Below are 56,139 nucleotides of genomic sequence, written 5' to 3' on the forward strand. Positions count from 1 at the left end.
CGCCCCGCACCAGCGCCGCGATGGACTCGGCATAGCTCAGCGCCAGATGCGTGTTGCGCTCCGAAGGCAGGCCAACGGCCGCCTCGAGGTCGCGAAAGGCCGCCGCCGTTCCCGAACCGTCCTGACCGCTGTTGATTCGCAACCCCGACCACAGCGCCGGGTTGCGCGGGATCTCCGCCCCGGTCCGCACCAGAAAGGCCATCGGCTCGTAGAACACCGATCCGATCGCCTCCACCCCGGGGTCCGAAACCTCGATCCCGCCCTGCAGCAGTGCCACATCGACCTCCCCGGCACTGATCAGCCCGGCATTCTCGACCGACCCTGCGGTCTCGACGATCTCCAGCGTGATCCCGTCGCGCGCCAGCACTTCGCGATACTGCTCCGCAATGGCCGAATAGGCCCCATTCTCGGGACCGGCGGCGATGATCAGCCGGTCCGGTGGATGCAACCGGACCAGGACCAGGACGAACACGCCAACCAGCAGCAGAAACGCGACAAGAATAGAGATTCGCAAACGGGTCCCTCGCCTCGGGAAGTCACCAACTTCGCGAAAGGCTAGTGGCGAAAATCCGCCAAGGCAACTTTCCCGCGCGCTACCTGTTCGACTTGGGCAGCGGCGCGTTCTCGGTCCAGTCCCAGGTGCCGTCGTCACGTTCGGCCACGGCCCGTTTCCATCCGCTCTCCTCGGCAAACGCCTTGAAGTTCAACCCCTCGGGCGAATGCCGCGTGATCCCGTCGAATATCGTGGCCAGCCGCTGGGTCTGCATCAGTCCCATCTGCTCCATCGCGTTGTTGATCACCAGCTTCTGCATCGCCAGCTGGTTGACCGGCACGCTGGCCATCCGCGCCGCCATCTCCTCGACAGCGTCGTCCAGCTGATCCTCCGGCACCGCCTTCAGCACCAGCCCCAGCTCCGCCGCCTCGCGCCCGGTGATCTTGTCGCCGGTGAACAGCATCCGCTTGGCCCGCTCCGGACCCAGCCGGTAAACCCACATCGCGGTGGTGGGACAGCCCCAGACCCGCACCGGCATATACCCGATCCGCGCGTTCTCGCCCATGATCACCATGTCCGAACACAGCGCGATATCCGACCCGCCAGCCACCGCGAAACCGTGCACCTTGCAGATCACCGGCTTCATCGCCCGCCACAGCGCCATGAAATGCTGCGTGTTGGCCCACATGAACCGGTAATCCTTGATCGGATCCCACGGCATCTCCTGCGTGACCTCGCCCGACCCGTTGCCCTCGGCGTAAAAAGTCAGGTCATAGCCCGCGCAGAACGCCTCGCCCCGCCCCGACAACACCATGACATGCACCCCCGGATCGGCATCCGCCCGCGCCACCGCCTCGGCCAGGTCCACCGGCAGGCTGTCATCGATGGCGTTCATCACCTCGGGCCGGTTCAGCGTGATCCGCGCGATCCGCCCGTCCTTTTCGTAATCGACCGTCGACATGCGTTCCTCCCTGCTGTCTCGACACGAGACAAGCACGCTTCCCCGCCCACGCCCAGAGCCCGCCGAAATGACCCGACGTCGCGCCCGGCCCGGCTTGCAATCGGCCGCGCGCCCCACAAACCTGCCCGCACCGACAGAGGGAGGAACAACATGCTGTCAGGCATCCGCATCGTCGAGATCGAGGGCCTCGGCCCCGGCCCCTTCGCCGCCATGACACTGGCCGATCTGGGCGCCGAGGTCATCGTGATCCACCGCAAGGGCGGCGCCGCGACCCCCGGCATGCCCGAGCGGTCGCTTCTCGACCGCGGCAAACGCTCCATCGCGCTCGACCTCAAGGACCCCGCCGACCTTGCCACCGCCAAGGCCCTCATCGCCACCGCCGACGCGCTGATCGAAGGGTTCCGCCCCGGTGTGATGGAAAAGCTGGGCCTCGGCCCCGATACCTGCCACGCGCTCAACCCCGCGCTGGTCTTCGGCCGCATGACCGGCTGGGGTCAGACCGGCCCGCTTGCTCAGGCGGCAGGGCATGATTTCAACTACATCGCCCTCTCCGGCGCCATGTGGTACGCCTCGCCCCCCGGCGAGGCACCGCAGACGCCCGCCACACTGGTTGGCGATATCGGCGGCGGCGCCATGTATCTCGTCGCCGGCATCCTCGCGGGCATACTCGCCGCGCGCACCTCCGGTCGCGGCACCGTGGTCGACGCCGCGATCTATGACGGCTCGGCCCACATGATGAACCTGCTGATGAGCCTGCGACAGGCCGGCGGTCTGTCCGACACACGCGGGCAAAGCCTGCTCGACGGCCCGCATTGGAGCCGCTCCTACGCCTGCGCCTGCGGCGGATTCATCTCCATCCAGGCGCTGGAACCCAAGTTCTACGCCCTCTTCCTCGAGCGTATGGGCCTCGCGGAGGATCCCGAATTCGCCAAGCAATTCGACCCAAAGGCCTGGCCTGTCCTCACCGCCCGCCTCGCCGGCCTCTTCGCCGAACAGCCCCGCAGCCACTGGGAGGATCTGTTCCTCGGCACCGATGCCTGCGTGGCCCCCGTTCTCACCCCGTCCGAGGCCGCCGCCCACCCGATGAACGCCGCACGCCAGGCATGGTTCGAGGCGGATGGCGCCCTGCAGGCCGCCCCGGCTCCCCGCTTCGATGGCCAGTCGCGTCGCCCGGGTCCGATCCCCGCGCGCGGCGAACACGGCGACGAGATCCGCGCCGAACTGGAAACCGAAACGGAACAGGGGCGCTGACCCGCCCCCTTCCTCTTGCCTGAAATATCCCGGGGGTGTGGGGGCAGCGCCCCCACGTTAAACCCGCGCGTTGGGGGCAAAGCCCCCACGTTAAACCTGCGTGTGGGGGCAAAGCCCCCACAACGCTCACCCCTCGCGCACCGTGTCGATCATCAGCTGCACATTCGCAGGATCGGCATCCGGCGTGATCCCGTGGCCCAGGTTGAAGATATGCGGCCCGCCGGAAAACGCCTTCACGATGGCGCGGGTCTCGTCCACCAGCGCCTGCCCGCCCGTCACCATGTGCGACGAGGCCAAGTTGCCCTGTACACAGCCATCCACTTGCACATGTTGCGCCGCCCAGTCGGGCGCGACCGAGTTGTCCAACGCCACGCAATCCACGCCGGTGGCGCGGGCGAAGCCGACATAGCCCTCACCCGCCTCGCGCGGAAACCCGATCACCGGAATACCCGGGTGACGCTCCTTCAGCGCGGCGGTGATGACCCGCGCGGGCTCCACCGCGTAGCGGGTGAAATCCTCGCCCTTCAGCGATCCCGCCCAGCTGTCGAAGATCTTGACCACCTCGGCCCCCGCCTCGATCTGGCGCGAGAGATACTCGATCGTTGCCTCCGTGATGCGCCCCAGCAGCGCCTCGAACAGCGGCCGGTTCTCGTCCTTCAACGCATGGGCCGGTCCCTGGTCCTTGGTCCCACGCCCCGCGATCATGTAGGTTGCAACCGTCCAGGGCGCGCCGGCAAAGCCGATCAGCGTCACGTCGCCGGGCAATTCCCGCGACAGGATCGACACCGTCTCGTAGACCGGCGACAACACCTCGTGCACGTCCGAAGCGGGCTTCAAGGCGTCGAACCCGGCCTGGTCCGTCAGCGTCGACAGGCGCGGCCCCTCGCCGGTGACGAACCACAGATCCGCACCCAGCGCCTGCGGCACCAGCAGGATGTCGGCGAACAGGATCGCCGCGTCGAAGCCGTAGCGCCGGATCGGCTGCAGGGTCACCTCGGCGGCCAGCTCCGGATTGTAGCAGAGGCTCAGGAAATCGCCCGCCTTCTCGCGCGTTGCGCGATACTCCGGCAGGTAACGTCCCGCCTGCCGCATCATCCAGATCGGCGGCACGTCCTGCACCTCGCCCGCCAGCGATCTCAGCAGCTTCTTTTGCTCGGCCATGTCCGTCCTTTCCCGTTCTTTGCTCCACGGGTCCGACGCAAGCGGCGTTTTGTCAAGCGTGCCGCCCATTGAAAGGGCAATCTGACGCGACTAAAGCTGGTCGTCATGACACTCTCGCTCCCCTCTCCCGCGCAGCCCCTGCGCATCGGCACGCGCGGCTCGCCGCTGGCGCTGGCACAGGCGCATGAAACCCGCGACAGGCTCTCGCGGGCCTTCGACCTGCCCTCCGACGCGTTCGAGATCGCCGTGATCGCCACCACCGGCGACAACAAGCCGATGATCGACGCCGACCGACCGCTCAAGGAGATCGGCAACAAGGGTCTCTTCACCAAGGAAATCGAAGAGGCAATGCTGCGGGGCGAGATCGATATCGCCGTGCATTCCACCAAGGACATGCCCGTCGAACAACCCGCCGGGCTGGTCATCACAACCTTCCTGCCGCGCGAGGACATGCGCGACGCCTTCATCTCGCCGCGTTTCACCGCCATCGCCGACCTGCCGCAGGGCGCGACCGTGGGCACCTCCTCGCTGCGCCGCCGCGCGCAACTGCTGGTGCGGCGGCCCGACCTGAACGTGGTCGAGTTCCGCGGCAATGTGCAGACCCGCCTGCGCAAGCTCGCCGATGGCGTGGCCGATGCCACCTTCCTCGCCCAGGCCGGGCTGAACCGGCTTGCCATGGCCGACGTACCCGCTACACCCATCCCGGTGGGCGACATGCTGCCCGCCATCGCGCAGGGCGCGATCTGCATCGAACACCGGGCCGACGACAGCCGCGCCGCGCAGATGCTCGAGGCGATCCACGACAGCGCGACCGGCACCCAGATGGCCTGCGAACGCGCCTTCCTCGCCGCGCTCGACGGCTCCTGCGAAACGCCCATCGCCGGGCTGGCCGGTCTCGACGGCGCCACGATCCGCCTGCGCGGCGAGATCCTGCGCCCCGACGGGTCCGAGTCGCTGGCCGACGAGCTCACCGGCCCGGCCGAGGACGGGGCCGAGATCGGCCGCACGCTCGCCGCCAGCCTTCTGAAGCGCGCCGGCCCCGGTTTCTTCGACTGGCGCGGCTGACAAACGCGCAGGGCGCAACGTCACTTTTGACAGGCACCACCCCTCGCTGAGACACTGCCGTGCGGGAGGACATCGCCATGACACCTGGAAAGGCCTATCTCACGCCCGAGGAAATCCGCCCCCTGGCCGAACGCTCCGACCTGCGCGGTGCATGGCTGGTGGCGCATTGCTGGGGCACCATTGCACTTGCCTTGGCGCTTTTCGCCCTCTGGCCCAACCCGCTGACCTTCGTCATTGCCGTCATGGTGATCGGCTCGCGCCAGCTTGGCCTTGCCATCCTCATGCACGAGGCCGCGCATAACGCGCTGTTCAAATCGCGCGGGCTGAACGAGACGGTCGGCGAATGGCTCTGCGGGCGTCCCATCATGGCCGAGCTTGCGGCCTATCGCCATTACCACCTGACCCATCACCGCTTCACCCAGACCGACAAGGACCCCGACCTTGTTCTGTCTTCGAAATTCCCGACCTCCCACGCCTCGATGAAGCGCAAGTTCGCCCGCGACCTGACCGGCCGCACCGGGATCAAGCAGTTGATGGGGCAGATCATGATGTCCGTCCGCCTCGCAGGCGACGATGACGCGATCAAGGCCGCAGCCTCCGATTTCGCGCAAAGCTTCAAGGCCCCCCAGCTGTGGAAATCGCTGCCAGTCTTTTTCGGCGTGATCGTCCTGATGGGGATTGTCGGTGAGTGGTGGTGGGGGCTGGCCTTCTGGCTGCTGCCCTATCTCACGTGGTTCCAGTTCGTCCTGCGTGTCCGCAACATCGCCGAACATGGCGCGACCGAGCAATCAGACGACCCGTTCCGCAACGTGCGCACCACCCATGCGGGTCCGCTCGCCCGGCTCTTGGTCGCGCCTTATTGGGTCAATTACCACCTCGAGCATCACATGATCATGCATGTGCCCTGCTACAACCTGCCCAGTTTGCACCGGACCCTGCTCGACAAGGGGCTCGGCCCCCGCATGAACACCGCCCCCGGCTATGGCGCGGCGCTGCGCGAGGCTGGCTGGCGCGCGCCTGCCTGACCGGCAAGCGCACTTGCGCCTCACTCCATCCAGATCGGGTTCGACCACGCCCGCCGCCCGGCAGCGTCGCGCACCGACACGCGACACCACGGGCTGGCCGCCAGCCGGCTCAGGTCCAGTTCCACGCCGGTCAGCGAATGCCCCGTGGCCGAGACCGCAGCACTGCCCGCACCCTGCACAGACACCGTCTCGACCGCCGAACACTCGACCCGCATCCGGTATCCATTACGCTCAACCATTCGCAACTCAGGACCCTGCGAGGCATAGAACCGTCCCGCCTTCAACGCCTCCAGCAGCGCCTCGGGCGTGTTTTCCTCTGCCTTGACCATCACCCAGCCACCGAACGCATCCGGGCTGGCGAAATGCGCGTCATCCGTCGCGATCAGGTCCACCCGGCGGCCACGGGCCAACAGCAGGTCCGCCATGTGCAGCCCGTCGCCCCGGTCCAGTTCCGCTGCGCAACCGTGGTTGTAGATCTCGACCGCGTGGGCCGCCTCGATCGACAGCGCGTCGGCCTCGGTCAAGCCCGACCAATGCGGATGCGCCACCGCGACAAAGGCCCCCGCCTCCCGCGCGCGCGCGGCGATCTCCGGCCCGCTCTCCTGCCCCTCGACCGGGCGGAAATGCGGCGAGTGCGATGGCGCGAAATCCGCCGGCAGCCCCACCGCCAGGATATGCCACAGCTCTCCGTTCTCCATCGCCCCACTATGCAGCTCGGCGCCGAGGATCGTGGTAAACCCGTCATCGCGGAACGCCGTCGTGTCCGCGATCGGATAGCCGTAATGCCCGACGAAATGATCCGTCAGCGCGATGAAGTCATAACCTTCGGCCCGATAACGGCGACAGACTTCTTCGGGCTCCAGCACCCCGTCCGACAGGGTGGAATGGGTATGCAGGTTCCCGCGAAAGAACCGGCCGGGTGCGGAAAAGGCGTCTGGGATCATCATGCGCTCCATCGTTTCGGACGCGCCTAACAACGCATTGCCACAACGCGGTGACAAGCGCGAAAAATCACGCTGCCCTCTTGACCTTCCCGTGACTGGAACCCCTATCTGCATTCCCAGACCAGGGAAATACCGATGACGACGACCGATCTCCAGATTACCGGAATGAATTGCGCCTCTTGCGTGGGGCGCGTGGAAAAGGCGCTGCGCGCGGTTCCGGGGGTGCAGTCGGCGGCGGTGAACTTCGCCACCGCCACGGCGCGAATCGAGCATGACACCGACCCTGCCGCACTCACCGGCGCGCTCGATGCTGCGGGCTACCCTGCCGCGACCGCCTCGACCGCGCTCACCATCGAAGGGCTGAACTGCGCCTCCTGCGTGCGGCGCGTCGAAACCGCGCTCAAGGCCGAACCCGGCGTGATCGACGCTCAGGTCAACCTCGCCAGCGAAAGCGCGCAGGTCACCTATGCCGAAGGCGTGACCGACCCCGCCCACATCGCCGCAGCCAGCACGCGCGCAGGATATGCCGCCCAGGCCCGGACCGAGGCCGCCCCCGCACCGGACAGGGCCGACGAGATCGCGGGACTGCGCCGCCAGACCCTGATCGCCGCCGCGCTCACCCTGCCCGTCTTCGTGATGGAGATGGGCGGGCATCTCTTTCCCGCCTTCCATCACTGGCTTCACGGGCTCTTGGGAATGCGTACCCTGCACCTGATCCAGTTCGCTCTGACCACGGCGATCCTTGCCGGTCCGGGCCGGTATTTCTTTACGCGTGGCATACCGGGCCTGCTGAAAGGCGCGCCCGACATGAACGCGCTTGTCGCGATGGGCACCGGCGCGGCCTACCTCTTTTCACTCGTGGCCACCTTCGCGCCCGGCCTGCTGCCCGCGGGCACGGCGAACGTCTATTACGAATCGGCGGCCGTGATCGTCACCCTCATCCTCGCAGGCCGCTGGATGGAGGCGCGCGCCAAGGGCCGCACCGGCGCCGCGATCCGCACCCTGATGGGTCTGCAACCCCGCACCGCCCGCGTCGAACGTGACGGCGAGATCTCCGAGCGCCCCATCGCCGAGATCATCGTGGGCGACACTCTGCACATCCGTCCGGGCGAGCGTGTGCCGGTCGATGGCGAGGTCACCGGCGGCTCCTCGTGGCTGGACGAAAGCATGATCTCGGGAGAGCCTGTTCCCGTCGCCAAGACGACCGGCGCGCGGCTGACCGGCGGCACGATGAATGGCACCGGCGCGCTCACGATGCGCGCGACCCATGTGGGCGCCGACACCGTGCTGGCGCAGATCATCGAGATGGTTCAGCAGGCGCAGGGCGCGAAACTGCCCATCCAGGGCCTCGTCGACCGGATCACCGCCATCTTCGTGCCGGTGGTGCTTGCCGTGGCCGCGCTGACCCTGCTGCTCTGGCTGGTCTTCGGCCCCGCACCCGCACTCCCGCTGGCGCTGGTCGCGGCGGTTTCGGTGCTCATCATCGCCTGCCCCTGCGCGATGGGTCTCGCCACCCCCACCTCGATCATGGTGGGCACCGGGCGCGCGGCGGAACTGGGCGTGCTCTTCCGCAAGGGCGACGCGCTGCAAGGGTTGCAGGACACCGCCATCGTCGCCTTCGACAAGACCGGCACCCTGACACAGGGCCGCCCCGAACTGACCGACCTCACCCCCGCGCCCGGCATGGACGGCGACACCGTGCTGCGCCTCGCCGCCGCCGCCGAGGCGCGCTCGGAACACCCCATCGCCCGCGCGATCACCCGCGCCGCCAAGGGCGAACTGCCCGAACCGGAACAGTTCGAAACACTCACCGGCATGGGCCTGCGCGCCCGCGTCGAGGGCCATGATCTTTTGCTGGGCGCCGACCGATTGATGGCAGCGGAGGACATCGACATGGGCGATCTGCCCTCGCGCGGCGCGGCTTTTGCCGCCCAGGGCAAGACCCCGCTCTACCTCGCCATCGACGGCCAGGCCGCCGCCGTGCTCGCGGTTGCGGACCCGGTGAAACCCGGCGCGGCCGAGGCCATCGCCGCCCTGCGCGCCCAAGGCGTCGGGGTCGCGCTCGTCACCGGCGACAACGCCACCACCGCGCAGGCGCTGGCCGACACGCTCGGCATCACCCATGTGCGCGCCGAAACGCTGCCCGCCGACAAGGCCCGCATCGTGTCGGACCTGCGCGCGCAGCATGGGCCGGTGGCCTTTGTCGGCGACGGCATCAACGACGCGCCCGCGCTGGCCAAGGCCGATACCGGCATCGCCATCGGCACCGGCACCGACATCGCGATCGAGGCCGCCGATGTCGTGCTGATGTCCGGCGATCCGCAGGGCGTGGCGACCGCGCTGGAGCTCAGCCGCGCAACCATGCGCAACATCCGCCAGAACCTCGGCTGGGCCTTCGGCTACAACACAGCACTGATCCCGGTCGCCGCGGGCTTGCTCTACCCGTTCGGCGGGCCGCTGCTCTCGCCGATGCTGGCCGCGGGCGCGATGGCGCTCTCCTCGGTCTTCGTACTGTCCAACGCGCTGCGCCTGCGCCGCGCCCACGCGCGCCCCGCGCCACGGCCCGCGACCCCACGCACCGCCCCGGCGGAATGAAGGAGCCCGAGATGAATATCGGCGATGTCTCCCGCGAAACCGGCCTGCCCGCCAAAACCATCCGCTATTACGAGGATATCGGCCTGATCACACCCCAGCGCGGCGAAAACGGGTATCGCCGTTTCCGCGATACCGACCTGCACAAGCTCACGTTCCTCGGTCGCGCCCGCGCGCTTGGCTTCACGATCGAGGATTGCCGCACCCTGCTGGCGCTCTACGAGGACGAAACCCGCGCCAGCGCCGACGTCAAGACCGTGGCGCAGGACCACCTCGCCCGGATCGAGGCCAAGATCGCCGATCTCAAATCCATGCGCGACACGCTGCGCCATCTTGTCGATGCCTGCGCCGGCGACAACCGCCCCGACTGCCCGATCCTCAGGGATCTCGGCCACGCCTGAGCAAGTCCTGCTTGCCCTTTCGGCCCGGCTTTGCTTTGTCATGGCCTGACCCGCCACGGGGGCGGCGCTGCGAGGAGGATGAGATCATGGCGAAATGCGCGTTTCTGGGACTTGGTGTGATGGGCTACCCGATGGCCGGCCACCTGCAAAAGGCCGGGCATCAGGTCACGGTCTACAACCGCACCGCCGCCAAAGCCGAAAAATGGGCCGCCGAACATGGCGGCACCAGCGCCCCCACCCCGCGCGAGGCCGCGCAAGGTGCCGATTTCGTGATGTCCTGCGTCGGCAATGACGACGATCTGCGCTCGGTCTGCCTTGGCGATGACGGCGCATTTGCAGGCATGGCCAAGGGCGCGATCTTTGTCGACCACACCACCGTTTCGGCCAAGGTCACGCGCGAATTGCAGGCCACCGCCAAGGAACTTGGTCTGGGCTTCGTCGACGCGCCCATCTCCGGCGGACAGGCCGGGGCCGAAAACGGCGCGCTCTCTGTCATGTGCGGCGGCGATCAGGCCGAATACGACAAGGCCGAACCGGTGATGGACGCCTATTCCCGCATCTGCCGCCGCATCGGTGACAGCGGCGCGGGCCAGATGACCAAGATGTGCAACCAGATTGCCATCGCCGGCCTGGTGCAGGGTCTCTCCGAGGCCCTGCATTTCGCCGAGACCGCCGGCCTCGACGGTCGCGCCGTGGTCGAGGTTATCAGCCAGGGCGCGGCCGGAAGCTGGCAGATGTCGAACCGCTACGAGACGATGCTCGACGATCACTTCGATCACGGCTTTGCCGTCGACTGGATGCGCAAGGACCTCGGCATCTGCCTGGACACCGCCGACGAGACCGGTGCTTCCCTGCCGGTCACCGCGCTGGTGGATCAGTTCTACAAGGATGTCCAGAAACTGGGCGGCGGGCGCTGGGATACCTCCTCGCTCATCAAGCGCCTGCGCGCGATGGGATGAAACCGGCCGTGGTACCCCCTTGTACAAAACGGTCAAAGGGGGGCCGTGCAGGGGTACAAAACGGTCAATTCCGCCCGCGACCGGGGGTACTTTACAAAACATGAAGGAAAGCCGCGCGATGACGGATCTCGCTGAACACTGGTCCTCGACCCTGCGCCGCGTCTGGGGCATCGACGCAGAGCTGACCCGCCTCGACGGTGAATACGACCTGAACTTCAAGGCCGACGCCGCCAATGGAAACTCTTATGTTTTCAAGGTGATGCGCCCCGGATGCCCACAGGGCCTGGTCGAAATGCAGGTGGCCGCGCTGGCGCATTTGCGCGACGCCGCCCCCGGCCTGCCTTTTCCCGATGTCATTCCGACGCTCGACGACAAGACGCTTCCCGCACTTGCCGACGACACGGGTACAGAGCGTCTTTGCTGGCTGCAAGAGGCGTTGCCCGGTCGCTGCTACGCCAAATCTTTCCCGAAAAATCAGAATCTTATCGCCAAGCTCGGCCGCGTCCTTGGCGCGACGGATCGTGCGCTCGAACGATTCGAGCATGCCGACCTCGAACGCGATTTTAAATGGGACCTGACCCGCGCAGGGTGGATCGCAGAGCATGTCGCGACCATCCAAGGTTTCGAGAGACAGGCCCTGATCCAGGAAATCATCAGTGATTTCAAAAAGGTGGAGGCCAAGCTTGCTGCCCTTCCCCGACAGGCGATCCACAACGACGCCAATGACTACAACATCCTCGTCGAAGGTGAGCTTGGCGATCCACGCCGCATCTCGGGCCTGATCGACCTCGGCGACATGTGCGCCGCGCCCCGCATCTGCGAGCTTGCAATCGCGGGTGCCTACGTCGTTCTAGACCATCCCAAACCCGAGCAGGCCCTTGCTGCACTGGTCCGTGGATACCATTCCGCGAACAGGCTAAGCACCGAAGAAATAGACCTAATTTGGCCTCTCCTGCGAATGCGCCTTGCAGTTTCGGTGGTCAACTCGACGCTCATGGCCACCGAAACGCCCGACGATCCATACGTCACGATCAGTCAGGCCCCGGCATGGCGTTTCCTCGAAAACCCGGCCGTGAACGGCGCCCTCATGTCCCCAAGGCTGCGCGCGGCCTGCTCTCTCCCCGTGACCGACGGCGCGCAACGCGTGCTGGACTGGATCGAAGAGCATCGCGGCAGCTTTGCCCCGCTGATGGGCGAGCCGCTGGACGACGCGCCCATGGGGTCCCTCTCGGTCGAGAACTCCACCTGGCCACAAAACCCGTTCGACCTGCAACTCGACGAGGCCGGCCGCATCGGCGAAGAGTATGGCGAGGGCATCTGGTTGGGCTACTGGAACGAGCCGCGCCTGATCTATGCCGAAAAGGGGTTTCGCAAGGGGCCGTGGAAGGCAAGCGATCGTCGCACCGTGCATATCGCGGTTGATGTCTTTGCCCCTGCCGGAACGCCGCTCTACGCCCCCCTCAGCGGACGGGTCGAAGTTGTCGAGAACCGCGACAATCACCTCGACTATGGAGGTGTGGTCATCCTGCACCACGAAACGCCGCAAGGTGATGTTTTCTATACGCTTTACGGCCATCTCGACCCTGAGGCCTGCGACCGCCTCAAACCCGGTGACCCGGTGGCGCAGGGGGCGGCCTTCTGCAAGCTTGGCGACAAGTACCAGAACGGCGGCTGGGTCCCGCATGTGCATTTCCAGCTTGCCCTGACCACGGCCGGAATGCAGGCCAACTGGCCCGGCGTCGCCGACCCGGACGAGCTGGAGCTGTGGCATGCGATCTGTCCCAACCCGGCAGCATTGCTGAACCTGCCCGATAGCAAGACGCGTTACGAACCCGTCGACCGCCGCAAGGTGCTGGAACAGCGCCTGAACCACTTCGCCCCCAATCTCAGCCTCACCTATGACGAGCCGGTGATGCTGCTGCGCGGGTGGAAGCACCACCTGTTCGACGAGTGGGGGCGGCCCTATCTCGACGCCTACAACAACGTGCCACATGTCGGACACGCGCATCCGCGAATTCAGGCCGTCGCAGCCGACCAGCTCAAGCGCATGAACTCGAACACGCGCTACCTTCACCCCGCCCAGGTCGCCTTTGCCGAGAAGATCCTGTCGAAATTGCCGGACCATCTCGAGGTCTGCTATTTCGTCAATTCGGGGACCGAGGCAAATGAACTCGCCCTGCGCCTTGCCCGCGCCCATACCGGTGCCAAGGGAATGGTTACCCCCGATCATGGCTACCATGGCAACACGACCGGTGTGATCGACATCTCGGCCTACAAGTTCAATGCACCTGGCGGCGTCGGCCAGTCGGATTGGGTTGAACTGGTCGAGGTCGCAGACGATTACCGCGGCAGCTTTGGCCGCGACGACCCGGAGAGAGCGCAGAAATTCGCGGATCTCGTGGATCCGGCCATATCTGCGCTCAAGTCCAAGGGCCACGGCGTCGCGGGTTTCATCGCCGAGACCTTCCCCTCGGTTGGTGGCCAGATCATCCCGCCCAAAGGCTATCTGCCGGCTGTTTACGAGAAAATCCGCGCGGCCGGGGGTATCTGCATCGCCGACGAAGTACAGACCGGGCTGGGCCGGTTGGGCGACCATTACTTCGGGTTCGAGCATCAGGGCGCCTCGCCCGACATCGTCGTATTGGGCAAGCCCATTGGAAATGGCCATCCCCTGGGCGTGCTTGTGACCACCCGCGCCATCGCAGAAAGCTTTGCAAAAGGGCCCGAGTTCTTTTCGACCTTCGGTGGTTCGACCCTTTCCTGCCGGATCGGGAAAGAGGTGCTGGATATAGTCGATGAAGAGGAGTTGCAGGACAACGCCCGCCAGATGGGTGCCCGCCTGATGGCTGGACTACGCGACCTCGAACGCGATTTCACCTGTTTAGGCGACGTGCGCGGGATGGGTCTTTTCATAGGCGTGGAACTGGTGGCCCCGGACGGATCGGAAAGCACCGAGATCTGCCGGTACGTCAAGAACCGCATGCGCGATCACCGGATACTGATCGGCAGCGAGGGACCGCACGACAACATCCTCAAGATCCGCCCGCCGCTGACCATCGAAGCCGAGGATGTGGACATGATCCTGCATGTTCTGCGCGCGGTGCTGACCGAAGTGGGTGACGCGCCGCCTGCACCCGCGCATGATCACTGTCAGGCGCACGGGGCTGGCTGCGGCTGCTGCTAGGCAGCCAGCGCCGGCCTAGTGAAGGACGGCGCTGCTCATATCGTGAGTGGCCCTGGGCGCGTTCACGGATGCCGTCATTTTTCGCAACGCGAGCCCGAGTTGCAGGCTCAACCCGGCCAGTGTCGGCGCCATGTCGGGACGTACCAGCAAGGCCGCCAACATCGTCGCGTCCTCATGCGCACCGTCACTGGCCGCTCCGACGAGCTGGGCAAACCAGTTCTCATCCGCGCCCAGGCAGCTGCAGTTCAAGCCGTGCCGCATTACCGGTCGGCGGCCATGGCGCGCGCACAGCATACAGATCTGGTCGAGCGTGCGCATTGCCCGGCGCCCCTGCCCCTCGCCCAACGCAAGTGCAAAGTCGCGGGCGGCGGCTTCGCGTCCATGATCGCTTTCGCCCCAGAGACGCAGGTACATGACCGCCCCGGCCTCGACCGGGGACAGGTCGGCAAGGCGCCCGACGGACGCACCACCCCGAGAAGAAGGACTCATTTCGTCAGGATCAGCTTGCCGGCGCGCGTGATGCGCAAGGTATACAGCTGGTCGCCGAGTTCGATATGGGCAAGGTTTCCGCCATTTGTCAGGTCTTCGGCCTTGTGTGCCGGCAGCATCTGAACAGCGTATCCTTGTGTCGGGTTTGGGCTATGGGCAGTCATCCTGTCGTCTCCTAATCCATCATCGGACATGCCAAGGCGTTTTCGGGTGCTCCGGTTCATGTCGTTGCGTGGCATCTGGCTGTGGCTGTGTTCAGGAACTGGCTGGCCCGGTCGGGGATGGCTGACCTCACACCGATAATCTGATAAAAATAGTAAGATATGTCAAGCGTGCATCTTCAGGCCATTCCCGTAGTTGAAATTCACATTTGCGAATGAAAGAATGCCACAAAGGAGGACCACGCATGACCCTGACTCGCCGCACGTTCCTGACCACATCCTCGCTGGCCCTTGCGGGGCTTGCCGCTCGACCGGCCTGGGCCGCGACCGAGATGGCGCTTGGCGAGGCAAAGCTCATCACCTTGAGCGACGGGCATCTCAGCTTGCCGCGCGAGTTCATTTTCGCCCCGATGCCCGAGGAGGAGCTGGGCCCTGTATTGGCCGATTTCGACCTTGCTGAGGGCGCCTTGACGCCGCCCTGCAATGTCACGCTCCTGCAGCATGGCGACCGGAATGTATTGTTCGATGTGGGGTCGGGTCAGTTCTTCATGCCGTCGGCCGGGGAACTGCTTGATGCGTTGGATGCCGCGGGACTGACGCCCGAAGACATCACTGACGTAGTGTTCACCCACGGGCACCCCGACCACCTGTGGGGCGTTCTGGACGATTTCGACGAACCGCTCTTTGCCAACGCCAGTCACATGATGGGTCGGGTCGAGTGGGACTATTGGTGGAATCCTGAGACGATCGACACCATCGGCGAGGCTCGCGCGTCGATGGCGAGCGGTGCCAAGCGGCGTCTGGAGATCCTGGAAGGCAGCGTGGAGTTCTTTGACGATGGCGAGGAAATCCTGCCGGGCGTCGCTGCAGTCGCGACCTATGGACATACGCAGGGGCACATGTCGTTCGAGATTCGTCAGGGGAACAGCGCGGCGATGATCGTCGGCGACGCAATCGGAAATCACCATGTGGCCTTTGCCCGGCCCCAATGGCCGTCCGGTTCGGACCACGTCGCCGAACAGGCTGCTGAAACCCGCCTTGCCCTGCTCGACCGGCTGGCGAACGAACAGATGCCGCTGATCGGCTACCACCTGCCCGACGGCGGACTGGGCAGGGTGGAGCGAGATGGCGACGCCTATCGTTATGTTGCGGACCTGGCGTAACGCCGATCTCGTCAGGATTTCTTGACGATTCCCTTTGCGCACCACTCATCAAAGAGCGCCAAGACGGCGTCGCAAAATGCGTCGTCGTTGATATGCGCGTCGAGCTTGTGCAGATCGGCAGTCTCGGGGCAACTCGCCTCCATTTCCTCGCAAAATGCGGCGAGTCCCTCGGCATCGCGAAGATCGGCGCCTTCACGGTCCCACTCATTGCATCCTTGAAGCGGCAGAAAGACGGCGACCGGCGCCTGCGCTTCGGCAAGCTTTTGGGAAACTGCCCTTGCCACCTGCCGACGCTCTTCGGCTGTCAGCACGGCCGAGGTAAGCAAACGGTTATGTGCGTGCACGGGGCGATCCGCGAAATGGGCAGGCATCGGCTGCCATCCAACGATATCGACAAGGTCGTAGCAGCCCGGCGCAACCATCTGCGGGATTGCATTTCTGCCGGCATTCGTTAGCCGATCCTCGCCTGCACTCAGACCGCCGAACAGGTGGTTCGCCACCTCTTGGGGCGCGAAATCCATTACGGCGGCAAAGGCTCCTTCGGCGGCAAGACATTCGAAGGCTCGACCGCCCATGCCCGTGGCGTGAAACACCGCGACTTCGAACCCGCGCGCCTCAAGCGCGGGCTTGAGTGTCACCATGTAGCGCAGAACCGTTTTGCCAAAGCTCGTCATGCCTATCAAAGGCCGGTCGCGTTTCGGCGGCTCAACCGCCCGCGCAGCCCCAAGGACGGCACCGGCTGCCTGGCTCAGGGACGCCTTGCAGATGGAATTGAGGCCGTAGAGGCCGCCTGCCCACAGGATCATCTGCACATCCGCGGCGATCCGCTCGGGCGGCATCAGGGGCGAGAACGAAACGGTGGAAACGACATATTTTGGAACGCCCAAAGGCAGCGCACCGCAAACATCCAACGCCAGATCGGTACCCATCGTGCCGCCCAGAACGATGACCCCGTCAATGCGGCCGACACGGTACAGTTCCAGCGCCTTTGCCGCGGCGCCACGGGCCATGATCTGCATCGCGACGTTCTCATCGCCGCTATCGATCGCTTCCTGGATCGAGCTTTCGCCTGCTTCCGCAACATCGTGCTTGGATACATCCGTGGGATGCGACGGATCGCCAAGAACGCTGACATCCATCGACAGCACCGCTCCGCCCTGGTTGCGGATCACGTCGGAGAGATAGCGCAGTTCGTCGTCCTTGGTGTCGTAGGTGCCGACCACGAGGATCGTCTTTGTTTCGGTCATCAGGTCCTCCCCTTCAGATATGTCTCGCTCAGCGCCAAAGCGGTTTGGATCGCCCGATCAGAGCGCGCGGGCCCACCGGGTTCGTCCAGGCGCGTGGCGATCCAGCCCGGATAACTCAATGCCCGCAGAAGCAGCATCAGGTCGAGATGCTCCGGCTGGACCCTTCGCCTTGCGCTGTATCCCTCCAGCAGACCCGCGCGCATGTCGGCATAGTAATCGCGGTCCAGAAACTTCAGCAGGAAGGTCGCCAGTTCGAAATCACGGTAGCCGATGGCTGCGTCGTCGAAATCGATGAAGGCGATTCTGCCCTCATGCTCGATTACATTCTCGGCCAAGAGGTCGGCATGAATCAGCCCCGCATCGAGATCCATCCGTTCGAGCGCACGCCCGGCGGCCTTTCGTGCGCGCAAGAACATGTCGCGTTGAATTGACGTCAGATGAGGATGCTCCCAGAACCTGCCCCAGAGCGGGTCGTCGCCAATGAGACCGACGGCCCGCCAATCCGGTCGGACGAATCCCTGCGGCGGTGTCCAGTCATCTGTGAGGTCATGCATCCGGGCCATTTCCTCGCCCACGGCGCGGCTCAGCGCACGGGGGTTGAGCCCTGCCGCGAGGCGCCCGACCTCGCCTATGGGTTTTCCGTCGAGCCAGGTCAGAAGGCTCACGCGATGCTCCTCTGACCTGCCAATGAAGCCACCATCCGACCGGGGAACAGGTCGAGGCACGATAAGACCGGAACGGGCCAGCATGGCCATCCAGTCAAGCTCGGACGCCAATTCCGCATCGCTTCGGTACCCGGGCCGGTGAAATCGCAAAGCATAACTCTTGCCAGCATGATCGATCCGCCAGACAGCGTTTTCCCGCTGTGCGATCAACCGGGCCTCGGCACCTTCAAGGTCCCAAAGGGCCAGTGCCTGACGGACGGAACGGTTCATGGTTCCAACGGAACCCGCGAGAGCACCCGGCCGAGTGTCGTCAGAAGTTGGTCGGCATTCTCGCGGCTGAATGGCATGGGCGGGCGAATCTTGAGTGCATTGTAGTGGATACCAAGGAAATTGAGCAGCACGCCCTCCTGACGCATTTCGTTGGCCACGCGCTTGGTAAAGGCCGTGGCCGGCGCTTTCGAGTCGCGGTCCAACACCATCTCGGCGCCGAAGAACAGACCCGATCCACGCACATCGCCGATACACTCGTGGCGCCCCGCAAGGTCGCGCAGCCCATCGCGGGCATATTCGCCGACCTCGCGCGCGTTCTCCATAAGCCCTTCCTCCTGCACAACGCGCAAGGTTGCGAGGGCCGCAGCCGCCGAGACCGGGTTGCCCCCGAAAGTGTTGAAGTAACGAAAGCTGGTTCGAAAAGCCGCCATGATCTCGGGGCTCGTCACCACGCCGCCCACTGGATGCCCGTTGGCCATCGGTTTTCCCAATGTGACCACGTCGGGCGTGATCACGGCCTTCTGGTGGCCCCAGAAATGCGTTCCGAGCCGCCCGAAACCGGGCTGCACCTCGTCTGCGATGACGATCCCGCCCGCCTTGCGCACCGCGTCGATCGCCGGGGCGAGCCAGCCTTCTTCGAGGGTGGGAAACCCTTCATTGGCGAAATACGGACATATTATGAGGCAGGAGAGTCCGTGGCCGCGCGCGGCCAGCGCATCGATCTGCTCTTGCACTGCGTTTGCAAAGGCCTGCGCATGTGCCATGCCGTCGTCACCACCAAGGGGCCGGTAGCTGTCAGGCGCGGCGACGAAAGCCATGTGGTCCCAGTAGCCACCTGGCGGAGGGTTGGTGCGCGACAGCTGGCTGACCGCCATCGTATTACCGTGATAGGTATGGTCTGTGGCGATCACCCCCATTTCGCCAGTCACCGCCTGCGCCATACGCAGCGCGATGTCGTTCGCCTCGGATCCCGTGCAGGTCAGGATCGCGGTGTCGAGCGGCGCGGCAAAGGTATCGGTCAGTGCTTCGACGTAGTCCAAGATGCCTTCGTGGAGGTAGCGCGTATGTGTATTGAGGGTTGCGGCTTGCGCCGCGATGGCCTCGACCACGCGAGCATGACAATGGCCCACATGCGGAACGTTGTTGTAGCAATCGAGATACCTGCGTCCCTGCGCGTCCCAAAGCCAGACCCCCTCGCCTTTCACAAGATGCACCGGCTCTTCGTAAAATGTGCTGACATTGGGGCCGAGCAGTTTCGCCCGCCGCTCCAACAGGGTTTGCGTATCAGAAATCATAGCTGGATCCATGCGGTTTTCAGGTCCACGTATTTGTCCAGCGCATGAAGGGACTTGTCATGCCCGTTACCGGATTGGCCAACACCGCCCAAAGGCACCGTATTGTCTGGCCCGCCATAGGTGTTCACGTGCACGACCCCGGCCCGGATGGCGGCAATCATGCGATGCGCCCGGCTGAGGTTGGAGGTCCAGACACCCGCCGCCAGGCCGTAATCGGTTGCGTTTGCGAGCGAAACCGCCTCCTGCTCTGACTCAAAGCTCGTAACCGACAGGACAGGGCCAAAAACTTCCTGCTGAAACAGGGTGGCCTCGCGTGCGACATCAGTGACGATGGTCGGCGCCATGTAGCTCCCTCCTGTTTCGTGCAGGATGCGTTTCCCTCCGGTCAGCACTACTCCGCCTTCTTCGCGAGCTGTCTCCATGAAAGACAGGTTTCGCGACAGTTGCGCCTCGGAGTTTACAGCGCCGATCTGGGTGGAGAGGTTCAGAGGATCGCCCACGCGAAGTGCCTCTGCCTCTGACTGCAGCAGATCGACGAATGCGTCATGAACAGAGGCCTCGACCAAGAGGCGCGAACCCGCTACGCAAACCTGTCCGGAATTCCGGAATATGCCCATGGCGGATACCTTGGCCGCATGTGCAAGATCCGGCGTATCGGCGAAGACGATGTTCGGGGATTTGCCACCCAATTCCAGGTAACACCGTTTCAGGTTCGAGCGCGCCGAAGCCTCCAGCAGGCGGCGGCCCGTCGCGCCGGAGCCGGTGAAGGTCAAGACATCGACATCCATGTGCATCGAAAGCGCGGACCCGGTTTCTGCCCCCGACCCTGTCACGACGTTCAGCACGCCGTCCGGAAGGCCGCATTCGGCGCAGATCTCTGCTAGCCTGAGAAGCGAAAGCGAGGCGGTTTCCGCTGGTTTCAGCACGACGGAATTGCCCATCGCCAAGGCAGGCGCCAGTTTCCACGCTCCGATCATCAAGGGGAAATTCCACGGCACGATTGCCGCCACGACCCCGACCGGGGCCCGATGTACGAGGCCAAGAATATCCGGCGGCGTCGGCGCGACCTCGCCAGCGACCTTATCGAGCGCCTCGGCGTAGTAGCGGAAAGTGCCCGCAGCAGAGCCAGGTTCGGCCTTGAGGGCCATGTTCAGCTCTGTCCCGTTGTCCCGAACGCCCAGCACCGCCAGTTTCAGCGCTTCGGCCTCGATCCGGTCGGCGATCTTGTGCAACACCTTCTTGCGCGCCGCCGGAGCGAGACGCGACCACCTGCCGTCGTCGAACGCCTGTCTGGCCGACGCGACCGCCCGGTCGACATCCGCCGCCGAAGCGCCCGAAAGGGTCGTCAGAACAGTCCCGTCAATCGGCGAAGTCGCTTCGAGTGGCGTTCCCGTACCTTCTTGCCACGATCCTTCAAGAAAGAGTTTCTGCGGCGCAACATCAGCTTGCCGAAGCGTGTCGATGCGTTTCTGGTCTGCCATTCGGCCTCCTTCAGCTCGCGCCGATCCAGGATCACCCGGCGAATATGGATGGCGAGAACGATGACGATGATGAGAAACAGGATGAAAGCCACCGGTCGGTCGATGAAATCGAGCGGTTCCTTGACCCGTGCCATGCCGGCGCGCAGCTTGACCTCCATGATGCCGCCAAGGACCATACCCAGAATGATTGGGACGGACGGTAGCGAGAGACGTTTCAGCACGTAGCCCAAAAGCCCGAAGACCGCGGCAATCAGGCAGTCCGTGGCCGAATTGCGAAGGGAATACACGCCGACAAAGCTGAGTGTCAGGATGCATACGCCCAGGAAACGGTTCGGAATGCGGACAACCTGGATCAGCGACTTGGTCGCCAGCAGCAGGAACGCGAGGACCAGAACGTTCAGCACGAGAAGCGCGATGTAGAGCGCCACGACGAAATCCATGTCGTTCTGGAAAAGGCCCGGCCCCGGGACAACATTGTGCACGTAAAAGACCGAAAGCATCATCGCGGTCAGCGCCTCGCCGGGTATGCCCAAAGCCAGTAGTGGCACCATGGCGGCGGCTGGCACAGCATTGTTCGCGGTCTCGGCAGCGATCAGCCCCTCGGACGACCCATGACCGAAATCCTGCGGACGTTTCGATGATTTCTGGGCATAGGTGTAACTGAGGAACTGGGCGGTGAATTCTCCCACGCCTGGGATCATGCCCATAACGACGCCGAAACTGGCGGACACGCCCGCAACCCGGGGATGACGGGCAAGTTCGCGCAGCCCTTGGAACATCCCGCCACGCAGTTTTGTCAGACGTACCTTTTCGTCGACATCCGTCAGCAAGACAAAGGCTTGGCTGAGCGCGAACAGGCCAAGTACGACGACGATCAGGTCGATGCCCGATGACAGGAACGGCTGATCGAACGTGTAGCGGGACGTGTACTTGACCGGCTCGAGCCCGATCGACTGCAGGAAAATCCCGAAACAGGCCAGCGCACCGGCAATCAGCGATTGGCCGCGGTGGGCAACGACGACAAGGATGATGCCCAAAAGTGCTGCCAAAAAGATCTCGCGGGATCCGAACATCGGGGCGATCTTGGCAAGAACGGGGGCAAAAAGGATCAGGCAGATGACGGAGAACACACCACCGAAGAAGGATGACGAATAGGCAAGGCTCAGCGCGCGCCTCGGCTCACCGCGTGCCGTCATCGGATAACCGTCATAGGTCGTCAGCGCGTTGACGGCCGTACCTGGAGTGTTGATCAGGATGGCGGGGATGGAACCGCCATACATCGAACTGCCGTAAATCCCCAGCAGGACGGTCAGCCCCACGATCGGATCCATGGAAAAGGTCGCGGGAAGCAGGATGGCGATCGCGACGGCAGGGCCGACGCCGGGGATGGCCCCGATCAGGACGCCGCCGACCGACCCTGTCAGCAGAGCCAGCGCGACGTCCCAACGCATCAGGATCTCGATTGCGGAAAGGATCAGGTCCATCAGAGATACAGTATGAAGAAGCTGCGCAAGCCGCCGGGCAGGTACTCGTAAAGCATCCCGCCGGGAATCTTGACGCCAAGAAGAGATTTGAAGAGCACCACCACGGCGATAGCGAACAAGAGGCTGACGCCCAGCATGAAGCGCGAACGATACCCCATCCGCCATGCCAGCGCCGGCACGAAGGCCAGAGTGACCGGCAGATACCCGATGACCGGAACAAGAAACACGTAGGCCATGAACCAGACCCCGAACTCGAGCACCGAGCCCCATTTCTGCGCTTCCCAGATGTCATAGCGGGTCACATGCCGCCAAGGCATTCGGTAAAGGTGCAATGCGCCAAGGATCACCATGCCGCCCAGACCGATGGCCGGCCAAAACCGTGGTTGTGCGAAAAATGCTGTCTTGTCGACCCACGCCGTCTGGTTGCCGATCTGGCTCAGCAGAACGAGCGATGCACCGGCAAAGAACAGAGCGAACAGGATCTGTCCGCGACGCGGGCCGACAAAACGGCGTTCACGTTCGGTTGACATGGTTCGGTCTTTCGAATGGCGTTGGAATGGGCCGGGTGATCGCCCGGCCCGTTGGAATCATTCGAGCAGCGCGCCGATACGGGCAACGGTGTCGATATCCTGTGCGATGCGTCCGGCGCTGTCGTCGGCGCCTTGCCAGTAGACCAGCGCACCGGTCTCTTCGGCCACCTTCTGCGCACGCTCGCCCATCACTGTCTTCTCGGCAACGGAGATGATCTTTTCGCGCACCTCTTGCGGCGTGTCCTTGTGAACGAACAGACCGTTCCAAAGAGCGATGTTCAGGCTGTCGTCAACCTCTCCGATCGTCGGCGCGTCGGGCACCAGCGGAATGCGCTCGTCCGTGATCGAAACCAGAACCTTGACGTCATCAAGGCAGGGCAGGATGAGTTGCAACGTTGTGTTGATCACATCTGCATCGCCAGAGGCCAGCGTGTTGCAGTCCAGCGCATCAAAGGCCGCGTCCGACCCCCAGCCGAACCCTTTGTTCACCGCCAGCGCCTTGGTCACTTGTGTCGGCGTCAGCACATCGCCGAAATGGCCGAGCGCCACGTCGTTCTCCTTGGCGTAATCTGCCAATTCATCCATCGACGAATAGGGCGCGTCGCCGCTTGTCGCGATGACGAAAGGATAGGTGAGGAAGATACCGAGCGGATCGAACTTCGCCGGGGTCAGTGGCGCGATGTCGATTTGGTGCCCGAGGACCGGGACACCAATCACGAAAGACCCGATCGTGTAGCCATCGGCCGGGGCTTGCGCCACCTCGATCGCACCGGGGAAGGGCCCACCGCCGCCACCCGGTTTGTTCACCACTGCTGCTGCGACGCCGTATTCCTTCTGGAAATCCTCGGCAATCATTCGGGTCAGCACGTCTTCGAGGTCGCCCGGAGGCCACGGCACGATGAAGTTGACCGGCTTTTCGGGGTATTCGGCCAGCGCGGCACCGGCGGAAAGCGTGATGGCCGCCCCCGCCAGCACCCCGGTTATCTTGGTCTTGATGGTCATTGCGATCTCCCTGAAGTGACCTCTTCTGTGGTTCATTATTTGAACCGTTGGTTTAAATTTAGATTGACAGCCCATTGGCGAGTCTGTCAACACTTAATGCATGACGCAGCGTAAAAATCGCCATCGCAGCGCATCCAAAGGCAAAACTTGAAAGATTCATCCCAATGGGAACTGTCGCCAAAGCCTTGTCATTATTGACTCATTTCAACCAAACCCGGTTGGAAATGGGCCTGAGTGACATCACGCGCGCGTCCGGAATGAACAAGGCTACGGTGTTTCGCCTTATGGGCGAATTGCAGGCATGCGGCTTTGTCGAGCAGGTCGGCAATGATCGTGCCTACAGGCTCGGCCCCGAGGTTTTGCGCCTTGCGGCGCTGCGCGAAAAAGCGGTTCCGATCCTGTCCGTATCCCGCGATGTACTCAAAGACCTGTGCGATCTGACAGGCGAGACAAGCCATCTGAGCATTCTTCGCGGACGCGAGCTGACATCGCTCATCCATGAATACAGCCCACGCCACGCCACCCGCGTAATGATGGAAGACGCCGAGGTACTCTCGCTTCATGCCACGGCGTCAGGGCTGGCGGTGCTCGCCTACTCAGATGCGGAATTCGTCGACGAATTCCTGGCAACACCCTTGGTCGGCCATACCAAGCGGACCGAGACCAACCCCGAGAAGCTGAGGCAGGTCCTGTCCAATGCCCGTGCAAATGGCGTGGCAGAATCGGCCAATGCGTTCGAACTGGATGTGCATTCTTTGGCCGCGCCCATTTTCGATGCCGAGCAGAACCCTGCAGGGGCCATCGCCGTTGCGGCACCGGCATCGCGGATGACACCACAGAAACGCGACAGGATCGCTGAGGCCGTCAAGGAAGCGGCACTCGAACTGACCCAAAAGATCGGCGGTTTCTGCCCAGCAGATTACCCGCAAGAACGGGCGGCCTGATCCGCCTCAAACCAATGGCCCCATGGGCCCAGCCGAGGAAACCCCCATGAAGGACTCCAACTTCCTGAAGGAAATGAACGCGCGATCCGTCTGGCACCCGATGGCGCATCCCGCCGATTGCCAGGCAAATCCGCCGACTATCGTCACCGGGGCGCAAGGCGTCAGGATCACGGATGTCGACGGGCACGAGGTCGTCGATGGCGTTGGCGGGCTTTGGAACGTGAACCTAGGCTTTTCATGCCAACCCATCAAGGATGCCATTACCGCGCAGTTGGATCGCCTTCCTTATTACTCGATCTTCCGGGGCACGACGAATGACGCCGTGATCCAGTTGGCCGAAGAGCTTCGCGATTTCTTCGAGCCCGATGGACTGTCGCGCGCCTTCTTCACCTCCGGAGGGTCGGATTCGGTCGAAACGTCGCTGCGGCTTGCCCGGCAGTACCACAAGATCCGCGGCGAGGCCGGGCGTGTGAAGTTCCTTTCCCTCAAGAAAGGGTATCACGGAACCCATTTCGGTGGCGCATCCGTGAACGGTAACGCCAATTTCCGTACGGCCTATGAACCGCTTCTGGCGGGCTGCCACCACATTCCTGCCCCCTACACATATCGCAACCCGTTCAACGAGACCGACCCCGAGCGATTGGCTCAGCTTTGCCTGTCGGCGCTCGAGGACGAGATCGCGTTTCAGGGCGCGAATACGATCGCTGCGTTTATCATGGAACCGGTTCTTGGCGCAGGCGGCGTGATCCCGCCGCACGAAAGCTTCATGCCCGGCGTGCGCGACATCTGCTCCAGGCACGGGATCCTGCTCATCGCCGACGAGGTCATCACCGCCTTCGGCCGCACGGGCAGTTGGTCGGGCTCGCGCCATTGGGGCGTTCAACCCGACATGATGTGCACCGCCAAGGCGATTACCAACGGGTATTTCCCGTTCGGCGCGGTGATGATTGCCGAACAGGTGGCGCAGGTCTTTGAAAGCGACGAGACAGGCCGCGCTGCGATCGGTCACGGCTATACCTATTCCGGCCACCCGGTCGGGGCCGCGGCTGCCATCGCATGCCTCGCTGAAACGATCCGTCTGGACGTGCCCACCAACGCCGCCGCGCGGGGAGCGCAATTGCATGACGGCTTCAAATCCCTGATGGAGAAGTACGACCTGATCGGCGATGTGCGCGGCGGCGAAGGCATGATGACCGCGATGGAACTGGTCAGCGACCGCAGCAGCAAGACACCGATCGACAAGGCAACAATCGGGAAGATCCAGGAGGAAACCTATCGCGCGGGGGCGATGGTTCGCGTCTCGGGACCGAACATCATTCTGTCGCCGCCGCTGATACTGTCCGAAGACGAGGCCAGCATCATACTGTCGGCGCTTGACGCAGGTTTCGCCTCGGTCAGCTGACCTGACCGGCGGCGTTATCCAGCCTCTCGGAGACAGGTCCAGACAGTGCGGGTGGATTTCTCGTCCACCCGTACGAAACCAGCGTCCCGAATGATGTTCTTGCAGCGCCGCATCCCTGCCACTTCGTAGGCTTCGGGGTGATACTCCAACACGATCGCGCGGAATGGGCTCAGGTCGGCATGTTCCAACAGATCCAGTTCGCCGCCTTCGATATCCATGACAAGCACGGTGGGTTTGATGGCTGCGCATACGTCCTGAAAAGAGACGGTCGTGACTTCCACCTCCTCGGTCGGGCGACGCTCCGACTTGATCAACGAGGAGCCGAGAAAACTGCTCCGAATGTGGAAGCTGACGGTTTCCGGGCGATCGGGCGAGGCGATCAGTACTTCGTTGCGGACTGAGATGCGCCCCTTCAGATCATTCCGTTCGTAGAGTTCGTTGATCCATGGGATCAAGGCCGGGTTCGCCTCGAAAGAATGAACGGCGCGCGGTCTAGCATTGTGCGCAATGACTGCACCCACCACACCTATACCGGCACCGATTTCAAGAACCACGTCGTCGGACCCCACGACATGCAGCGCACCCTCGATCTCCTGTCCCTCGTACCGGCCAGCGTTCAGACGCGCGATCCTCAGTTCGTTCAGAAACGGTGATTGTGGAACGCGTACGCCGAAACACTCGGCGGCGACTGCCATATCCTTTGCCACGGCGCTGCCCCTTGCTGCCTGCCTTGTTGGTTGCCGGAGTCTGGGCGGACAGCACCGCTAAAGCAAGGATATCGGATCAACTTAGCCCGGGCTGCCGCAGCTAGGCCACATGCCGCCTCCGCCTCAAGCCTCGGGCACGTGCAGGACCAGCCCATCAAGTTCCGGGCGCGCCTCGATCTGACAACTCAACCGGCTGGTGGCTCGCCGCTCAGCCGCGGCGACATCGAGCATCGCATCCTCGAATTCCTCGGGTGTGCCGGTCTTGTCGATCCACGCGTCATCGACATAGACGTGACAGGTCGCACAACTGAGGCATCCGCCGCATTCACCGATGACGCCGGGGATATCGTTGGCAACCGCGGCCTCCATCAAGCTGATGCCCGGCTCTATCGCTGCTGCCCGGGTTTCACCGTCGGGAAGGGTCCAGGTGACATTCATGGTGCGCTCTCCCTCAAATGAAATGTACGTAGAAATCGCGCAAGGCGTCGCCTTCGAGGTCACGGGTCTTGCGCACTTCTTTCGTTTTCATGAAGACATGGTTGGCAACCAAATCCTCACCCACTGCCTTGGCAAGAACGGTGTCGCGTTCAAGGTCGGCAACTGCCCCCTTGAGGTCGATCGCGGTTGAAACCTTTGCGTCAGTCCGGTCGAACCCATCCCCGGTCTCCATAGGTGGAAGCTCATAACCGCTTTCGACACCCAGGCGCGCCGCATGAAGGACTGCCGCGACAGCCGTGTACGGGTTGGATGACGCGTCGGCCATCCGGTGCTCAAGCCGTGCCTTTGGCCCCCCCTCCGACGAGATGCGCGTCGTGACGTTGCGGTGATCGCCGCCCCAGTTTTGCCAAAACCCCGAAAGGGAGCCGGGCTGCAGCCGCATGTAGCTGTTGGCCGTGGGAGCGATGAGGCCTGCAAGACCACGGTGATGGTGCAGCAACCCGGCCAGACATTGGCGCGCCAGATCGTTCATATGCTCTGGCCCGCCGCGCGGTCCGGAGGACAGCGCATTGCCACCCACCTCGTCCACGAAGGAGAAGTTGATGTGCATCCCCGACCCGCCCGCTTCGGCCACGGGCTTGGGCATGAATGTCAGCACGATCCCGTATTCCAGCGCCACTTCGCGCGCCATCAGACGGAACAGAACGATATCGTCCACAGCCTTGAGAGCGTCATCGAAAGTCAGGGTGTATTCAAACTGTGGGCTGTCAAATTCCGCCGTGATCATGTCCAGGGAAAAGCCCATCTCCTCGGCCATGGCCCAAATCCGGTCGTTGAAGCGCAATGGGTCCGCAAAGGGCCCCGTACCATAGACGACACCGCCCGGCGCGTCATACGGAACCAGCCGGCCGCTGTCGTCGGCCTGCAGCGCAAAAGCTTCAAGCTCGATCCCCACCTTGGGACGCAACCCGTGCTTCTCCCAGTCCTTAACAGCGCGTTTCAACGTGCCACGCGGGCAGAGAGGCAGGGGCGCACCCTGGTCATCGTAGAGGTCGCCCAGAACGATCTTGGTATGGGCATGCCAGCTGTCGCGGATGTCGTCATGGAGCCAGCGCAGTTCCATGTCGGGCAGCCCTTGTTTCATCTTCGCACCCGGGGCGTCCAGCAAATCGCGGTCATAATGCACACCGAACGTGGACAGGCAGAAGCGGGTACTGTCATCCCCGATCTTGTGGTGCGGTAGGTACTTTCCCCGCATGATGCTGAGATGGTCGCAATACATCGCGCGCAGCCGGTCTTTCATGGTCCCTCTTCCTCCCCTGTAGCCGTTTCAGGCCATGCGCACCGTAACCGGCAGTTCCTTGATCCCGCCAACGAAATTTGACCGCAGGAATTTGTGCGGACCCGCTGGTTCGATGGCGCTTATTCTTTTCGCAAGTTCCTGGAACAACACCTTTACTTCGAGCCGCGCCAACCACATTCCAAGGCATACATGCGGTCCGCCCTGACCAAAGGACATGTGCCGATTGGGGCTGCGGCTGAGATTTACGCGGAACGGGTCGTCGAACGCCTCCTCGTCCCTGTTCGCAGAGGCGAACCAATAGAGCACCTTGTCGCCCGCACGAATTGTCTTGCCGTGCATCTCGTGATCCTGCGTCGCCGTTCGTCTGAAATAGAGGGCCGGCGTTGCCCAGCGGATGATCTCGTCCGGCGCGGTTTCCCATATGTCTCCGCCCCCCTGCATCTGGACCAGCAACTCCGGTTGATGACACATCGCCTGAATCCCCGCGGCGATCGAATACCGGGTGGTATCGTTCCCTGCCGCCACAACGAGGCAGAAGAAGTTGCGGAATTCGGTATCCGTGATGACCGAGCCGTCCTTGGCCGGTTGCAGGATCATGTTGAGGATACCCGAGGTGTCGCCTGCGCTCTCCTTCTTGTCCATCAACTCCTTGGCATAGGCATAAAGCTCGGCACCCGCTGGCGAATTGAACGGCATCATCCGGAATTCGTCAGTGTCCAGCTTGTCCAGAACATGCGTGGTGAAATCGGGATCGGTATTGGCGATCAGCGCATCGCCCTTTTCCACCAGCCAGGGTAGATCCTCGTCCGGCAGGCCGACAATCCGGCCCAGCATCCGCATCGGCAATTGTCGCGCGATCTCCTTCGTCGCGTCGAACGTTCCCTTCTCCAGCACGTCATCAAGGATATCTACACAAATCTGGCGAATATCTTCCTCATATTGCGACATCGTGGTCCGCGAGAAGGCCTTCATCAACTTCATTCGCGTCTTGCTGTGTTCGGGCGGATCGGTCTCCTGAAACGTGCGGCGTGCGAGATACTCCTCGTAGCTCTGGTCTTCCATCCGGATACCGCGCGCCGACGAGAAGACCGCGGTGTTCTTGTTCATCTCGGCTATGTCGGCATGTCGCGTTACGGACCAGAAATCCTGCCCATCGGCGTATTCGGTCCAATGAAGCGGGTCGTCGCGTCGAAGGCGGGCAAAGGTATTGTGCGGCGCCCCATCCACGAAGGCGTCATGGCTGGTCAGATCGGCATATCCGTCATCGCTGGGCGTCCATACCGTCATCTTTATCCCTTCCCTACATCTCTTAACATATGTATATTATATGTAGTCATAAATATGTAAATCTAAAAGTTCTGAGGAATATCATGCGCCTGGCCATTTTCATGACGAATACGGACGAAAGCGCATTTGCGCAGCGCCACCCCAAGGACGGGCAGAAATTCACCGATCTCGTTCACCGCGTGCGGCCAGAGTGGCAAACGGTCGTGTTCCGCGTGAAAGATGGTGAGTTTCCCCAAACCCTCGACGGTCTCGACGGCGTGATGATCACCGGCAGCCCGGCATCCGTGCGCGGCGATGCCGCCTGGATCGGAAAGCTACTTGATCTTGTCCGCACCGCATATGCCAGCGGTCTGCCGATCTTCGGGGCCTGTTTTGGCCATCAAGCCGTTGCACTGGCCCTTGGCGGGGTCGTCGGTGACAATCCCGGCGGATGGGTCCATGGCCTGACGCACAGCCGAATGCAAAGCAGGCCCGACTGGGCATCCGACCTGCCCGACGTGGTGAGGCTTTATGGCAGCCATACGGAACAGGTGACATCCCTGCCTGCGGGAGCAGTGACGATTTCGCAGTCCGAAGACTGCCCTGTCGCAGGCTTCTTTATAGGCGACGCGATCTATACCACCCAGCACCACCCGGAGATGACACGCGAGTTCATAACGGCACTTACAGAAGAACTCGCCGACGAATTGGGGAGTGCGTCCTACGCAGCGGCGATGGCCTCATTGGAGGGGACGGCCGACACCGATGCATTTGCCGAAAGCATTGCGCGATTTTTTGAGCACTCCCAAGCGACGTAGAAACCACCGCAGCGCGCGATAGCGCGCTGCCCGGCCCAACTCCGCGTGTCGCATCGCAGATGCGGCTCAAGGAGGCGGGAGCCCCCTGCTATGCCAGTGCTGCCAGCAGATCCATCACCGTAACCTGATCGAACTGTACATGCGCGGCCATACGCGCCTCGGCTTCTTCGCGCCGATGGTCGAGTATGAGTTCGGCCAGTTCGCGGTGCTCACGCGCCGAGTCGGGGATCGACCCCGGATAGCGGTATCGGGCGCGGTAATACGCAAGAAGTTTCCGCGCGTGGGTCTTGATCATTTCGACCAGGTATGGATTGCCCGATCCCAGTGCGACGGTCTCGTGAAAGGCGAGGTTCAGCCGATAATAGCCGTACGGGTCGCGATCGCCTTTCTCGGCGGCATGAACCTCGCAAGCCGACACAACCTCCTCCAATTGCCGTGCCTGGGCTGCCGACATCCGCCGCGCAGCGAGACCGGCTGCCTGCCCTTCCAGCTTGGCATGCACTTCGAGTATGGCCAGGAACTCCTCCAGCGAGGGTTTGAACACCATCGCCCCCTTGCGCGGCAGACGGCGTATGAGACCCAGTGTTTCAAGCTGGATGAATGCTTCGCGAACAGGTGTTCTAGAAACGCCGTGACGCTTCATCAGATAGGCTTCTTCCATCAGGTCGCCGGGGCTCAATCGCCCATGGTCGATATCTTCGAGGACCCCCGAAAGAACCTGTTCCGTCTGCCCCGCCATAGCCTGATCCATTCCTTTTCCGGTTAAGCCTAGTCCGGGGTGAAACGGGCTGCAATCGTGAGGCTGGACGCATGGCACGCTTTCCGTGCTAGGCTGACCCCGCGGCAGCCGCACAAGGCGGACCGACTCGGGCGGGCAACAGACAGGGAGATAGAAATATGTGTGATATCTGTGTGATGAATGCCGTGAAGGATCGGATGCTGTCGCGGCGCTCGTTCTTCAAGGGAGGAGCGGCCCTCGCCGCCGGAGCCGTCGTCGGTCAGACCGTTGCGGCGCCACCTGCGCTGGCGGCAGGACACGGAGGTGTGGTCGACATGACCCATGTCTATGACGGCGATTTCCCAACCTACTTTGGCCAACCCGGCTTCAGCGCAGACCAGGCCTTCAATTTCGAGGAGAGCGGGTTCAACCTGTTCAATCTCAGCATCAATGAACACACCGGAACTCATATTGATGCACCGCTTCATTTCTCAGCCGACGGCCAGTCGGTGGACGAGATCCCTGTCTCGAACCTCGTCTGTCCGCTTTGCGTGATCGATATCGCCGCGAAGGCTGCCGATGATGCCGATGCCCAAGTGACTCCCGAGGACCTGAAGGCGTGGATGAATGCAAACGGAGAGATACCGGATGGTGCCTGCATCGCCATGCATTCAGGTTGGGGCGGCAAGTCCGGCGGGGACGGGTTCCGCAATGCCGATGGCGAAGGCAAGATGCACTTCCCCGGTTTTCATGTCGAGGCGGCACAGATGCTGATCGAGGAAACCGGCGCCGTGGCCATTGCCGTTGATACGCTTTCCCTGGATCACGGTCCGTCCGCAGATTTCGCAACGCATTACGCATGGCTGCCTACCAACCGCTACGGTATCGAGAACCTGGCCAACTTGGACAAGGTTCCGGCAAGCGGCGCAACGCTGGTCGTTGGTGCGCCCGCTCATCGGGGCGGCTCGGGTGGGCCGGCGCGCATCTTTGCCATGGTCTGAACATGGGAACCGTCAGGCTCTTGTCCGACGAAGAGGTCAGCGCCGAGGCGCTGGCCGTGTTCGAAGATATCCGGACCGTTCGGGGAACCGATTTCATCAACAACTTCTGGCGCGCCCTCGCACATGATCCGGCATTGCTCAAGGCAACATGGGAGCGCCTCAAAGAGGTGATGGCACCGGGCGCCCTGGACCCCCTTGTGAAAGAGATGATCTATGTTGCCGTGTCATCCACGAACGGATGTGAGTACTGCATCCATTCACACACAGCCGCGGCACGGGCGAAAGGGATGAACGAACAGATGTATGGCGAGCTGCTGGCGGTGATCGGCATGGCAAATCAGACCAATGCCATCGTCTCTGCTCTTCAGGTACCTGTGGACGATGCGTTCCGAGAGGAGTGACCGACAGAAGCTTCCAGCTCAGTATTGCATTACGTGCACGGCAGCCATTCCCATGGAGGACTGGAAAATGCTGCAGGTGCAGCATATGTGAAAGTCGATCAATTTTCCGAGCAATGGAGACACCCATGGCAGATGCATCGACGAACACAACGCTTTCGCACGGCGCTGGCCGTTTCTTTGCAGACATCTTCGGCGGTCTTTGGGATGCGGTCATCCGCGTTGGCGAAGCCAACAGCAAGATCCGGAAGATCGAGGCGCTTTCGTCACTGAGCGACGAGGAACTCGCTCAGCGCGGGCTTGCGCGGCAGGATATCATTCGGCACGTCATGGGCTGTTCCGTCTGACAATCCGGAGTAACGTGAAACAGTAATTTTGGCCGGCTGACGCTCCTGATGTTGGCCGGATATGTTACGGAATTTCGACCGAGGCCCGCCTCTCGTTACATTTAACTTGCCGCGAATCGTTTTTGCACCTATTACCCGACCATGCGGTCACCTAATCGTGACTGAAGGGAAGGGAGTTTCATCCGCATGGACGCATTCATCTGCGACGGCATCCGTACACCTATCGGGCGCTATGGCGGCGCCCTGAGCCAGGTGCGCACCGATGATCTGGCTGCGATTCCGATCGCTGCATTGGTCGAACGGAATCCCAATGTCGACTGGTCAGCCATCGACGACGTGGTCTATGGCGACGCAAACCAGGCAGGCGAAAGCAATCGCAACGTCGCCCGCATGGCCGCGCTCTTGGCCGGCCTGCCGATCGAAGTGCCCGGCACCACGATCAACCGTCTCTGCGCGAGCGGAATGGACGCTGTGGGCATGGTATCGCGGGCGATCAAGGCAGGCGATTACGACATCGCGATTGCAGGTGGCGTGGAAAGCATGAGCCGCGCGCCGTTCGTCATGCCGAAGGCGACAAGTGCCTTTACCCGTGCCAATGCAGTCTATGACACCACGATCGGCTGGCGCTTCGTCAATCCCAAGATGAAAGAGATGTACGGCACCGACTCGATGCCGGAGACTGCGGACAACGTTGCGCAGGATTACCAGATTTCGCGAGAAGATCAGGATGCCTTTGCCGCACGCAGTCAGGCTCGTTGGGCAGCCGCGCATGAGGCAGGCGTCTTCAACGAAGAAATCACCCCTGTCACCATTCCGCAGCGCAAAGGCGATGCCATCGTCGTCGATACGGATGAGCATCCTCGTCCCGGCACCACAGCGGAAAAGCTCTCCGGTCTCAAGGGCGTAAACGGCCCAGACAAGAGCGTGACCGCAGGCAATGCGTCGGGCGTGAATGACGGCGCTGCCGCGCTGCTCATCGCCAACGAGGCTGCCGCCCGGAAGAACAGCCTGACTCCGATGGCTCGGATCGTCGGCATGTCGGTTGCAGGCGTCGCGCCGCGGATCATGGGCATTGGCCCGGTCCCTGCCAGCCGCAAGGCGCTGGAACGCGCGGGACTCACCATCGACCAGATGGATGTGATAGAGTTGAACGAAGCCTTCGCAAGCCAGGGCATTGCCACTCTGCGTGAACTTGGTGTGGCAGAGGATGCGCCCCATGTTAATCCTAACGGAGGTGCCATCGCGATCGGCCATCCGTTGGGAATGTCGGGGGCACGGCTGGTGATGACTGCCGCCTATCAGTTGAAGCGCACAGGTGGGCGTTATGCGCTGTGCACCATGTGCGTCGGAGTTGGTCAGGGCGCGGCCCTGATCCTGGAACGTGTGTAAGGGAGGAGAGCCCGAATGTATGCACAGATGATCAAGACGGCCGGAACCGGCGTGAAATCCCGCGAGGAGATGACCGAGCAGGAACTCGCGTTTCAGGACAAGATCGACAACGATATCAAGATCGAACCCAAGGACTGGATGCCCGAAGACTACCGGGCGACCCTGATCCGCCAGATCGGCCAGCACGCGCATTCCGAGATCGTCGGCCAGTTGCCCGAGGGCAACTGGATCACCCGCGCCCCCACGCTGGAGCGCAAGGCGATCCTGCTGGCCAAGGTGCAGGACGAGGCAGGGCATGGCCTTTACCTCTACTGTGCCGCTGAAACACTGGGCGTGAGCCGCGACGAGCTGACCGAAATGCTGCTCGACGGTCGGATGAAATATTCCTCCATCTTCAACTATCCGACGTTGAACTGGGCGGATATCGGCGCTGTCGGCTGGCTGGTCGATGGCGCGGCGATCATGAACCAGGTGCCGCTTCAGCGTACCTCCTACGGTCCCTATTCCCGCGCGATGATCCGCATCTGCAAGGAAGAGAGCTTTCACCAGCGCCAAGGCTATGACGCCATACGCCGCATGGCCGAAGGAACGCCCGAACAGAAGAAGATGGCCCAGGATGCGTTGAACCGCTTCTGGTACCCGTCGCTGATGATGTTCGGCCCGTCGGACAAGGAATCGGTCCACTCGGCACAGTCGATGGCATGGAAGATCAAGATCAATACGAATGACGAGCTGCGCCAGAAATTCGTTGACCAGACCGTGCCTCAGGCCGAATACCTCGGCCTGACAGTTCCCGATCCGGACCTGAAGTGGAACGAGGAACGCGGACATTACGACTTCTCGGAGCCGGACTGGTCCGAGTTCTTTGACGTGCTCAAGGGCAACGGCCCTTGCAACAAGGATCGCATGGCCGCACGCAACAAGGCTTGGAACGATGGCAAATGGGTCCGCGACGGCCTCTTGGCGCATGCCCGGAAGAAAGCCGCTGTAAAGGTCGCAGCCGAGTAACTCAGACCGTCGCCGCCGCGACGTGAAAATACTGGTCGGGCGTTTCCGCCCCGGCCAAACAAGGAAGCTGTGCCCGCAGACCCGGGCAAAGAACCGAGGAAAGGGAAGAGATCATGAGTTCCGTCACACCGGGCACCCTGCCCCAGGTAGAAAACGAACCCCGCGCCAAGAACGAATGGCCGTTGTGGGAAATCTTCATCCGTGGCCAACACGGGATGAGCCACCGACATGTCGGCTCGCTCCACGCGCCGGATGCGGATATGGCAATCAAGAACGCGCGCGACGTTTATACGCGCCGCAACGAAGGCGTCAGCATTTGGGTGGTTGAAGCGCGTCACATCGCGGCAAGCTCACCCTCGGACAAGGGGCCGCTCTACGAACCCTCGGAGTCCAAGGTGTATCGCCATCCGACTTTCTTCGACATACCCGAAGAAGTGGGGGCCATGTAATGACCCGTGACGAAGCTTTCTTTCAGTTCTTGCTGCGGATGGGGGACAACACTCTGATCCTCGGCCACCGCGTGTCGGAATGGTGCGGCCATGCTCCGGTCCTCGAAGAGGACATCGCACTTGCAAATACGGCACTGGACCTGATTGGCCAGACCCAGATGTGGTTGGGCCTCGCAGGTGAGGTGCAGGGCGAAGGCAAGAGCGCCGATGACCTAGCATTTCTGCGCGACGTGTGGGACTTTCGCAACGCGCTGCTTTGCGAAATGCCGAATGGCGATTTCGGGCAGACGATCATGCGCCAGTTCCTGTTCGACGCTTGGCATTCGATCATGCTGGGCCGGCTGATGACTTCCTCGGACGAACGAGTCGCCGCGATCGCGGCGAAGGCGTCGAAAGAGGTCGCCTATCACCTCGAACGCTCTGGCGACACCGTGGTCGGTCTTGGCGATGGCACCGATGAAAGTCACCAGCGTATGCAGGACGCGCTCGACTACCTCTATCCCTATGTCGGCGAGCTGTTCGCAAGTGACGATGTAGATGCCGAGATGGCGGCTGCTGGGATCGCGCCGGACCCAAGCGGCTTGAGGGAAGAGTATGACGCGCTGGTCGGCCGCGTGCTCGACGAAGCCACGCTGACGCTGCCGAAAAGCCGTTTCGCGCATAAGGGCGGACGGACCGGTCAAATGCATACCGAGCATCTCGGGCATCTTTTGACGCAGATGCAGTGGTTGCAACGCGCCTATCCCGGCGCAAGCTGGTAACCGGCCATGCCTCAGCCAAGCGTGGAACAGGTCTGGGAATGGCTGGATGCCGTTCCCGACCCCGAGATCCCGGTCATCTCGGTCGTGGATTTGGGCATCGTCCGCGAGGTCGAGTGGCAGGACGACATGCTCGTCGTATCCGTCACGCCGACATACTCCGGCTGCCCTGCGACCTCGGTAATCTCGATGGATATCGAGACGGCCCTGCGTGATCACGGCGTTGACAAGATCAAGCTGCAGACCCGTATCGCCCCGGCCTGGACGACCGACTGGTTGTCGGAAAAGGGTCGCGCAAGGCTGGAGGAATATGGCATCGCCCCTCCCCAGGCTGCTGGTGGGCCCGAGAAGTGCCCCCATTGCGGATCCAAGGCGGTCGAAAAGGTGAGCCAGTTCGGCTCTACCCCGTGTAAGGCGCATTGGCGCTGCAAGGACTGCCTGGAACCATTCGATTATTTCAAGTGCATCTGAGCCCGAATACAAGGAGACAGACCGGATGGCACGATTTCACGATCTGACCGTCACCGACGTGCAAAAAACCATCCGCGATGCCGTGGTGGTTACCCTCAAACCAGCGCCTGAAGCAGAAGCGGAATTCGATTTCACCCAAGGCCAGTACCTGACGTTCCGACGCGCCTTCGACGGAGAGGAACTGCGTCGTTCCTATTCGATTTGTGCAGGCAAGGACGATGGTGTCTTGCAGGTTGGTATCAAGCGTGTCGAAGGCGGCGCGTTCTCGACCTGGGCCAACAGCGAGTTGAAAGCAGGCGACACCCTTCAGGCCATGGCACCGATGGGGAGCTTTCACACTGCAATCGAACCCGCCGTCGCGAAATCCTATCTTGGCTTTGCGGGCGGCTCGGGTATCACCCCCGTCCTGTCGATCCTCAAGACCGTTCTGGCGCGCGAACCGCGCTCCGAGTTCACCTTGGTCTACGCGAACAAGGGCGTGAACACGATCATGTTCCGCGAGGAACTGGAAGACCTCAAGAACCTCTACATGGGGCGGTTGACGATCATCCACGTGCTGGAGGCCGGGGAAGAAATCGACCTTTTCACGGGCTTGGTAACGCAAGAGAAATGTGCAGAACTCTTCGAGCGCTGGATTGACATAAAAGCTGTCGACACTGCGTTCATCTGTGGCCCGGAGCCGATGATGCTGGGCATCGCTGCCGCTCTTCGCGAACACGGGCTGAGCGAAAACCAGATCAAGTTCGAGCTTTTTGCCAGCGCCCAACCCGGTCGGGCCAAACGCAAGGCGGTTGCTGCTGACGCGGCCAGCAGTGCGAACCAGGCACGCGCTCAGATTACCCTTGATGGCTCCACCCGAAGCATCGACATGCCAAAGGATCTCTCGATCCTTGACGCGGCATTGGAGAACGCGTTGGACGCGCCTTATGCCTGCAAGGCCGGGGTGTGCTCCACCTGCCGATGCCGCGTTCTGGAAGGCGAGGTCGAGATGGTGGCGAACCACGCGCTCGAGGATTACGAGGTCGAGAAAGGCTATGTGCTCAGCTGCCAGGCCTACCCGCTGACCGATACCGTCGTGGTCGATTACGACCAGTAAGGGAGGGAAGGACATGGCAGAAGATATGACGATCGCGAGCTATCTTTCGCAGGGTGGGGTTCTGACCAGCCCGACGAACGTGCCTCCGCGCTACCGCGCCGAACTGCTCAAGCTGATGGCTACCTTCGTGGACAGCGAACTGGCCGGGGCAGCTGGATTTGCGGACGTGATCAACGAGGGTCCCGGCATCAAGGAGAGGATCGCCGCGGCCAAGATCGTTCTGGAGAAGACGGACAACGCCGACCGTGTTCTGAAAATCATGGGCGAGTTCGGGGCAGATACAGCGCGCTACGTCACGCACCACCCCTGGACCCAACGTGTTGAACGCGACGCCGAATTGGGCAGCACCCGCAGCGAGCATGACATGCGGCTTGCGGTGTTCAACTACCCGCTCGAAGGGTGGGCGGATGCAGTGATGATGAACCTGCTGATGGGCCGCGCAGTGACCGTGCAGCTTTCCGAGTTCGCCATGGTATCCTACCAGCCGCTCGCCGAGGCATTCCGCGCCATCGCGCCGATCGAAGCGCATCACGCCGAGCTGGCACTGGAAGGAGCCACAAAACTGAAAGCCGAGGGGCAAACAGAAGCGCTGCAAGCCTCCGCACGCTACTGGTGGCCGCGCGTGGCCGAAAGCTTTGGCAAGGCGGAATCGGCCAAGTTCGAGAGCCTGCGGGAAATCGGGCTGCGCCGGAGCACCAATGCCGACCTGCGCGCTCGCTGGGAAGCCGAGGCGCGAGCGGTACTCGAACAGCTGGGCGTTTCTCCGGACTAACTTAAGAAACTGGGCAGGATACAAGACTTGGCGCGAGTATCCTGCCTAGCTGTTAACGGCGAGCAGCCACTCTCAAGCTTGTTCGCTGTGCGCGGTCATGGCCCGAAGGGCTGCACGCGCTGAGGCGTCTCCATTAGATTTTCTGGACGCCGTGCAGTGTAAGGCGGCTTACCAATTGTGCGTATTCCTGTCGCGCTGCGCTGTCGGCCCCAGGATTCCACATATAATACCAGTTCAACATGCCAAAGACCGACATGGTCGCCGCCCTGAGCTTGACCGGGTCATCCGCCAGCACATCGGGCGCATTCTCTTGAATAATGCGACTGACAAAATCAATCATGTCGCGTTGATACGCCCGCAACAGGCGCTGCTGTTCGACCGGCAGGGCTGACATGCCACTCGTTTGGACGCGGTGTTCGTCGTCAACGCCTTCATAGGCCAGCAGGATTGCCGCCACCACGCGGTGCAGACGCTCTTCGGGCGACAATCCATCAAGCGAGATCCCGCAGACCAGATCCCGCAGATCGCTTAGATAAGTGTCAAGGATGTCGAACAGGATCGCATCCTTGCTGTCGTAGTAGTGGTAGATATTCGCCTTGGATATCCCGCATTCCCGGGCCAGCTGTGTCATCGAGGCACGATCGAATCCTTCGCGTGCAAAGACACGCGCAGCAGATTTGAGGATCTGTGCGCGCTTCTGGTCATGGTCCTTTGCGATGGTCCTGGCCAAGTCTCACCCCTTGTCCCGGTTGTCTACGACGCGCTTGGCCTTGCCCTGGCTGCGCTCGACCTCGCCGGGTTCACCGACCACGATTTCTGTCGACACGCCGACGATATCCTTTATCCGCTTGGTCAGCATCCGTGCGGCAGCCGTCTTGCTCAACTCGTCGGTTGCATCCGCCTCGGCCTCGACATAGACGCGCATCGCGTCCATCCGACCGGCCTTGTAAAGTTCAATCTGGTAATGTGCTGAAAGACCGCCTGTCGCCACGACCTGCTCTTCGATCTGGGACGGAAAGACATTCACGCCGCGCAGAATGATCATGTCGTCGCTGCGGCCCGTTATCTTCTCCATTCGACGCATGGATCGTGCCGTACCCGGCAACAGCCGGGTCAGATCGCGAGTGCGGTATCGCACCATCGGCAGGCCTTCCTTGGTCAGCGTGGTAAAGACCAACTCGCCCATCTCGCCATCTGGAAGCACCTCTCCGGTCTGCGGGTCGATGATCTCTGGCAGGAAGTGGTCTTCCCAGATGACAGGGCCATCCTTGGTTTCGACGCATTCATTTGCGACGCCCGGCCCCATGATCTCGGACAGGCCATAGATATCGACGGCATGCATGTCGAAAGCCTGCTCGACTTCCTTGCGCATCGCGTCGGTCCACGGCTCGGCACCGAAAACACCGACCTTGAGCGAGCTTTCGCGCGGGTCGAGTCCCACCTTGTGATACTGCTCGAGGATGTTGAGCATGTAGGACGGCGTCACCATGATGCCGTCGGGCGCAAAATCGGTTATCAGGCCGACTTGCTTTTCTGTTTGTCCGCCCGACATGGGCACGACTGTCGCGCCCAGCCTTTCGATACCGTAATGCGCACCAAGACCGCCGGTAAAAAGGCCATAGCCATAGGCGTTATGCACCATGTCGCCCTTGCGCAAACCTGCCGCACGCAATGAGCGGGCGACCAGATCGGCCCAGTTGTCGATGTCGTTTTGGGTGTAACCCACGACCGTTGGTTTCCCCGTCGTACCGGAGGAGGCATGCAGCCGGATGATCTGATTGCGCGGCACGGCAAATAGTCCGAACGGGTAATTGTCGCGCAGATCGTTCTTGTATGTGAATGGGAACTTGGCGAGGTCCGCCAGCTCCTGCAAGTCGTCGGGATGCACGCCCGCCTCGTCAAAACGCGACTTGTACATCGGAACGTTTTCATAGGCATGGCGCAAAGACCATTTCAAACGCTCCAGTTGCAGCGCGCGAATCTCGTCGATCGAGGCGATCTCGATCGGGTCCAGTTCTTCTCGCTTCGGGCTCAGATCTTCCATGGCGTCCTCCTCGCCTTAATTCTCGTCGAACAGGCCACCCTTGATCGCACGGGAGAAACCCCGCATTTCGGCGATCTGGCGGCCGTCCTGGTTGGTCACTTGTATATCGTATATTCCGCTGCGCCCGGTCAGGCTGATCTCGCGAGCCGTCGCGGTAAGGCGGTCACCCTTTTGCCCAGGCGCGATAAAGCTGACGACGTTGTGCTGCGCGACCGTGGACTGATTCCTGCTATTGCAGGCAAAGGCAAAAGCGCTGTCAGCCAGCATGAAGATTACACCACCATGACAAATCGCATGCCCGTTGCAGTGATGGTCTTCGACAGTCATTTCCAGAACGGCCTCACCTTCGTCCACGCGGATGATTTCCATGCCCGCCCATTTCGACGCCTGGTCTCCTGCCCACATAGCCTGTGCCGAACGTTCGGCGCGTTCCTGCGGTGTCATGCCTAGCGTCCCTCGAACTTCGGTGCGCGCTTTTCGAGGAAAGCAGCCACGCCCTCGGCGTAATCTGCGCTTTCCCCGCATTTTTTCATCGCGTCCGCCTCAAGCTCCAGATGATCGCTGAGCGTATCAAAGGCCGCTGCTTGAATCGCCTGCTTGCTCAACGCCAGCCCAAGGGTTGGGCCATTGCCCAACTGCTCGGCAAGTCGTCGCGCCTCGGGCATGAGTTCATCGTCAGGCAATGCCTTCCAGATCAGGCCCCATTCTTCGGCCTTGCGCGCCGGCAAAGGCTCGGCCGTGAAGGCCAGCCCCTTGGCACGCGCCTCACCCAAAAGGCGTGGCAGGTGCCAGGACCCACCGGTGTCGGGAATCAACCCGACTTTTGAGAAGGATTGAATGAACTTCGCACTCTCCCCCGCCAGCACCATGTCGCAGGCAAGCGCGATGTTGGCGCCCGCACCAGCGGCCACTCCGTTGACGGCGCAGATCACGGGAAACTCCAAAGAGCGGATCAGGCGCACCAAGGGCGCATAGAAGGTCCGCACGGTATTCCCCAAATCGGGCGGGCCGGACATCTTGCGCGGATCACGGTCACCCAGATCCTGCCCGGCACAAAACCCTCGCCCTGCCCCCGTCAAAAGGATGGCGCGCGCACCGGCGTCACGGGCCCTTTCAATTTCAGACCGCAGGGCGTGATGCATCTCTTCGGTGAAACTGTTGAGGCGATCAGGGCGGTTCAGCGTAATTTCCACCCAATTTCCATGGTTCTGCGCAAGAATCGTATCACTCATCGCCAACCCGCTTTGCAGTTGTTTCGACAAAACCCTTGCATAAACCGAACGGTTGGTCAATAAATTCCTCACGGTTTTCGAATCTGCAAGCCGCAGGGGGGAAGAAATCACATGCGACGGCGCGACAGAGGAGCGGGCGTTTGCCGCTGCTGCGAACCCTTCTCACGGCTTCACGAAAATCGATCGAGACATGCAATCGTGGTTGATGGTTACAAATCCAACCATTAGCCGCCCTGACATCCGCGACCATTCCCAGGGAGGAATTTCAATGGCCAAGCTTGGCGCAATCTCCACTCTTCTCGCCTCGGCTGCATTTGCCGTCTCTGGCGTTGCCGCATTCGCCGCCGAACACACGCTGATTATCTCCAGCTGGGCGCCGCCGACCCACGGCATCAACGCCCTGATGTGGCCCAAGTTCACGGAAATGGTAGAAGAGGCCACAGACGGCCGCGTCACCACCGAACTGAAGCTGGGCATCGCCCCGCCACCGGCACAGATGGACCTCGTGATGGACGGTGCCGCCGACGCATCGATCATTTTTCACGGATACCAGGCCGGTCGCTTTACAACTTCGAAGCTGATCGAACTTCCTGGCTACGAAGGTTCGGCCGAGGCCGCTTCGGTTGCTTACTGGCGCGCATATGAGAAGTACTTGAAGGACGCGGAAGAGCATCGCGGCGTCAAGCTGATCGCGCTTCATACGCATGGTCCGGCGCAGATGCATACTTCTGAGCCGGTTGAGACCATAGACGCAGTTTCGGGTCTCAAGCTGCGCATTCCGGGCGGCGTCGGCGGCGATGTTGGCGCAGCGCTCGGCGCAACCGGCATCCAGGTGCCCGCCCCCAAGGTTTATGAAACACTGGCGTCCAAGGCTGCCGACGGTGTCGTCATGCCAATGGAATCGCGCAAGGGCTTCAAGCTGACCGAGGTTGCGCAGAACGTGTACGAGATGCCCGGTGGGCTCTATCGTGGTTCTTTTGCCTTCATCATGAATGAAGACATCTTTGCCGACCTTCCGGCCGACATCCAGAAGGTGCTGGAAGAAGAAGTCTTTGGCGAACCGCTCAGCCGCGAAATCGGCAAAATCTGGGACGAGATCGACCAGGCGGGCCGCGCGGAAACCGAAGCCACCGAAGGCAACGCGATCAATGCCGCGTCCGAGGCTGACCAGAAGGCCTTCATGGCGATTGCCGAGGAAGTGCGCGCGACAGTTCTTGAAGAACTGGCAGCCGCAGGCGTGGATGCGCAAGCGGCCTATGACATGATCAAGTCGGAAATGGCCGCCTACTGATCCCCCTACACGGTGGCCGACGCGCGATGGCGTCGGCCACCTTTTTGCAAGTCCGGAGAGGAGCCCGCATGTCTGCGCTGATCCATCTGGCCCGCCGCATCTCGCTTATTCCTGTGCTGGTTGCGTGCCTGGCCCTGTTCGTGCTGATGATCATGACCTTCTGCGACGTGATCCTGCGTTCGGTATTCAACAGCCCCATCGAGGCCGCGACCGAATTGACGCGGATCCTGATGGCCGTTCTCGTGTTCTCTGTCCTGCCGATCATATCGGTCACAAACGGCCATATCGCCGTAGACCTGACCGACGGTCTTTTTCAGAAATTTCGTCTGTCGCGACTGCGCGACGCGATTATTCACATCCTGGCTGGCGTGATGCTCTACTGGCCGGTCGAGCGCGTCTGGGTCCTATCCAATCGCGCGCGCGATTACGGTGACGTGACCGAATATCTGGGCATTCCCACCTTTTATGTCGGCTGGTTCATCACGATTGCCGTCGGCATCAGCGCCGTCGCTCTGATCGTGACCGGCTTGCTCTACCTCTTTGCACCCCAATACCTGTCGGAGCCCTCGAAATGACCGCTGCACTGATCGGATTCGCAATCGTCCTGGTCCTTGTCCTCATGCGGCTTCCCATCGTCTTTGCGATGGGGTTGGTCGGAACCTTCGGCTTCGCCTACGAACGCGGCGGGTCGATCTTCGACGAACGCGGCCTGAAAGCCGCGCTTTCGATGGTCGGCAGGCAGATCATGGACACCGCGCAGGACTACGGCCTGTCGGTTGTGCCCTTGTTCATCCTGATGGGCCTTTTCGTTAACAAGGGCGGTATGGCGCGAGAGCTTTATGCCGTGTCCAACGCCTTTCTCGGGCATATGCGCGGCGGCATCGCCATGGCGACCGTCGCAGCCTGCGGCGGCTTCTCGGCCATATGCGGGTCGTCGCTGGCCACGGCTGCGACCATGTCCAAGGTGGCGATGCCGCAAATGCGCCGCTACGGCTATTCCGACGAGCTTTCCACCGCTTCGATCGCTGCCGGCGGCACCCTGGGCATTCTGATCCCACCATCCGTGATCCTGGTGATCTATGGCCTGCTGACCGAGACATCGATCGGCAAGCTGTTCATGGCTGGCATCATTCCAGGTGCGCTCGGCATCCTGTTCTACCTCTTCGCCGTACGTTGGACCGTCTGGCGCAATCCCGACGCGGGCCCGGCAGGCGAACGTGCGAGTTGGTCCGAACGTTTCAGCGCACTTGGTTCGGTCTGGGCAGTGCTCTTGCTGTTCTTCCTCGTGATCGGAGGTCTTTACGGCGCGTTTGATTTCGAACCGCTCAACCTGACCTTCTCGCCCACCGAAGCCGCCGGCATGGGTGCCGCAGGTGCCTTCCTGATCGCTTTGTTCCGCGGTGGTTTGACCCTTGGATCTACCTTCGAAGTGTTGAAAGAGACGACGTTTACGGCCTCGGCGCTCTTCGCCGTGTTGATCGGCGCGCAGATCTTCTCGAACTTCGTGAATATCGCCGGGCTGCCCGAAGCGTTGATCGCGATGGTTACCGCCTATGATGTCGAGCCGTTCGTCGTTATCCTGATGATCCTTGGCATCTACATCATCCTGGGCTGTGTGTTCGAGTCGCTGTCGATGCTGCTTTTGACCGTGCCGATCTTTTTTCCGCTGGTCACGTCGCTGGGATACGACCCGATCTGGTTCGGCATCGTTGTCGTGGTGGTGACCGAAATCTCTCTGATCACGCCCCCGGTTGGCCTCAACGTCTTTATCCTGAAGGGCGTGGTGGGAGACGTGACCACGGGCACGATCTTTCGCGGTGTCACGCCGTTCTGGGTCGCGGACATTCTGCGTCTTGCTCTGATCGTGCTTGTCCCTGTCATCGTGCTTTACCTGCCCGAGCAAATGGGCGCGATGGGCCATTGATTTACACCCCCGAAGAAAGGGAACAGATATGAGCCTTCTTCAGATTTCAAGCTTCGCCGCAGGCGAATGGATCGCCCCGGGCGAGGGCGCGCGAACGATCGCATCCGCCATCACCGGAAACCCATTGGCCAGCGCAGGCAATTCCGCGCTGGACGTGGCAGCGATGCTGGACCACGCCCGCGTCACGGGCGGTCCTGCCCTGCGCGCGATGACTTTCCATGACCGCGCGCGCATGCTCAAAGCACTGGCCCAGGCGTTGACCGCCCGCAAGCAGGAACTCTACGACATCAGCTTCGATACCGGAGCAACGCAAAGCGATCACCTGATCGACATCGATGGCGGCATCGGCACGATGTTCGTCTTCGCCTCCAAGGGGCGGCGCGAGATGCCCGATGGGCATGTCTACCTCGATGGCGAAGTCGAACAGCTGTCGCGCAACGGGACCTTCCTTGGTCAGCACGTGTGCACGCCGCTGCATGGAGTCGCGGTCCACATCAACGCGTTCAACTTCCCGGTCTGGGGCATGCTGGAAAAATTGGCCCCCACCCTGCTTGCCGGCGTCCCTGCGATCGTGAAGCCCGCAACCAACAGCTGCTATGTAACAGAGCTGGCGGTTCGTATCATGCTTGAGGCGGACATCCTTCCCAAAGGCGCGCTGCAACTCGTATCCGGTGGGATCGGCGACATGCTTGACCGGCTGGGGGCACAGGATGTCGTCAGTTTCACCGGATCAGCCGACACCGCGTTGAAACTCCGGTCGAACCCGCACCTGCTGCGCAATTCGGTGCGTTTTGTCGCCGAACAGGACAGCCTCAACGCGTCGATCCTCGGCCCGGACGCAGAGCCCGGAACACCCGAATTCGATCTCTTCGTGAAAGAGGTGAGCCGCGAGATGACGGCCAAGGCGGGTCAGAAATGCACCGCTATCCGTCGGATCATCGCACCTGAAGCACGAGTGGAGGCGGTTCTTGATGCGCTCAAGGCGCGTCTGGCCAAGGTCGTGATTGGAGATCCCCGCCGCGAGGAAACGCGCATGGGTGCCCTCGTATCGAATGGCCAAAAGGCGGATGTGCTGGAAAAGGCGGACATCCTCGCACAGGAAGCCGAACGCGTGTTCGGAAACCCCGAGAGCTTCGAAGTTCAAGGCGCCGATGCCGAAAAAGGTGCCTTTGTCCCGCCCATGCTATTCCACTGCGCCGACCCGGATACGGCAGAGCGTGTCCACGACACCGAAGCCTTTGGCCCGGTCTCAACTGTTATGGGATATCGCGATCTGGATCACGCGATCGCAATCGCCAATCGCGGTGGTGGCTCCCTGGTGACTTCGGTCATCACGCACGACCCCTCAGTGGCCCGCGACGTGGTCATGGGGGCCGGGGCGTGGCTTGGCCGGATATACATCAACAACCGTGACTCGATGAAAGAGTCCACCGGTCATGGCTCGCCATTGCCGCATATGGTGCATGGCGGACCCGGTCGCGCTGGCGGCGGCGAAGAACTGGGCGGCGTACGCGGTGTAAAGCACTACATGCAGCGAACAGCAGTGCAGGGCAGCCCCGAGATGCTGTCGCAGATCGGCGGCACCTGGATACCCGGCGCCAAGGAGATCGAAGGACCGGCCCATCCGTTCACTCGAAAGTTCGGCGAACTTTCGATTGGCGAGACGATCTATACCGACCCGCGCGAAGTGACGCTGGACGATATCGAGCACTTCGCCCATTTCACCGGCGATACCTTCTATGCCCATATGGATGATGACGCGGCAAAACGGAATCCGTTCTTCCCCGGTCGCGTGGCCCATGGTTACCTTCTTCTGTCTTTCGCAGCGGGCCTGTTCGTCGAGCCTAATGAGGGGCCGGTCCTGGCCAACACCGGGCTTGACGGGCTGCGATTCATGAAGCCGGTGAGCGCGGGCGATAGCATCAAGGTACGCCTGACGGTCAAGAAAAAGACTCCGCGAACCGATGAGTACGGTGAAGTCCGCTGGCACGTCACCCTAACCAATCAAGACGCGGACAAGGTCGCGGAGTACGAACTGCTGACGATGAATGCCTATTGAGAGCTGCCTTCCCCGGGGCTCTTCGTCCGCTCCGGGGAAAACCTGATTTTCATATGAATGACTGCGCCTTAGAATGGCGTTATGCGCAAAGAGCCCTGGTTTGACACCGCGATTGCGACCTTGGCGGATCCTCAGAACCTGAGGGTCTGGTCGGTGATCGTGTCGCTCTTTGGCGATCTGGCGCAAAAACCCGGGGATGAGCTGTCCGGTGGGGCACTGACCCGCATTATCGAACCGATGGGCATCAAGCCCGAAGCGATCCGGGTCGCGCTGCACAGGCTGCGCAAGGATGGCTGGTTGGACAGCACCCGCTCGGGCCGTGTATCGAGCCATCATCTGACGGCGTTCGGTCGCGCGCAATCGGCCCAGGTCACCCCGCGCATATATGCCAGAACCCCGCACGTGGCTCCTCAATGGCATTTGCTGATTGCAGAAGACGGACCCGGCATTCACACGCTTGACGACCTGCTTCTTACGGCAAGCTACACCAGCCTTGGCCGCAACACGGCTCTGGGCGAAGGTCCCGTTCCATCCGACGTCGACGATTTGTTGGCGTTCGAAGTCACTGCGCGGGCCGTACCCGATTGGGTCAAGGCAAGGCTCTGCCCACCAGAATTGGTTGCCGCCTGCGCAGACTTACATACCAGCATCTCAGATCTGCTGCGCAGCCGCCCGCCAGGCTGGCACGGAACGCAGCACCAGGTTGCGACGCTCAGAACCTTGATAATCCATCGCTGGCGGCGCGTTGTCCTCCGCCACCCCGACTTGCCGCCAGTTTTTTTTCCCCAAGACTGGTGCGGCCCGGAACTGCGACAAAACGTATTCGACCTGTTGGATAAACTCCCCTCACCCGACTTGTCTGCGTTGAACGAAAAGTCGTGATCTCGTGGGGTTTGAGCTGACCACGATCAGGAAAGACTGGCGGTTGGTTCCGGCACTGTCGTAGCTTCGCCACAAACAAGCCTTGTGTGCGGAGCCTTTGATGCAGACCATTTTGATTCTTCTTGCCTTGGTCGTCGCGGCAATTGCAGCCTTGCTGGCTTGGGGTTGGCTAACGACGCGGCGAGCGGCACGCGAGGCAGAGACACTCATGCCGCCACTGGGCCGGAGCGTTGATGTCTCCGGCGGCAAGATTCACTTTGTCGAAGCTGGCGATCCCGCGAAACAGACGCTTGTCATGATCCATGGCCTTTCGGGGCAGCTGCAGCACTTCACCTACGCATTGGTAGACCGTCTCGCGACAGATCACCATGTGATCGCCGTCGACAGGCCGGGCTGTGGCTTTTCCACACGTGACGATGAGAAACACGCGACCTTGAGTGAGCAGGCGCGTATGATCGGCGAGGCTTTGGACCAATTGGAGGCCCGAGACTGGGTCCTGATCGGTCATTCACTCGGCGGCGCGGTCTCGCTTGCAATGGCATTGGACCGACCGCGCGACGTAGCTGGCCTTGCCTTGATTGCGCCTCTCACGCACTCCGTCGGGGCAACACCGCCTGCGTTCAGGGCACTCGAAATCCGCAAGCCCTGGCTCCGCAAGATGATCGGGCATACATTGGCCGTCCCGGCGGCGCGCCGGGCGGCGCCTGTCACTCTCAACTCCGTCTTTGCGCCGGAACCATGGCCCGAGGACTTTCTCACGCGCGCCGGTGGCGCCTTGGGATTGCGCCCCGAAGCCTTCATTACCGCATCCGAGGACGTGGTTCATGCAACCGGCGGTATCGACCAGCAGTCCCCGCGCTACCGCGACCTCGAAGTACCCGGCGCGGTCCTTTTCGGAGCAGAGGATCCGATCCTCCTGCCGACGCAGCAAGGCGTGCCGATGAAAAATTACAATCTTCGGTACGAGGAGTTGCCCGGGCGTGGTCACATGATTCCGATCACCGCACCCGATGAGTGCGAGGAATTCATTCGTTCGGTCGCGATATCGACGCGCATTCCGGCAGGACTGGGCCGCTAACCTCAAAAAACTGATGCTTTTTTGGGCGGTGAGGTTAACTTTTTCTCCAACGGCGTATCGACTCGACATCAAGAGCCTATACAGCGGCCAGTTAGTCTGCATTAATTCGTCGTCCCGAACGCTCGGCGGGACCAAAGGATAACTGTTGCCCAAGACTCCGATGCCACAAATTCACTTGTCGCTTCTCCGCCCATTCGTGGCGGAGCTTCGCGCGCGTGGCATAGATCCTGAATGTGCATTGGCCGCCGCGGGACTGAACGAGGCGGAAATGTTTGACGATCAGGCGGTCGTCCATGCCATGCCTGCCTACCACTTCCTTGAGAGTTGTGCGGTCCACGCAGCAGACCCGCATTTTGCCGCGACCGTGGCCGAAAAGCGCCAACCGGGAGAATGGCAGGCGGTTCAGACGGCACTTCGAAGCGCGAATTCCTTTGGCGATTTCCTGACATTCTTCATCGGTCGCGTGAATGAAACCGCCCTCTCCGCAGAACTATTCCTTGAAACCCGGGCCGAATTCAGTTGCCTCGGCGAGTCGCACAGTTTCGTCCCACCGCTGCCCCCCGCGCAGAACGATGCCTATATGGCGACGATCGCACTGAAGGTTCTGCAAGCCGGGCTTGGTCCTCTGGTGCAACTTGAACAGGTAGCGGTAACGGTTAACGACCCGCAAGCGCTACCTCCGACCCTTGGCCCGATTCAAAAGAACGCCGGAGGCTCCGAGGGCTTTCGCTTGCGCTTTCCCTCAAGCTGGCTGGTTTGTGGGATCGCTGAAGGTGAAGATGACACGGGCGAGGTGTTGGAAGGGGCCGGGTTCCTTTCCGGTTTTCGGACAGTCCTTGCGCGGCACATCGACCAGGGGGGTCTTAGCGCCGATGAGGCGGCGCGAGTTGCAGGAGTAAGTCGCTGGAAACTGTCACGCTTGCTAGCAGCCGAAGGGACTGACATTTCGACCGAGATCACAAGGGCACGGATCGACCACGCGCGCAAATGCCTGATCAACACGGGGCACTCGGTGGAGAGTATCGCGCGCAGTCTCGGCTACTCCGACGCGTCAAATTTCGCCCGTGCGTTCAACCGGGCAACCGGCATGAGCCCAAGCAGTTTCCGGAAACAAGAACGGGGTTGAAGGCGGCCCGCTTTACCCTGCCCCGTCGGCCAAGGCTCTTGCACAGTCTTGCAACGCTTGAACGATCGCCGCCTCGCGCTCGGGCGTCAATGTGGCAAGTGCAAGCGACGTCCCCAGCGCGAAAGGTGGCCCTGAGCCTCCAGCCAGCGGCACCGCGACCCCGGCGACGCCCGGTTCGAAGGAACCACGCGTGACAGCGTATCCGTTCTGTCGTGCCTCGGACACGCACCGCACAACCTCATCAAGACTGCTGGGTGTATCGGAACCACGAGACTCAGGCAGGCAGTGTTCGATGATTTTCTTCAAGTCCTCGTCAGACGACCCTGTCAGTAGGGCCATGCCGATTGCCGTCGGTAACAGCGGCAAACGACTGCCCACGGTGAAACCGAAGCTGACACGTGAGGGTTCCATGCGGGCCTGAGCGACGTAAAGCGCCTCGGTCTCTTCGAGTACGGCGAGCGACAGCGGGGTGTCGATACGAGCAGATGCGGCGTCCAAAACGGGCTGTACCCGTTTTCCATACTGATGCGACTGCAGGAACCCGCCGGCCAGCACCATCACTTTTGGTGTCAGGGCAAAGACCCGACCGTACCTTCGAACGTAACCGAGATGTTCAAGCGTAAGAACAAGCCGGCGTGCGGCCGCGCGGTCGAGGGCGCAAATGCGTGCAATGTCGCTGAAGGAGAGCCGCGCATTTTCCGCGTCGAACGCCCGCAGAACGGAAAGCCCCTTGGCAAAGGTCGTCGAAATGTCCTTTCCCATCATCAGCCACCACCTCGCTTGACACAAGTTCGGCGCCCGTGCCACGAATAACGCGCGTTATTACACGTAATGTGCGTTATTCGCACCTTTTTCGTTTGGCGACAAGGGGAGGAGCGCCGCCATGATGTCGAAAGACGCCAATGACCTGATCACACGGGTTGGTGCTGAAAATGGCGCGGGCAAGGTCTTGCGTCGCTATTGGCAGCCTGCTGCATTGAGCGAGGAATTGGCGGGCAACCGACCTGTCATACCGGTGCGTCTGTTGGGCGAGGATCTGGTTCTGTTCCGCGACAACGAGGGAGAACTGGGCCTTATCGGTCGACACTGCCCTCATCGAGGAGCGGACCTTTGCTTTGGCCGCCGCGAGGATAACGGCCTCAGGTGCCCGTTCCACGGCTGGCACTTTGACCGTACCGGTCAGTGCGTTGAGCAACCCGGTGAGCCGGACGGGTCGCGTATGCATGAGCAGATCCGCACGGCAAGTTACCCCGTGGTAGAGCGAAACGGAATTGTCTTTGCCTATATGGGGCCAGGCGATCCTCCTCCCTTTCCCGCGCTTGATTGCTTTGCGGCACCAGACACGCATGTTTTTGCCTTCAAGGGTCTGTGGGAATGCAACTGGCTACAAGCACTCGAAGTCGGCATTGATCCGGTCCACGCGTCCTTCCTGCATCGTTTCCTTCAGGACGAGGATCCCAGTGAAGGCTACGGCAAGCAATTCCGCGACCGCGCGGCAAATACCGAGATCCCGATGACGCAACTCCTGCGCGAATACCCGCGCCCGGAAATTCAGGTCGAGGAGACCGATTATGGAATGCGCCTGATTGCGCTTCGCCATCTTGACGATGGACGCACGCATGTGCGGGTGACAAACCAGATATTTCCGACCGCGATTTGTATCCCGATGTCGAACGAGATGACAATTACCCAGTGGCATGTCCCGATCGATGACGAGAACTGCTACTGGTACTCGATGTTCACGAGCTTTGGTGCCCCGGTGAACAAGGATCTGATGCGCGAACAGCGCCTGAAAGAGCATCGATTGCCCGATTACGCCCCGCTGAAGAACAAGCGTAACAACTACGGTTACGATCCCGAAGAACAGGCGAGCGAAACCTATACGGGTATGGGTCTTGACATCAATGTCCACGATCAATGGGCGGTCGAGAGCATGGGGCGCATTCAGGACCGCACGCAAGAGCATCTTGGCAAGACCGATGTCGGCATCATCCGGTACCGCCGTATGCTGCGCGCAGCAATCGAGGCCGTCGATGCGAACGGCACAGATCTCAAGATGCAGAACGGCGCGACCGGGCAGATAACCGGCCCGGTTTCAGTCGACGCAATCGGCGAAGGTGGGGACTGGACGGAAACCTACCGCACCCGCGACGCCGAGCGCCGGGCGGGCTGTGACTGGGCGCGCGGATGAGCGGGACGCTGGCCCGGTTGGGTGTGCAAGGCCCCGAAGAGGCGGAAATCAGAGAGTTCCTGTCCCGTCTCGAAGGTGACGGGATCGAGACCGTACGTTTCCTGTTCTCGGACCAGCATGGATTGCTTCGCGGCAAGGCACTGACAGTCTCGGCCGCTGAAAGCGCGTGCCGAAACGGTGTGACCGCGCCGTCCTCGCTCCTGCTCAAGGACACCTCGCACAGAACCGCCTTCCCCGTCTGGGACGAGGATGCCGGGTTCGGTCCGGGCGTCATGACCGGCGCGGGCGATATCCTTTTGGTGCCAGACCTTTCCACCTATCGCCGCCTGCCATGGTCGCCGCATTCCGCCTGGGTTCTGTGCGAGGTCGTGCAGTCGGACGGGACCGCCATCCCCTTCGCGCCGCGAACGGTATTGCGCGACGCACTCGCGCGCCTGCACGACAGGGGCATTGATATGGTCTGCGGCCTGGAAGTCGAGTTTCATATCTTCGCTCAGTCAGGCGTTGCCCTCACACACGAAGGCGGCGGTATGCCGGGATCGCCCCCGCACACGGCGCCATTGAATCATGGCTACCAGTTGCTCACCGACACGCTCTACTCGGAGATGGAAGATCTATTGGACGAAATTCGCCGAGCAGCACAGGCGATGGGCATGCCGGTACGTTCCATCGAGGTCGAATTCGGCCCCAGTCAGGTCGAGGTGACATTCGACCCTGCCCCTGCCTGGACCCACGCCGAGACGATGGTCATGTTCCGCGCTCTGGCCAAGCAGGTCTGCGCTCGTCGAGGACTGCTGGCCAGTTTCATGTGCCGTCCGATCGCCCCCAATATCGCGGCGAGCGGTTGGCACTTGCACCAGTCTCTGGTCGACCGGGAAACTGGTCGCAATCTCTTTACCCCAGAGACCGATACCCCGAGTGCAACCGCCTCGGCCTGGATTGCCGGTCTACTCGATCATGCCGCCGAATGCTGCCTTATCACCACACCAACCGTGAATGGCTATAAACGTTACCAGCCCCACCAGTTGGCCCCAGATCGCATTCAGTGGGGACGGGACAACAAAGGCGCTATGCTGCGTGCGTTGTTCCAACCGGGGGATGCGGCGTCACGGATCGAAAACAGGGTGCCCGAACCGGCGGCGACGCCACATTACGTGATGGCGGCGCAGATCCTTTCCGGTTTGTCCGGACTGGACCGCGCGCTTGTTCCGCCCGCGCCGGTGGAACGTCCGTATGAGACCGATGCGCCAGCCCTGCCCGCCAACTTAGGCGCGGCCATTGCAGCGTTTGATACCGGCGAGTTGTTTCGCAACCATCCGTTGCGCAGCTATCTGGCAACGCTCAAACGCGCCGAGTGGCAGAGATACCTTTCCGCACTGTCGGAGTGGGAACAGCGCGAATATCTCTCGGCGTTCTAGTACTCAGGCCACGCTTGAAGCGCGCCGAAAAAGCCTTGCCAAGGGGCGCCCCGCGACCTGCAGGAAAACCCATGCCACGGCGAGGCCGGTCAGTGTCGGCGCGTATAGCAACCACCACAAATCCGGTCGGGCTACTACGATGGGCGAGAGCACACCGCGCATCCCTTCGAGCGCGATCAGAAAGCCGAACGCGGTGAGGATTTGCGGCCAGAGACCGAAACGCGAAAAAGCACCAAGCATAAGCGCCGCAAAACCCACCAAGGCCACTGCGATGCAGATCGTCGCCCAGGCAAATCGTTGGTGCAACTCTTCCAGCACTTGCCCGTCGGTGTAGTTTTCAGCCTCGCGGATGATATCACGATCGCGGATCAACTCGAGTGTCGGGATGCCCCGAATGTTCCGCGCGACCTCCTCGTCATCACGGATCAGCGGAGAAATATCGTAGGAAAAGTCTTCGAACAAGGTAGAGGACATGGTCCCGGATTTCGCATCATACCGCAAAGCCATGCCATCGATCATCACGAGGTTGGTTTGCGGCCCATCACTGACGAGGAAAGCGCGAGACCCGGAAAAGGTCACGGGGCGTGCGGGCAAACGCCGATCCGACAGGAACACGTCGTTGAGGGTGCCATCACGGTCGATCCGACCGATATAGAAGGTCACGCCCTTTACCGGGTGCATGAACTCCCCCTCGTTGAGAAGTTGCGCCGTGACGTCGCGCGCCACTTCGGCCTCGCGCTGTTCCAGTTGAAGAAGCGAAGCCGGGCGCAGGTAGATCGTGATCGTACCCATCATCACCGCTGCCACCAGACCGAAGACAAGGACCGGTCTTGCAAGGCGCATCGGGCTAGATCCGGTGGCCAGCATCACGGTCAGTTCGCTTTCCCGGCTGAGGCGATTGGTGACGTAGACCGCTGCACCGAAAACGGCCATCGGCATGACGGTTCGGATCAACGTCGGCAGCGTCAGGGCCGTGAATTCGAGGAAAACCATGGCAGACTGACCGCCGCTGATGAGCGTGTCGAACAGACTGACCGAGCGCGTGATCCAGAAGACCCCCACCAGAACAAGCGTGAAAAATCCGAACAGCACCAACAATTGCCGCAGGAAGTACTCGTCAAATCGCGACATGGCGCGCAGGATCCCTCATCGTGTCAAAGGCCAGATTACGGGATCCGTTCGACGGGGGAAACCAGCTTTGCGCTGCCGGCTACCAAGTGCGCTTCCCGTCAACCTCCGTGGTCCCCTTGGCCTACGGGCCAGACAACACGAAACCCCTGGTGGGTTGTCGTGCTGTCTGGCGAATTGCCACTGCGAGCGGCGATCCTGTAACGATAACAGTAGCTCTTGTGGCACAGGAAGGATCCCCCTTTGGAGAGGCGATAGCCGTCCATCGCCGCCATCCTCGCCTTGGCCTGCTTGCGGAGGGAACGGATTCGGAACGTGTCTGCCGTCCACTCCCAGACATTCCCGCACATGTTGTAGAGTCCGTAGCCATTGGAGCCGAAAGACCTTGCCGGGGCGGTCGCTACATGCCCGTCCGCGCCAGTGTTGGTGTCGGGAAAGCGCCCCTGGAAGATATTGCAGGGAAGAAACTGCCGATCATCGGGTTCGCGGTCACCCCACGGGAAACGTACATCTTCCAAACCGCCACGCGCCGCATGCTCCCACTCGGCTTCGGTGGGCAACCTTCCTCCCACCCAGGCGGCATAGGCTCTCGCGTCGTGCCAGGATACGTGCACGACCGGATGATCCGGCTTCCACGCGGCGTCATGTGTGCCCGGCC

55 protein-coding genes (2 of these 55 running past the window's edge) are annotated in these 56,139 nt (G+C 61.9%); 30 read left to right on the plus strand and 25 right to left on the minus strand.

Going from position 1 to position 56,139, the window contains the following annotated elements; translation table 11 throughout:
- Together ACFORG_RS09935 and ACFORG_RS09940 are read right to left on the minus strand one after the other, a co-directional pair.
- A protein-coding gene (locus tag ACFORG_RS09935; protein WP_386735270.1) for a TAXI family TRAP transporter solute-binding subunit crosses the window boundary here: on the minus strand, positions 1–514 show its 5' end (the start). 779 nt of this gene lie to the left of the window's left edge; the window shows 514 of its 1,293 coding nt (coding positions 1–514); its start codon is at positions 512–514; the stop codon falls past the left edge of the window.
- A 79-nt stretch (positions 515–593) separates the two neighbouring features.
- Complete coding sequence (locus ACFORG_RS09940; protein ID WP_386735271.1) at positions 594–1,571, minus strand: crotonase/enoyl-CoA hydratase family protein; 978 nt, start codon at positions 1,569–1,571, stop codon at positions 594–596.
- A 33-nt stretch (positions 1,572–1,604) separates the two neighbouring features.
- Between ACFORG_RS09940 and ACFORG_RS09945 the strand changes: the two genes are divergently transcribed.
- Complete coding sequence (locus ACFORG_RS09945) at positions 1,605–2,705, plus strand: CaiB/BaiF CoA transferase family protein (protein WP_386735272.1); 1,101 nt, start codon at positions 1,605–1,607, stop codon at positions 2,703–2,705.
- A 126-nt stretch (positions 2,706–2,831) separates the two neighbouring features.
- On the opposite strand, the gene hemE is transcribed toward ACFORG_RS09945, so the two are convergent.
- Positions 2,832–3,866, minus strand: a complete 1,035-nt coding sequence (gene hemE / locus ACFORG_RS09950; protein WP_386735274.1) for a uroporphyrinogen decarboxylase — start codon at positions 3,864–3,866, stop codon at positions 2,832–2,834.
- 105 nt (positions 3,867–3,971) lie between these two features.
- On the opposite strand from hemE, the gene hemC reads away from it, so the two are divergent.
- Positions 3,972–4,931 (plus strand): hydroxymethylbilane synthase, encoded by a 960-nt coding sequence (gene hemC, locus ACFORG_RS09955; protein WP_386735275.1) that lies wholly within the window; start codon positions 3,972–3,974, stop codon positions 4,929–4,931.
- A gap of 77 nt (positions 4,932–5,008) precedes the next feature.
- Complete coding sequence (locus ACFORG_RS09960; protein ID WP_386735276.1) at positions 5,009–5,956, plus strand: fatty acid desaturase family protein; 948 nt, start codon at positions 5,009–5,011, stop codon at positions 5,954–5,956.
- 20 nt (positions 5,957–5,976) lie between these two features.
- Here the strand turns inward: ACFORG_RS09960 and ACFORG_RS09965 are convergent, their stop codons facing one another.
- Positions 5,977–6,900 carry a CehA/McbA family metallohydrolase gene (locus ACFORG_RS09965; protein ID WP_386735811.1) on the minus strand — a complete coding sequence of 308 codons (924 nt, stop codon included), beginning with the start codon at positions 6,898–6,900 and terminating at the stop codon, positions 5,977–5,979.
- 135 nt (positions 6,901–7,035) lie between these two features.
- Here ACFORG_RS09965 and ACFORG_RS09970 point away from each other — a divergent pair, with 135 nt between their 5' ends.
- The 4 genes from ACFORG_RS09970 to ACFORG_RS09985 all read left to right on the plus strand — a co-directional run bounded on the left by ACFORG_RS09970 (position 7,036) and on the right by ACFORG_RS09985 (position 14,036).
- On the plus strand, positions 7,036–9,495 hold the full coding sequence (locus ACFORG_RS09970; protein ID WP_386735277.1) for a heavy metal translocating P-type ATPase: 2,460 nt from the start codon (positions 7,036–7,038) through the stop codon (positions 9,493–9,495).
- Between the two features lie 11 nt (positions 9,496–9,506).
- Positions 9,507–9,893 carry a Cu(I)-responsive transcriptional regulator gene (gene cueR / locus ACFORG_RS09975; RefSeq protein WP_386735278.1) on the plus strand — a complete coding sequence of 129 codons (387 nt, stop codon included), beginning with the start codon at positions 9,507–9,509 and terminating at the stop codon, positions 9,891–9,893.
- 86 nt (positions 9,894–9,979) lie between these two features.
- A complete protein-coding gene (locus ACFORG_RS09980) occupies positions 9,980–10,852 on the plus strand; it encodes an NAD(P)-dependent oxidoreductase (protein ID WP_386735279.1) in 873 nt (290 codons plus the stop codon).
- A 118-nt stretch (positions 10,853–10,970) separates the two neighbouring features.
- A complete protein-coding gene (locus tag ACFORG_RS09985) occupies positions 10,971–14,036 on the plus strand; it encodes an aminotransferase class III-fold pyridoxal phosphate-dependent enzyme (RefSeq protein ID WP_386735280.1) in 3,066 nt (1,021 codons plus the stop codon).
- A gap of 15 nt (positions 14,037–14,051) precedes the next feature.
- Here ACFORG_RS09985 and ACFORG_RS09990 read toward each other — a convergent pair whose 3' ends face one another.
- Both ACFORG_RS09990 and hemP read right to left on the minus strand, forming a co-directional pair.
- Entirely contained in the window at positions 14,052–14,525 is a 474-nt protein-coding gene (locus tag ACFORG_RS09990) for a hypothetical protein (RefSeq protein WP_386735281.1), read from the minus strand.
- On the minus strand, positions 14,522–14,689 hold the full coding sequence (hemP, locus tag ACFORG_RS09995; RefSeq protein WP_386735282.1) for a hemin uptake protein HemP: 168 nt from the start codon (positions 14,687–14,689) through the stop codon (positions 14,522–14,524). Before hemP ends, ACFORG_RS09990 begins: the two co-directional genes overlap by 4 nt.
- A 242-nt stretch (positions 14,690–14,931) precedes the next feature.
- Here hemP and ACFORG_RS10000 point away from each other — a divergent pair, with 242 nt between their 5' ends.
- Positions 14,932–15,849, plus strand: coding sequence for an MBL fold metallo-hydrolase (locus ACFORG_RS10000; protein WP_386735283.1), 918 nt, complete (start codon positions 14,932–14,934; stop codon positions 15,847–15,849).
- Between the two features lie 11 nt (positions 15,850–15,860).
- Here the strand turns inward: ACFORG_RS10000 and ACFORG_RS10005 are convergent, their stop codons facing one another.
- Genes ACFORG_RS10005 through ACFORG_RS10035 form a run of 7 tightly spaced genes read right to left on the minus strand, consistent with a single transcriptional unit; the run spans position 15,861 to position 23,823 of the window.
- Entirely contained in the window at positions 15,861–17,096 is a 1,236-nt protein-coding gene (locus ACFORG_RS10005) for a Tm-1-like ATP-binding domain-containing protein (RefSeq protein ID WP_386735284.1), read from the minus strand.
- Complete coding sequence (locus ACFORG_RS10010; protein WP_386735285.1) at positions 17,096–18,031, minus strand: phosphotransferase; 936 nt, start codon at positions 18,029–18,031, stop codon at positions 17,096–17,098. The genes ACFORG_RS10005 and ACFORG_RS10010 overlap by 1 nt, the downstream gene beginning before the upstream one ends.
- The gene (locus ACFORG_RS10015) at positions 18,028–19,326 is read right to left on the minus strand and encodes an aminotransferase class III-fold pyridoxal phosphate-dependent enzyme (protein WP_386735286.1); all 1,299 of its coding nucleotides are present in this window, start codon (positions 19,324–19,326) and stop codon (positions 18,028–18,030) included. The genes ACFORG_RS10010 and ACFORG_RS10015 overlap by 4 nt, the downstream gene beginning before the upstream one ends.
- Complete coding sequence (locus ACFORG_RS10020; protein WP_386735812.1) at positions 19,323–20,789, minus strand: aldehyde dehydrogenase; 1,467 nt, start codon at positions 20,787–20,789, stop codon at positions 19,323–19,325. Before ACFORG_RS10020 ends, ACFORG_RS10015 begins: the two co-directional genes overlap by 4 nt.
- Positions 20,672–22,291, minus strand: coding sequence for a tripartite tricarboxylate transporter permease (locus ACFORG_RS10025; protein WP_386735287.1), 1,620 nt, complete (start codon positions 22,289–22,291; stop codon positions 20,672–20,674). The genes ACFORG_RS10020 and ACFORG_RS10025 overlap by 118 nt, the downstream gene beginning before the upstream one ends.
- The gene (locus tag ACFORG_RS10030) at positions 22,291–22,821 is read right to left on the minus strand and encodes a tripartite tricarboxylate transporter TctB family protein (protein ID WP_386735288.1); all 531 of its coding nucleotides are present in this window, start codon (positions 22,819–22,821) and stop codon (positions 22,291–22,293) included. Before ACFORG_RS10030 ends, ACFORG_RS10025 begins: the two co-directional genes overlap by 1 nt.
- Positions 22,822–22,878: 57 nt before the next feature.
- Entirely contained in the window at positions 22,879–23,823 is a 945-nt protein-coding gene (locus ACFORG_RS10035) for a tripartite tricarboxylate transporter substrate-binding protein (protein ID WP_386735289.1), read from the minus strand.
- A gap of 164 nt (positions 23,824–23,987) precedes the next feature.
- Here ACFORG_RS10035 and ACFORG_RS10040 point away from each other — a divergent pair, with 164 nt between their 5' ends.
- On the plus strand, positions 23,988–24,767 hold the full coding sequence (locus ACFORG_RS10040; protein WP_386735290.1) for an IclR family transcriptional regulator: 780 nt from the start codon (positions 23,988–23,990) through the stop codon (positions 24,765–24,767).
- A gap of 46 nt (positions 24,768–24,813) precedes the next feature.
- On the plus strand, positions 24,814–26,169 hold the full coding sequence (locus tag ACFORG_RS10045) for an aspartate aminotransferase family protein (RefSeq protein WP_386735291.1): 1,356 nt from the start codon (positions 24,814–24,816) through the stop codon (positions 26,167–26,169).
- Between the two features lie 14 nt (positions 26,170–26,183).
- On the opposite strand, the gene ACFORG_RS10050 is transcribed toward ACFORG_RS10045, so the two are convergent.
- The 4 genes from ACFORG_RS10050 to ACFORG_RS10065 form a co-directional block, all read right to left on the minus strand.
- Positions 26,184–26,876 (minus strand): FkbM family methyltransferase, encoded by a 693-nt coding sequence (locus ACFORG_RS10050; protein ID WP_386735292.1) that lies wholly within the window; start codon positions 26,874–26,876, stop codon positions 26,184–26,186.
- A 123-nt stretch (positions 26,877–26,999) separates the two neighbouring features.
- Entirely contained in the window at positions 27,000–27,314 is a 315-nt protein-coding gene (locus tag ACFORG_RS10055; protein ID WP_386735293.1) for a 2Fe-2S iron-sulfur cluster-binding protein, read from the minus strand.
- Between the two features lie 13 nt (positions 27,315–27,327).
- Entirely contained in the window at positions 27,328–28,617 is a 1,290-nt protein-coding gene (locus tag ACFORG_RS10060) for a glutamine synthetase (protein WP_386735294.1), read from the minus strand.
- Positions 28,618–28,644: 27 nt separating this feature from the next.
- On the minus strand, positions 28,645–29,904 hold the full coding sequence (locus ACFORG_RS10065) for a cytochrome P450 (RefSeq protein WP_386735295.1): 1,260 nt from the start codon (positions 29,902–29,904) through the stop codon (positions 28,645–28,647).
- 83 nt (positions 29,905–29,987) lie between these two features.
- Here ACFORG_RS10065 and ACFORG_RS10070 point away from each other — a divergent pair, with 83 nt between their 5' ends.
- Positions 29,988–30,701, plus strand: a complete 714-nt coding sequence (locus ACFORG_RS10070) for a type 1 glutamine amidotransferase (RefSeq protein WP_386735296.1) — start codon at positions 29,988–29,990, stop codon at positions 30,699–30,701.
- Between the two features lie 88 nt (positions 30,702–30,789).
- Here the strand turns inward: ACFORG_RS10070 and ACFORG_RS10075 are convergent, their stop codons facing one another.
- The gene (locus ACFORG_RS10075) at positions 30,790–31,440 is read right to left on the minus strand and encodes a GntR family transcriptional regulator (protein WP_386735813.1); all 651 of its coding nucleotides are present in this window, start codon (positions 31,438–31,440) and stop codon (positions 30,790–30,792) included.
- A gap of 158 nt (positions 31,441–31,598) precedes the next feature.
- On the opposite strand from ACFORG_RS10075, the gene ACFORG_RS10080 reads away from it, so the two are divergent.
- From ACFORG_RS10080 to ACFORG_RS10125, 10 genes are all read left to right on the plus strand, one after another.
- A complete protein-coding gene (locus tag ACFORG_RS10080) occupies positions 31,599–32,420 on the plus strand; it encodes a cyclase family protein (protein ID WP_386735297.1) in 822 nt (273 codons plus the stop codon).
- A 2-nt stretch (positions 32,421–32,422) separates the two neighbouring features.
- Positions 32,423–32,821 (plus strand): carboxymuconolactone decarboxylase family protein, encoded by a 399-nt coding sequence (locus ACFORG_RS10085; protein WP_386735298.1) that lies wholly within the window; start codon positions 32,423–32,425, stop codon positions 32,819–32,821.
- A gap of 125 nt (positions 32,822–32,946) precedes the next feature.
- On the plus strand, positions 32,947–33,165 hold the full coding sequence (locus ACFORG_RS10090) for a DUF1127 domain-containing protein (protein WP_386735299.1): 219 nt from the start codon (positions 32,947–32,949) through the stop codon (positions 33,163–33,165).
- A 186-nt stretch (positions 33,166–33,351) separates the two neighbouring features.
- Positions 33,352–34,554, plus strand: a complete 1,203-nt coding sequence (pcaF, locus tag ACFORG_RS10095) for a 3-oxoadipyl-CoA thiolase (RefSeq protein WP_386735300.1) — start codon at positions 33,352–33,354, stop codon at positions 34,552–34,554.
- Between the two features lie 15 nt (positions 34,555–34,569).
- Positions 34,570–35,562 carry a 1,2-phenylacetyl-CoA epoxidase subunit PaaA gene (paaA, locus tag ACFORG_RS10100; RefSeq protein WP_386735301.1) on the plus strand — a complete coding sequence of 331 codons (993 nt, stop codon included), beginning with the start codon at positions 34,570–34,572 and terminating at the stop codon, positions 35,560–35,562.
- Positions 35,563–35,675: 113 nt separating this feature from the next.
- Positions 35,676–36,011, plus strand: coding sequence for a 1,2-phenylacetyl-CoA epoxidase subunit PaaB (gene paaB, locus ACFORG_RS10105; RefSeq protein WP_386735302.1), 336 nt, complete (start codon positions 35,676–35,678; stop codon positions 36,009–36,011).
- Positions 36,011–36,772, plus strand: a complete 762-nt coding sequence (gene paaC / locus ACFORG_RS10110; RefSeq protein ID WP_386735303.1) for a 1,2-phenylacetyl-CoA epoxidase subunit PaaC — start codon at positions 36,011–36,013, stop codon at positions 36,770–36,772. Before paaB ends, paaC begins: the two co-directional genes overlap by 1 nt.
- Before the next feature lie 6 nt (positions 36,773–36,778).
- Positions 36,779–37,240: a 1,2-phenylacetyl-CoA epoxidase subunit PaaD gene (gene paaD / locus ACFORG_RS10115; protein WP_386735304.1), complete on the plus strand. Its 462-nt coding sequence runs from the start codon at positions 36,779–36,781 to the stop codon at positions 37,238–37,240.
- A 25-nt stretch (positions 37,241–37,265) separates the two neighbouring features.
- The gene (locus tag ACFORG_RS10120) at positions 37,266–38,336 is read left to right on the plus strand and encodes a 2Fe-2S iron-sulfur cluster-binding protein (RefSeq protein WP_386735305.1); all 1,071 of its coding nucleotides are present in this window, start codon (positions 37,266–37,268) and stop codon (positions 38,334–38,336) included.
- A 13-nt stretch (positions 38,337–38,349) separates the two neighbouring features.
- Positions 38,350–39,108: a Phenylacetic acid catabolic protein gene (locus tag ACFORG_RS10125; RefSeq protein ID WP_386735306.1), complete on the plus strand. Its 759-nt coding sequence runs from the start codon at positions 38,350–38,352 to the stop codon at positions 39,106–39,108.
- Positions 39,109–39,241: 133 nt separating this feature from the next.
- Here ACFORG_RS10125 and ACFORG_RS10130 read toward each other — a convergent pair whose 3' ends face one another.
- From ACFORG_RS10130 to paaG, 4 genes are read right to left on the minus strand one after another with little or no spacing between them, the layout of a single operon-like run.
- Positions 39,242–39,838 carry a TetR/AcrR family transcriptional regulator gene (locus tag ACFORG_RS10130; protein ID WP_386735307.1) on the minus strand — a complete coding sequence of 199 codons (597 nt, stop codon included), beginning with the start codon at positions 39,836–39,838 and terminating at the stop codon, positions 39,242–39,244.
- Between the two features lie 3 nt (positions 39,839–39,841).
- On the minus strand, positions 39,842–41,152 hold the full coding sequence (paaK, locus tag ACFORG_RS10135) for a phenylacetate--CoA ligase PaaK (protein WP_386735308.1): 1,311 nt from the start codon (positions 41,150–41,152) through the stop codon (positions 39,842–39,844).
- 15 nt (positions 41,153–41,167) lie between these two features.
- Positions 41,168–41,596 carry a hydroxyphenylacetyl-CoA thioesterase PaaI gene (gene paaI / locus ACFORG_RS10140; protein WP_386735309.1) on the minus strand — a complete coding sequence of 143 codons (429 nt, stop codon included), beginning with the start codon at positions 41,594–41,596 and terminating at the stop codon, positions 41,168–41,170.
- Positions 41,597–41,598: 2 nt separating this feature from the next.
- Positions 41,599–42,384: a 2-(1,2-epoxy-1,2-dihydrophenyl)acetyl-CoA isomerase PaaG gene (gene paaG, locus ACFORG_RS10145; RefSeq protein ID WP_386735310.1), complete on the minus strand. Its 786-nt coding sequence runs from the start codon at positions 42,382–42,384 to the stop codon at positions 41,599–41,601.
- Between the two features lie 268 nt (positions 42,385–42,652).
- Between paaG and ACFORG_RS10150 the strand changes: the two genes are divergently transcribed.
- The 7 genes from ACFORG_RS10150 to ACFORG_RS10180 all read left to right on the plus strand — a co-directional run bounded on the left by ACFORG_RS10150 (position 42,653) and on the right by ACFORG_RS10180 (position 50,744).
- The gene (locus ACFORG_RS10150; protein ID WP_386735311.1) at positions 42,653–43,675 is read left to right on the plus strand and encodes a TRAP transporter substrate-binding protein; all 1,023 of its coding nucleotides are present in this window, start codon (positions 42,653–42,655) and stop codon (positions 43,673–43,675) included.
- A 68-nt stretch (positions 43,676–43,743) separates the two neighbouring features.
- Positions 43,744–44,250, plus strand: coding sequence for a TRAP transporter small permease (locus ACFORG_RS10155; protein ID WP_386735312.1), 507 nt, complete (start codon positions 43,744–43,746; stop codon positions 44,248–44,250).
- Positions 44,247–45,599, plus strand: a complete 1,353-nt coding sequence (locus ACFORG_RS10160; RefSeq protein ID WP_386735313.1) for a TRAP transporter large permease — start codon at positions 44,247–44,249, stop codon at positions 45,597–45,599. Before ACFORG_RS10155 ends, ACFORG_RS10160 begins: the two co-directional genes overlap by 4 nt.
- 28 nt (positions 45,600–45,627) lie before the next feature.
- The gene (paaZ, locus tag ACFORG_RS10165) at positions 45,628–47,658 is read left to right on the plus strand and encodes a phenylacetic acid degradation bifunctional protein PaaZ (protein ID WP_386735314.1); all 2,031 of its coding nucleotides are present in this window, start codon (positions 45,628–45,630) and stop codon (positions 47,656–47,658) included.
- An 81-nt stretch (positions 47,659–47,739) separates the two neighbouring features.
- Positions 47,740–48,540, plus strand: a complete 801-nt coding sequence (locus ACFORG_RS10170) for a PaaX family transcriptional regulator C-terminal domain-containing protein (protein WP_386735315.1) — start codon at positions 47,740–47,742, stop codon at positions 48,538–48,540.
- A gap of 100 nt (positions 48,541–48,640) precedes the next feature.
- Positions 48,641–49,618 carry an alpha/beta fold hydrolase gene (locus ACFORG_RS10175; RefSeq protein WP_386735316.1) on the plus strand — a complete coding sequence of 326 codons (978 nt, stop codon included), beginning with the start codon at positions 48,641–48,643 and terminating at the stop codon, positions 49,616–49,618.
- A 160-nt stretch (positions 49,619–49,778) separates the two neighbouring features.
- Positions 49,779–50,744, plus strand: a complete 966-nt coding sequence (locus ACFORG_RS10180) for an AraC family transcriptional regulator (protein ID WP_386735814.1) — start codon at positions 49,779–49,781, stop codon at positions 50,742–50,744.
- A gap of 12 nt (positions 50,745–50,756) precedes the next feature.
- Here the strand turns inward: ACFORG_RS10180 and ACFORG_RS10185 are convergent, their stop codons facing one another.
- The gene (locus tag ACFORG_RS10185; protein WP_386735317.1) at positions 50,757–51,509 is read right to left on the minus strand and encodes an IclR family transcriptional regulator; all 753 of its coding nucleotides are present in this window, start codon (positions 51,507–51,509) and stop codon (positions 50,757–50,759) included.
- A gap of 118 nt (positions 51,510–51,627) precedes the next feature.
- On the opposite strand from ACFORG_RS10185, the gene ACFORG_RS10190 reads away from it, so the two are divergent.
- Complete coding sequence (locus tag ACFORG_RS10190) at positions 51,628–52,935, plus strand: Rieske 2Fe-2S domain-containing protein (protein ID WP_386735318.1); 1,308 nt, start codon at positions 51,628–51,630, stop codon at positions 52,933–52,935.
- Positions 52,932–54,353 carry a glutamine synthetase family protein gene (locus tag ACFORG_RS10195; RefSeq protein WP_386735319.1) on the plus strand — a complete coding sequence of 474 codons (1,422 nt, stop codon included), beginning with the start codon at positions 52,932–52,934 and terminating at the stop codon, positions 54,351–54,353. Before ACFORG_RS10190 ends, ACFORG_RS10195 begins: the two co-directional genes overlap by 4 nt.
- Positions 54,354–54,356: 3 nt before the next feature.
- Here ACFORG_RS10195 and lptF read toward each other — a convergent pair whose 3' ends face one another.
- Complete coding sequence (lptF, locus tag ACFORG_RS10200; protein WP_386735320.1) at positions 54,357–55,484, minus strand: LPS export ABC transporter permease LptF; 1,128 nt, start codon at positions 55,482–55,484, stop codon at positions 54,357–54,359.
- Between the two features lie 98 nt (positions 55,485–55,582).
- Positions 55,583–56,139 carry the 3' portion of a formylglycine-generating enzyme family protein gene (locus ACFORG_RS10205; RefSeq protein WP_386735321.1) on the minus strand. 400 nt of this gene lie beyond the right edge of the window, so the window shows 557 of its 957 coding nt (coding positions 401–957); the start codon falls outside the window, past its right edge; the stop codon is at positions 55,583–55,585.

This window comes from Lutimaribacter marinistellae, assembly GCF_042648365.1.
Classification (GTDB): Bacteria; Pseudomonadota; Alphaproteobacteria; order Rhodobacterales; family Rhodobacteraceae; genus Lutimaribacter_A; species Lutimaribacter_A marinistellae.

Bases quoted from the DNA above. Each gene is read 5' to 3' on its own strand.
- ACFORG_RS09945 (WP_386735272.1), top strand. From the start codon at position 1,605: ATGCTGTCAGGCATCCGCATCGTCGAGATCGAGGGCCTCGGCCCCGGC.
- hemE (WP_386735274.1), bottom strand. From the start codon at position 3,866: ATGGCCGAGCAAAAGAAGCTGCTGAGATCGCTGGCGGGCGAGGTGCAG.
- hemC (WP_386735275.1), top strand. From the start codon at position 3,972: ATGACACTCTCGCTCCCCTCTCCCGCGCAGCCCCTGCGCATCGGCACG.
- ACFORG_RS09960 (WP_386735276.1), top strand. From the start codon at position 5,009: ATGACACCTGGAAAGGCCTATCTCACGCCCGAGGAAATCCGCCCCCTG.
- ACFORG_RS09965 (WP_386735811.1), bottom strand. From the start codon at position 6,900: ATGATCCCAGACGCCTTTTCCGCACCCGGCCGGTTCTTTCGCGGGAAC.
- ACFORG_RS09970 (WP_386735277.1), top strand. From the start codon at position 7,036: ATGACGACGACCGATCTCCAGATTACCGGAATGAATTGCGCCTCTTGC.
- cueR (WP_386735278.1), top strand. From the start codon at position 9,507: ATGAATATCGGCGATGTCTCCCGCGAAACCGGCCTGCCCGCCAAAACC.
- ACFORG_RS09980 (WP_386735279.1), top strand. From the start codon at position 9,980: ATGGCGAAATGCGCGTTTCTGGGACTTGGTGTGATGGGCTACCCGATG.
- ACFORG_RS09985 (WP_386735280.1), top strand. From the start codon at position 10,971: ATGACGGATCTCGCTGAACACTGGTCCTCGACCCTGCGCCGCGTCTGG.
- ACFORG_RS09990 (WP_386735281.1), bottom strand. From the start codon at position 14,525: ATGAGTCCTTCTTCTCGGGGTGGTGCGTCCGTCGGGCGCCTTGCCGAC.
- hemP (WP_386735282.1), bottom strand. From the start codon at position 14,689: ATGACTGCCCATAGCCCAAACCCGACACAAGGATACGCTGTTCAGATG.
- ACFORG_RS10000 (WP_386735283.1), top strand. From the start codon at position 14,932: ATGACCCTGACTCGCCGCACGTTCCTGACCACATCCTCGCTGGCCCTT.
- ACFORG_RS10005 (WP_386735284.1), bottom strand. From the start codon at position 17,096: ATGACCGAAACAAAGACGATCCTCGTGGTCGGCACCTACGACACCAAG.
- ACFORG_RS10010 (WP_386735285.1), bottom strand. From the start codon at position 18,031: ATGAACCGTTCCGTCCGTCAGGCACTGGCCCTTTGGGACCTTGAAGGT.
- ACFORG_RS10015 (WP_386735286.1), bottom strand. From the start codon at position 19,326: ATGATTTCTGATACGCAAACCCTGTTGGAGCGGCGGGCGAAACTGCTC.
- ACFORG_RS10025 (WP_386735287.1), bottom strand. From the start codon at position 22,291: ATGGACCTGATCCTTTCCGCAATCGAGATCCTGATGCGTTGGGACGTC.
- ACFORG_RS10030 (WP_386735288.1), bottom strand. From the start codon at position 22,821: ATGTCAACCGAACGTGAACGCCGTTTTGTCGGCCCGCGTCGCGGACAG.
- ACFORG_RS10035 (WP_386735289.1), bottom strand. From the start codon at position 23,823: ATGACCATCAAGACCAAGATAACCGGGGTGCTGGCGGGGGCGGCCATC.
- ACFORG_RS10040 (WP_386735290.1), top strand. From the start codon at position 23,988: ATGGGAACTGTCGCCAAAGCCTTGTCATTATTGACTCATTTCAACCAA.
- ACFORG_RS10045 (WP_386735291.1), top strand. From the start codon at position 24,814: ATGAAGGACTCCAACTTCCTGAAGGAAATGAACGCGCGATCCGTCTGG.
- ACFORG_RS10055 (WP_386735293.1), bottom strand. From the start codon at position 27,314: ATGAATGTCACCTGGACCCTTCCCGACGGTGAAACCCGGGCAGCAGCG.
- ACFORG_RS10060 (WP_386735294.1), bottom strand. From the start codon at position 28,617: ATGAAAGACCGGCTGCGCGCGATGTATTGCGACCATCTCAGCATCATG.
- ACFORG_RS10065 (WP_386735295.1), bottom strand. From the start codon at position 29,904: ATGACGGTATGGACGCCCAGCGATGACGGATATGCCGATCTGACCAGC.
- ACFORG_RS10070 (WP_386735296.1), top strand. From the start codon at position 29,988: ATGCGCCTGGCCATTTTCATGACGAATACGGACGAAAGCGCATTTGCG.
- ACFORG_RS10075 (WP_386735813.1), bottom strand. From the start codon at position 31,440: ATGGCGGGGCAGACGGAACAGGTTCTTTCGGGGGTCCTCGAAGATATC.
- ACFORG_RS10080 (WP_386735297.1), top strand. From the start codon at position 31,599: ATGTGTGATATCTGTGTGATGAATGCCGTGAAGGATCGGATGCTGTCG.
- ACFORG_RS10085 (WP_386735298.1), top strand. From the start codon at position 32,423: ATGGGAACCGTCAGGCTCTTGTCCGACGAAGAGGTCAGCGCCGAGGCG.
- ACFORG_RS10090 (WP_386735299.1), top strand. From the start codon at position 32,947: ATGGCAGATGCATCGACGAACACAACGCTTTCGCACGGCGCTGGCCGT.
- pcaF (WP_386735300.1), top strand. From the start codon at position 33,352: ATGGACGCATTCATCTGCGACGGCATCCGTACACCTATCGGGCGCTAT.
- paaA (WP_386735301.1), top strand. From the start codon at position 34,570: ATGTATGCACAGATGATCAAGACGGCCGGAACCGGCGTGAAATCCCGC.
- paaB (WP_386735302.1), top strand. From the start codon at position 35,676: ATGAGTTCCGTCACACCGGGCACCCTGCCCCAGGTAGAAAACGAACCC.
- paaC (WP_386735303.1), top strand. From the start codon at position 36,011: ATGACCCGTGACGAAGCTTTCTTTCAGTTCTTGCTGCGGATGGGGGAC.
- paaD (WP_386735304.1), top strand. From the start codon at position 36,779: ATGCCTCAGCCAAGCGTGGAACAGGTCTGGGAATGGCTGGATGCCGTT.
- ACFORG_RS10120 (WP_386735305.1), top strand. From the start codon at position 37,266: ATGGCACGATTTCACGATCTGACCGTCACCGACGTGCAAAAAACCATC.
- ACFORG_RS10125 (WP_386735306.1), top strand. From the start codon at position 38,350: ATGGCAGAAGATATGACGATCGCGAGCTATCTTTCGCAGGGTGGGGTT.
- paaK (WP_386735308.1), bottom strand. From the start codon at position 41,152: ATGGAAGATCTGAGCCCGAAGCGAGAAGAACTGGACCCGATCGAGATC.
- paaI (WP_386735309.1), bottom strand. From the start codon at position 41,596: ATGACACCGCAGGAACGCGCCGAACGTTCGGCACAGGCTATGTGGGCA.
- paaG (WP_386735310.1), bottom strand. From the start codon at position 42,384: ATGAGTGATACGATTCTTGCGCAGAACCATGGAAATTGGGTGGAAATT.
- ACFORG_RS10150 (WP_386735311.1), top strand. From the start codon at position 42,653: ATGGCCAAGCTTGGCGCAATCTCCACTCTTCTCGCCTCGGCTGCATTT.
- ACFORG_RS10155 (WP_386735312.1), top strand. From the start codon at position 43,744: ATGTCTGCGCTGATCCATCTGGCCCGCCGCATCTCGCTTATTCCTGTG.
- ACFORG_RS10160 (WP_386735313.1), top strand. From the start codon at position 44,247: ATGACCGCTGCACTGATCGGATTCGCAATCGTCCTGGTCCTTGTCCTC.
- paaZ (WP_386735314.1), top strand. From the start codon at position 45,628: ATGAGCCTTCTTCAGATTTCAAGCTTCGCCGCAGGCGAATGGATCGCC.
- ACFORG_RS10170 (WP_386735315.1), top strand. From the start codon at position 47,740: ATGCGCAAAGAGCCCTGGTTTGACACCGCGATTGCGACCTTGGCGGAT.
- ACFORG_RS10175 (WP_386735316.1), top strand. From the start codon at position 48,641: ATGCAGACCATTTTGATTCTTCTTGCCTTGGTCGTCGCGGCAATTGCA.
- ACFORG_RS10180 (WP_386735814.1), top strand. From the start codon at position 49,779: ATGCCACAAATTCACTTGTCGCTTCTCCGCCCATTCGTGGCGGAGCTT.
- ACFORG_RS10185 (WP_386735317.1), bottom strand. From the start codon at position 51,509: ATGATGGGAAAGGACATTTCGACGACCTTTGCCAAGGGGCTTTCCGTT.
- ACFORG_RS10190 (WP_386735318.1), top strand. From the start codon at position 51,628: ATGATGTCGAAAGACGCCAATGACCTGATCACACGGGTTGGTGCTGAA.
- ACFORG_RS10195 (WP_386735319.1), top strand. From the start codon at position 52,932: ATGAGCGGGACGCTGGCCCGGTTGGGTGTGCAAGGCCCCGAAGAGGCG.
- lptF (WP_386735320.1), bottom strand. From the start codon at position 55,484: ATGTCGCGATTTGACGAGTACTTCCTGCGGCAATTGTTGGTGCTGTTC.